Below are 57,671 nucleotides of genomic sequence, written 5' to 3' on the forward strand. Positions count from 1 at the left end.
CATCGCGAGTTCGTTCAGCTTTCGCTTAATTTGTTGTTCGGTGCGCATGCGGTTCGCTTCTCCTTCGGTTCCGTTTCCTGTATCATAGCATCATCGGAACGGAAGGAGAAACGAACATGAACAAGAAGCTCGTATACATGAACCACGACGGGGGCGTCGACGATCTCGTGTCGCTCGCCGCCGTCCTGCTGATGAAAGACGCGGAGCTGCTCGGCGTCGGCGTCATTCCCGGCGACTGCTACCTGGAACCGGCGGTCAGCGCATCGCGGAAAATCATCGACGTCTTCGGCGGCGGCGCGAACGTGGAAGTAGCCGCTTCGGACTCGCGGGCGAAAAACCCGTTCCCGAAGGAGTGGCGCATGCACGCGTATTTCGTGGACGCGCTGCCGATGCTGAACGAGAAGGACGAGCCCTCGGCGCCGTTAGCCGAAGAACCCGCGCATCTTCATCTCGCGAGGAAGCTCAGGGAGGCGGACCGGAAGGTCACGCTGCTGTTCACGGGTCCGCTCACGGATTTGTCGCGCGCGCTGCTCGCCGCGCCCGACATCGTAGAAAACATCGAATCGCTCGTCTGGATGGGCGGGTCGTTCAAGGGGACGGGCAACATTATCGAGCCGGAGCATGACGGCACGGCGGAATGGAACGCCTTCTGGGACCCCGAAGCGGCGGCCGACGTCTGGCGCTCGAGCATCGACATTATCGCGTACCCGCTGCTCGCGACCGATCAGGTGCCTTGGACGGTCGCGCGCCGCAACGCTTGGGCTCGGGAGCGCCGGCATCCGGCGCTCGACTTCGCGGTGCAATGCTACGCGATGTGCCCGCCGCTCGTCCATGTGCACGCGAACGACACGTATTTTCTATGGGATTTGCTGACGACGTCCCACCTCGGCGGCGCGCCGATCGCGACGCTGCGGGAGGTCGCCTGCCGGGTGCACGCCGCCGGTCCGAGCCAGGGACGCATCGAAGAGGCGGAGGGGGGCAGAACGATTCGCATCGCGGAGAAGATCGATACCGAAGCGTTCTTCGAGTATATGACGTCGCTCTTTAAGACGTATAAGGGGTAACGAAGAAGAAAGAGGCTGTCCCGATTCGCGGGACAGCCTCTTCTATGCAATGCGCCTCCGTTCAGACGCCCGAACCCGCATTTAGGCCCTTCACATACTGCTTCGGCGTACAGCCGTTGAACCGCTTGAACAGCTCGTAGAAATGCGCCATGTTGCCGATTCCGACCTCGCTCGCCACCTCCGCGATGCTCCGCCCGCTCGTCACGAGCAGCCGCTCCGCCTTCGCGATCCGCTTGCGGTTGACATAGTCCGTGAACGAAGCGCCCATCGCCCGCTTGAAATATTTCGAGAAATAAAAATAACTCATGCCGGCGCGCCGCGCGACCTGTTCCATGTCGATTTTCTCGGCGAGATGCCGGTCCACGTATTCGACGATCGGCTTCAACGCGGAAGCGTCCACATGCTCGTGCGCTTGGAGCAGCCCCCTGGTATCTCCCCGCAGCAGCGTCAGCAGCAGATGTTTGATATGCATGCTGGCCGCGATTTCGTAGCCTTTGGACTCCCCGAGGATCTCCTTATGGATGCTCTCGATGATTCGCGCGACCTCGGCGCGTACGGCGGCATTTTCTTCGAACATATAATTCAATTCCTCGAGCGGATGCAGCACTTCGGAGAAGCGGCGGTAATACATCATCATCGCCGGATCGAAATACGGCTCCAGGTCGACGTGAAACACGATATACACGAGCGTATCCGGTCCGACGACGCGCCCGCGGTGCAGCTGGGACGAGCCGATGACCATGACGTCTCCGGCTTTCAGCGTATACGTTCGATTCGGCGTCGAAATCTCGTGAACGCCTTCCTGCACGTACAGGAATTCGACTTCCTTGTGATAATGCCAGCGGATGTCCTGCATCGAAGGGGACGGCTTCTTCGGACGGCTCGTAAATTGCCATACTTTCAGGCATAAGGCCGGATTTTGATATAGGATCGGTTCCTGAAAAAACTCCAAGGGAGTCGCCCCCTTCTCGTCGTCGAAGACAAAATTGGATAATAAACGGACAAATCGTTGCATATGCACGAACGCGGAAAGACGATATGGTGGTGTCAGGAACGATTATACAACGAAACGAGGATGAGGGACTTATGAAAGTTGCGATCGTCGGCTGCGGCGGCATGGGAACGATCCATGCGTCCTGCTATCAGAGCATTCCGGACGTCACCGTCGTCGGAGTGCACGATATCGATCCGGACGCCATGCGCGCGCTGTCGGATCGGACGGGGGCGACGCCTTACGCGTCGTTCGCCGAGATGCTGGAGCGGTCGGGCTGCGAAGCGGTCAGCATCGCGACGCCGAGCCATCTGCATAAGGCGTTCGCGGTGGAGACGGCGGCGGCCGGGAAGCATGTCATCAGCGAAAAGCCGATCGCCCTCACGCTCGAGGACGCAGAGGAAGTCATTCGGACGTGCGAGCGGTACGGCGTTCGCCTGTTCGTCGGACATGTGGTCCGGTATTTTCCGGAATACGCTCAGATGAAGGCGAAGGTCGAGGAAGGGGAGCTCGGCCGGATCGGCGTCGTTCACGCGAAGCGCGCGGGCGCGCATCCGGGCGACCGGCGTCCATGGTTCAAGGATGCCGAACAAAGCGGAGGCGTCGCGCTCGACCTGATGATCCACGATTTGGACTTCCTTCGGTGGACGCTCGGCGAGGTGCGCTCCGTCTACGGACTGCATCGCGCGGAGGATACGGTGGAATACGCTTCGGCGACGCTCGTATTCGAAAGCGGGGCGGTGGCGAACGCGGAAGCGTATTGGGGGTATCCGGGACCGTTCCATACGTCCGCCGAAATCGCCGGCAGCCGCGGGGTCGTTCGCAACCGCAGTCTCGAGTCCGCTTCGCTGCACGTTCGTCGAGCCGCCGGCGAGGCGAAGAACGGAACGTTCGTCGAGGTGCCGCAAAGCCCGGGGTACCATTCGCCATACGAGCTGGAGCTGCGCGACTTCATCGATTGCATTCGCAGCGGGCGCGAGTCCGAGGTGACGGGACGGGACGCCTATAAGGCGCTCGAGCTCGCGCTGGCGGTCATGGAATCGGCCAAGACCGGCAAGGCGGTCGTTTTCGATCGAAACTTGGGGGAGGGGTCCATATGAATAAGTTGAAGGTAGGCATGATCAGCTTCGCGCACGGTCACGCCTTCTCCTATCTGGACGCGCTGCTTCGTCTGCCGGACGTCGAGGTCGTCGGGATCGCCGACGAATCGGCTTCCCGGGTCGAGAAGGTCGTGCGCGAACGGGGGCTAACCTATTATGAGGATTACCGCGAGCTGCTTGCGAACGATGCGGTGGACGCGGTCGTCATCTGCTCGGAGAACGTCCATCACGCGCGGCTGACGATCGACGCGGCGCATGCGGGGAAGCACGTCGTCTGCGAGAAGCCGCTCGGCATCTCCGTCGAGGAGATGGAGCGCATGGTCGCCGCTTGCCGGGACAACGGCGTGCAGCTGATGACCGCTTTCCCTTGCCGGTACTTGGCCGCCGTCGTTCGCGCGAAGGAAGCGGTGGACCGCGGCGAGATCGGCGACATCGTCGCGATCAAGGGCACGAACCGCGGCTCCATGCCGGGCGGCTGGTTCGTCGATCCGGCGTTGTCGGGCGGCGGCGCGCTGCTGGACCACACGGTTCACGTAATGGATCTTATGAACTGGTTTACCGGGTCCCGGGTGAAAGAAGTGTACGCTTACGCCGCCGCCTTGTTCCATGAAGAGCTGCAGGTGGACGACGCCGGCATGATTCACGTGAAATTCGAGAACGGCGTCTTCGGCGTGCTCGACACGAGCTGGTCGCGGCCGAAGTCGTTCCCGACCTGGGGCGACGTAACGATGGAAATCGTCGGCACGAAGGGGAGCATCGCCGTGGACGCCTTGGCGCAAAAGAACGAACTGTTCAGCGAGGCGACGGGCAAGGGCCACCATCTGTTCTGGGGCGACAACATGGATTATTACATGATGAAGTCGTTTACGGATGCGCTGCTTCGCGGCGAGCCGGCGCCGATCTCCGGCGAAGACGGGCTTCGCTCGGCCGAGGTGGCGCTCGCCGGGTACGCGTCCGTGAGGTCGGGGCAGCCGGTGAAGCTGTAGCGTACTGTAATGAATAAGCAAACAACCGTCGGGTTCGTCTCCGACGGTTGTTTTTGCGTCTTGCGGCGGTTTACTTCGCCGGCGCGTAATCGCCGATCGCGGACAACTGGGAGATCGTCGTTTCGATGCTCTGCAGGCCCATCCAGTACATGTTCATGGCGGCCAACAACCGTTCGCGATCGTCGGATCGGAGCTCAAGATCGTACAGCTGGGCATACGTGTGGCTGATGTCGCGATACATCCCGAACCGAGGCGGCCGATAACGGGCTTCTTCGCCCTCCCACTCCGCCGCCTGCCGCAGGGCGGGAATGCTGTACGTATGCTTACGGATGTGAAGCTGCGATTCGGCGGACGTTACGAAGTCGATGAACGTCCGCCCCGCCTCCTTCTGCTTCGATCGCCGGTTGAGCGCCAGCCCGATCGTCAGCAGCAGCGTCTTGGGCGTATGAACGTACGGCAGCGGGGCGACGTCGAACGCTAGGTCCGCGTTCCGCATCCGATTCAAGTTGAAGTAAGACGTCATCATGACGGATACTTTCTGCTGCGCGAACAGCCGCTCGACGCCGAAGTCGTTCTCGGACAGCAGAATGGAGAACATCTTCTGCCTGTGAATCAGGTCATAGCACGTCTGAATGCTGTCGAGAATCGGAGAGCAGGACCAGTCGAGCTTGCCGGAACGCTGCGCCGCGAAGTCGACCCCGCTCTGCAGAATGAAGATCGGCCAACGGTTCGACGTGCTCGGGTAAAAGTAAAACGGAAGGATGACGTCTCCGTGTTCGCCCTTCAGCAGCTCCAGACATTCCATGAATTCCGACCATTTCCAATCCATCGGCGGCTCGGGGACGCCCCGTTCGGCGAAATGCCGCTTGTTATAACATAAGACGACAGGCGAGAAAATGACCGGCTTCACCAGCAGTCGGCCGTTCGCCCGGTACGGATCCGATAAATACGGATAGTGGCCGTCGTCTTCCTCGAGCGGTTCGAACCGGTCTTCGAGATCGCCGTCCGCTTCGAAAAATTGGCGGAAGTGAATCTGGTTGATCGCGATGACGTCCACGATTTCGTTCTTCAGGTAATAGTCCGCGACGTCGAAGTAATTGGACAGCTGCAGCGGCACGAGCTTCACGCGAATGTGCGGGTATCGCAGCTGAAAGCGCTCGGTCAAGCGGTTCAAGTCGATGTCGTCGACGAGCGTGGGATAATACCCGACCGAGATCGATACCGCCTTGTGTTCCCGCGTATCCGTCACGCGAATGCCGACGCGCGGGATGCGTTCGATCAGCGATTCGGCGACCAGCTCGTCTAACCCCTTCTGCACGGAGTTAATGCTAAGTCGGTATTGTTTGCTTAATTGATGTATGGAAGGGAGGAAGGTCCCGCTTTGAAGTTTCCCCGTCACGATATCGCTGCGCAAGGTGCGGATCATCTCGTCCATGCGTTCGCGAAACGTCGTGCGGCTCGGCTTATTCTCCACCAGGCGATACTCCTCTCTCCCTTATTTTTCTATCTCTTGTTATTTTATCTCAGGGATAAAAAAAGACAACCGAAAACAGGCAACCGGTACGCCGATCATATTGACAGGCAGATGGGTGGATAATACAATATCCCATAGATGTGATATAGATATGATACAGAAAATGGAGGTAGATGCCAAGCGGAATCGGTATGTCGCTGCTCTTTTTTACCATTTGATGTCAGAAAATTAATGCAATTCTTACAATGACGAACGGGGAGTGAAAAGATTGAGGCGCAAAAGCATTCGTTTACTGGCCGTCTTCACGATTTGTTTTAGTCTTCTTGCGCAAGCGCTTCCGATGCAGCGGGTCGCCGAAGCCGCGGACATCTTGGGCGCGACGCTGACGAACCCGGGCTTCGAGCTGGAATCGGTCGAAGGAGCGGCTCCGGGCTGGGCCGTCGACCCGGCGACGGCCGCGTACGGAACTACGGTCGTCAGCGACGTGTATGCAAGGACGGGGAGCCATAGCTTACTGTTTCACGATCGGACGGCCGGGGCTTCGCCTGCAGGCAGCTATCGTGTGTTGAGCGAGCCGCTTGCGGCTGGCGCGGAAGATACCGTTTCGTTCAGCATCTTTATTTACAAGGCAGCCGCCGCGGATCAATCGCACGGCGTGCAACCGGTCATACACTTCTACAACGCGGCAGGCACGCAAATCGGCGTGAACGCCTTTACGAACTATGGGAAGGACGCCGTTCCCGTCGGTACGTGGTTCCGTGCGACGGTGTCGGCGAAGGCTCCGATCGGCACGGCTTCCTTCAAGGTGGGGCTGTATTCCGGCTTTCCGAGCTTGACGAAGGTATTCATCGACGATGCGAGCGTTACGGTCGTCCCGGCCGAGACGCCGCTGCCGACAAGCGTTCAGAACCCTAGCTTCGAAGCCGACTTGGTCGGCGGCGCGATTCCGGGTTGGAGCCTGGGAGAGCTGACGACGGGAACGCTCGAGCGCAGCGATACGGCGGCGCTCACGGGAACGTATAGCTTGTATTTCAAGGACTCGTCCACAACCGCTTGGACGCGGGCCATGAGCGACAAGGTGGCGGTCACGGCCGGAGAGACGATCGTCGTCTCGGCGAACGCATACGTGTTGTCGCAGACGCACAACATCGTCTTGCAGGTGTATTATTACGGCGCGAACAACGCGCAGGTCGGCGCGAACGAGACGTTGTTCTCCAGCAATTCGCTCGGTACGCGGAAGTGGTCCGCCATGAGGGTGCTGTCCAAGGTGCCGGCGGGCGCCGTGTCCGCGAGGGTAGGGCTCAGCTCCGGCGCGCCGAGCTTGACGGAAGCGTACTTCGACGACGTCGCGATTGAGGTCCAGCCTCCGGAGGTTCCGCTCGATCGGTCGTACCAAGCGCCGGTCTCCCTCGGGGACATGGTGAAGGTCAATCTGGGGCAGGCGGGCGCGATTCAGACGAATGCGGCCGGGGAGAACGAAGCTTACTTCGTTACGAACGGAAGTCCCGGATCGTTCTTCGCCGTCGACGGCGAGACGGGCGAATTGAAATTCCAGGAAGTCATCCCGGGCACGATCGCCACCTGGGCGATGACGATCGGTCCGGATAAGAACGTCTACTTCTCCGGCACGGAAACCGGCAACCTGTATCGTTATCTGCCTCTCGAGAAACGCGTGGAAAATCTCGGTTACAATCAAACGGACAACTGGGTTTGGGAGCTTACGACGATCGGCGACAAAATGTACGGCGGTACATTCAACACGACGTCGTACGGTAAGGTGTTCGAATACGATCTGGCGACGGGCGAATTCCGCAACTACGGCGCGGTCGAAGCCGAACAGCAATACGTTCGCGGCATCGCGGTAGACGATCGGTATATTTACGCCGCGCTCGGCGCGACGATGCGGCTGTACAAGATCGACCGCGTCACCGGCGAGAAGACGGAAATTCACGTGCCGGGCTATTCCGGCAAGGCCGGCATCCTAGCGGACGTGTTCGTCCTGAACGGCAAGCTGTTCGTATCGGTGAGCACGGTGAACATGGTCGTCATCGACATCGCGACCGGCGAGGTCGAGGGTACGTTCCAGCACAGCGCGATGATTTCCGAGCCGTCGCCGGATGATCCGAACCTTATTTATTACAAGTACTTAACTAAGTTCTACGAGTACGATATCGCCGCAAAGAAGCAGACGGAGATCGTATTGCCTTACGAGCTGCCGGATACGGCGCGCGTGAAGGATTACGCATGGATCGAGCTGCAAAGCGGGGAGAAAGCCGGTCAAACCGTGCTGGCCATGATCACCCAATACGGAGAGTATATTCTTATCGATCCGAAAGACAAATGGATGTCCTTCGTCGAGCTGGAGATCGGCGCGCAGCCGGTCGGCATCCAGTCGCTCAAGACCGGCTTCGACGGAAGAATCTACATGGGCGGTTATCAGCGCGGCATGAGCATCTATAACCCGTTCACGAACCGTATCGACGTAAACATCTCCTCCTTCGCGCAGCCGGAGGGCATCGGCTTCATGAACGGCAAAGTGTACTACGGCACTTACGTCGGGGCGATCATGTACGACTACGATCCGACGAAGGAAATCGTTCTGAATCAAAACCCAAGGCCGGTATTCGACATCGAGCACCAAGACCGCCCGTTCGTCATCACGTCGGGGGACGACAAGCTGTTCGTCGGCACGGTGCCGGATTACGGCTTCCTCGGCGGCGCGCTCGCCGTGTACGACGAGGCGACGAACGAATGGAAGCAGTTCGATCACGAGGAGTTGGTCGCGAATCAAAGCATCATCGGCCTCGCCTACAAGGACGGATTGTTATACGGCAGTACGACCGTGTGGGGCGGCCTCGGAAAGGATCCTTCCGAGACCGAAGCGAAAATATTCGTATGGGACGTCGAAAACGAACGGAAAATCGACGAGTTCACGCTCGACGATCTGGAGATCGACGAAGCGCCGCGCATGATCGGCTCGATCGCCTTCGGTCCGGACGGATTGTTATGGGGCGTCGTGGACGGAACCATCTTCGCAATGGACGCGGCTACGAAAGAAATCGTAAAAAGCAAACAGATCAGCCCGAGCTTGTATAACACTAGTAAGTGGCTGCCATACGAGCTCGAGTGGGGGCCCGACGGCATACTATACACGACCTTATCGAGGAAGTTGATCGCCATCGATCCCGAGACGCTTCGATACAAGGAAGTATACAGCGGCTTCGTCAACTTGATGACGCTCGGCGTCGACGGCAGCATCTACTTTGCGCCGGAGGCCGGTTCGAAGCTGTCCCGCATCGCCGTGCCGGAGACGGACGCGACGCTCGCTTCGATCACGATCGGCGGTCAACCCCTTGCGGGCTTCTCGCCGGGGGTTCGGAGCTACAAGGCGTCGATGCCGCCGATGGCGAAGGTCGCCGCCGTTCCGACGCAGCCAGGCGCAACGGCGTTCGTGGAGGATTTGCGTCCGAAGGAATGGAAAGTGATCGTTCATGTGACGGGGACGGACGGCAAATCGAAGCAGACGTATACGATCGAAGTCGACAAACCTGGGAAAGACGATCCAGGCAAACCCAATCAACCGGGAAATCCGAACCGGTAACGGATAAGCGGCGCCGTCTCTACGGAGACAGCTGTGCAGTGAAATAAGAGCTCGACCGGCTTGAACAAACAAACAGCGGTAGCCTTGGACTGAAAAATAAAGTCCTAGACTACCGCTGTGTTTACCTTTCCTTCGCTTCGACGGCCTCGATCTTCACGAGCAAAACCTAAACTGCTTTCCGTTTGTACGCGCGCACCGCGAATACATATGCGACGATCAATATCCCTAAGCACCACGCAAGAGCGACCCAGATCTCATTGCCTACCGGTTCGCTTGACAATAGAGCGCGGATGGTTTCTACGATAGAGGTCACCGGCTGGTTTTCGGCAAAGGCGCGCACGACCGACGGCATCGTTTCGGTCGGAACAAAGGCCGAACTGATAAATGGAAGGAAGATAAGCGGATAGGAAAACGCGCTAGCCCCTTCCACCGATTTCGCGGACAGTCCGGCGATCGCCGCGACCCAAGTCAAAGCCAGCGTAAACAGTACGAGTATACCGGCTACGGCAAGCCAAGGCAGTACCCCCGCCGACGAGCGAAAGCCCATAATGAGCGCTACGAGAATGATGACGACAACGGAAATGACGTTGGATACCACCGAGGTCAGCACGTGCCCCCACAGCAAGGAGGAACGCGCAATCGGCATGGAGTGGAACCGCTCGATGATGCCCCGTTGCTTATCCAGAAACAGGCGGTAAGCCGTATAGGATATGCCGCTTGCAATCGCAATCAACAGGATACCGGGCAACAGGTAGTTCACATAGTTATCCATACCGCTTTGGATTGCGCCGCCAAACACATAGACGAACAGCAGCATCATGGCAATCGGAGTGATGCAAACCGTGAGGATGGTGTCCATGCTTCGAAAAGTATGGCGCATGGAACGTCCAAGCATCACGCTCGTGTCGCTGAAAAAATGCTCGTTCATTGTTGCTTTCCCTCCTTTTTACCAATGATTGCGAGGAATATTTCCTCCAATGAAGGTTGTTTTTCCACGTACTCCGTCTTTGCGGGCGGGAACAGCTTTTTCAATTCTTCAAGCGTGCCTTGGGCAATAATCCTGCCCTTATGCAAAATGGCGATTCGATCGGCAAGTTGTTCGGCCTCATCCAAATACTGAGTCGTCAGGAAAACCGTTGTGCCGCCGTCGGCAAGCTCCTTGACAATTTTCCAAGCCTCGGTGCGCGCCTCGGGGTCAAGGCCTGTGGTCGGCTCGTCGAGGAAGATGAGCTGCGGTTTTCCGATCAGGCTCATGGCAATGTCGAGCCTCCGGCGCATACCGCCCGAATAGGCGGACACCTTGCGGTCGGCGGCATCGTTCAAGTCGAAGCGATTGAGTAAATCATCCGCGACTTGACGCGGATTTTTCTGGTGTCGCAGTTTAGCGATCATGATCAGATTTTCCCGCCCGGTCAATAATTCGTCCACGGCGGCGAATTGCCCGGTCAGACTGATCGCATGCCGCACTTGTTCGGGTTTCGACGCGACGTCGAAACCGTTTACGGTGGCGGTGCCTCCGTCCTGTTGGAGCAGCGTTGCGAGGATTCTGACAATCGTCGTCTTGCCCGCGCCGTTGGAGCCGAGCAGGGCGAAAATCTCGCCTCGCTTCACTTCAAAATCGACGCCCTTTAGAACTTCTGCGTCCTTGAAAGACTTTCGCAGACCTTTCACTTCAATGGCTGCTTCCATCCCGATTTCCCCTTTCTTTTGTTTTATCCGTAACCTTCTTCATGGCCTTGTAACCTTCTTGGCCTACAGATTCTTGATAGATGTCAGCGTACGTTTTTGAATCCTTGATTAGATCGTCGCAGAAAGCCGCAACGTCGCTGCCCGTCACTTCGAGCACGCCTTTCCCCAAGGCGGCGCCTTCTTCGAAAAGATCGACGATCCCCGAGAGCAAACCCGTCCCTTCGGTTAACTCGACAGGGCCGACCTTAAACAAATATTTTTGAATCTCTTTATAAACAATTTGATAATCTTGCGGGAGCGCTTTGACGCGCGCCACGTGCGCGCGCCACTCTTTTTTGCCTTCGATGATATCTCGTATTCTCATGTTAGCCTCCTATTTACCTAATTTTTTAGCGATATTATTGTTAAGCTGCTCGCGCCACTTGTCGCGAAAAGACTTTGCCCCTTCCGCGCCGGCCAGCGCTGAACAGAAGCCATTGATATCGTCGCCCAAAACCTCTTGGACGCTCTGACCGTCCGCCGCCGCTTCTTCGAGCAGGCCAAGCACACCGTCAAGAATCGGCATGAGGTTGCGACCGGTGAAATCCGAGTGCGCCCAAAGATTGGCATTGATTTTTTTCCATGCCGCTTGATAATCAGCCGGCAGCTTTTCGGCTCGCGATTCGAATGTTTTCATTTCTTTCGTCATGTCGCTGCCGGTGATTTTTTCCCAAAAATTCATAATTCTTTCTCCTTTAACTCGTTCATTTTTGATGATACGAACTCCCATTTTCCCCAGAACTTACGCAGCTCCTCGCGCCCCGCGTCGTTGATCGCGAAAAACTTCCGCGGCGGTCCCATGTCGGAGGGCTTCTTGGTGATCTCCACGAACTTGTTTTTTTCAAGCCGGATCAGGATAGTGTACACCGTTCCCTCCACAACATCTGTGAAGCCGAGGGCGTTCAGCCGCCGCGTGATTTCGTAGCCGTAGGTTTCTTTGCGGCTAATAATTTCAAGGACACAGCCCTCAAGCACCCCTTTGAGCATTTCCGTAAGGTTTTCCAATACAATCACCCTTTGCTATTCTGTATCACAGGTATCCAGTGTTACTTACTACTGCTATAAAGTAACACGTAGTAGATGATCTGTCAATAGCGCTTGCTCTGACACGGATTGTACGATTGTCGAATATTTTTCATGCCGTCGAACGGGATCGCCTCGCCCGTGTACAGGCACGAATAGGCGGACGCCCACATACAATATAGGGATGCGACGTCCCTGTTTTTTCCGGAGGACGGGGCGTGCAAAACTTCAGGGGGTGTTCGAACGTGCCTGGTTTATTTGCAATGATTGCGATTTTCATTAAGCAGTTAATGCTCTTGGTGTCTTATGTCAAGAACAACGCGTTCCCGCAGCCGCTGTCCGAGGCCGAAGAGGCAAAGCACCTTAAGCTTATGGCGGAGGGACATCAGGACTCCAGGAATATGTTGATCGAACATAACCTGCGCTTGGTCGCCCATGTGGTGAAGAAGTTCGACAACGCCGGCGATCCCGAGGATCTTATCTCGATCGGGACGATCGGATTGATCAAGGCGGTGGAAAGCTATTCCGCCGGGAAGGGGACGAAGCTGGCGACTTACGCCGCTCGTTGCATAGAGAACGAGATTCTCATGCATATGCGTTCCATGAAAAAGCAAAAGAAGGACGTGTCGCTCCACGACCCGATCGGAACGGATAAAGAGGGCAACGAAATTTCGTTGATCGACATTTTGGGGACGGATCCGGATACGGTCGGCGAACAGGTGGAGCTCGAGATCGAAAAGCGGAAAATTTATAAGCATCTCGACGTGTTGGACGAACGGGAGCAGGAGGTCATTAAAGCGCGTTTCGGCCTCGAGACCGGCGGGGACGAACGGACGCAGCGGGAAATCGCCAAGGAGCTCGGCATCAGCCGTTCCTACGTGTCGCGGATCGAGAAGCGAGCGCTCATGAAGCTGTATCACGAGTTTTATAAAGTGAAGAAGTAACGACCTTCGAAAAGGATCGGCACAAGGCGCCGAGGTACGACCGGCGGCCTTGTGTCGTAATACGGGCAAGAAGAGGGTTAAACCGATCGGCCCGCGCAGCACCGTCGGGATACCCAGTTTAAAAAGCCTTTAAGCAACCATCCCAGACTGAAACCAATGATACAAAATAAAATGGGTAGCCAAACAGGACCCCATAGGCTCCCGAACAGTATGACATTCGAGGAGTAGATGAGCCCGACGGTCGTAAAAAAGGCGGACGACACAAAAGGGAGAAAAGCATAGGGAGACCCCCCGCCGCCAGCATCCCTGTAAGCATCCCACAAGGAAAACAGATATAAGCAGGGGTAAAACATTAGCCATTGGTAATCGGTTTGACTGATTGCCTTATCGATTTGCCCCCTGAAACTCAACTGGATCGCAGTGTTAAAATTAGACTGCAGGTTAATGAGAAGCTCCAATCCAAGGAACAAAACGCCTTTTACATATTTTCGGTTTAATAGTTGACCGAAGCCCGGGAGTGCAACACACCATAACAGAACCTCGACACGTTTACTCGTCGTCGGTGCCTCCGTATTTTGCAAGGGGCGTTCTCTTTCCTTATTTCCCATTCGCGATCAGATTTCTATTGGGTGCAAGCGGCGGCTGCTCTAACCATTGATGTTTCGTCATAAGATCAAACCATTCTTTCGTGACCATGAGGTTTCTTAGAATGATTTTTTCGTACTGCGCAACAAGGTCTATTCGCATCGCGGATGCCAGACCTGTGCCATGATAGGCTTGCGACGCTTGCAATAAAAAACCAATGTGGTACAGCATTAATTTGTCTGAGAAAGGGGGCTCGGTCGAAGTCGTAATCTCGGTTTCCCACGACGTAGGAACAGGCAAATTATCGCCGCGCAATATGTCGCTTAGCGTTTGAATTTGATCATTGGACACTTCCTGCATCGACACGAAAAACTTCCTCACGTCTTCTTGTTGCGTCACTTGGCTAAACGCAATGGAGAGCGTCTTCTCCAGTATTTTCTTTTTCAGGTTAAAGGAAAGGGCGATCATTTCGGTTGCGGCTAAAGGTCGTTTGTCGCCAAAGAAGCCATGTAAAAACTTTTGACCTTGCACGTATTCGGGGGTTTCCCCGGGAAAGAAGTAAGGATCTCTTTGGAACAGCCCTTTTTCCAACATCATTTCAATGGTTTTGTGGTACATGTTCTTCCCGTCATTGTCGCACCCGTCATAAAATTGCCGCAGATCCTTCCGTACCGAAGCGGAAAACGACGTGACATGTCCCAATAAACCATGAAGCGTGATAATGTGCAGGTACTGCAAACAGAAGGCGTCCGAAAACAGTCTTCGAGCTCCCGGATTCAGGTCGGATTCATTAAATCCGATGGGGATTGGAAACCCTTCTTTCTCCAGAAACGCTGCGATTTGCTGTTTTTGTTTTCCATAAGTCCTTACTGCTTCGTCAATCAGCGTTTTTATGTCCTCGTCCTCTACAATCCGTAACATGTAGCGGTTTACAACGTCAACGGCCGTTCCGTTAATATATTGGCCCCACAGCGTCCCGATTTCAGCGGAAGTGAGTTTGAAATCTCCTTTGTCCATAAAGATACCCCCAAACCGTTTCATTTGAATCATTATTTGGAAGATCGCGTTTTTTTATCCGTAGCTATGCGAATCCATCGGCCGGGCCGGGCTGCCGCTTGCGGTACGCGCCGGGCGTCAGTCCGGTCAACGATTTAAACACGCGGTGGAAATGGGGCATGCTGTCGAAGCCGCAGCGCTCGGCAATCTCGCCGACATGCTCGCCGGTGTCCCGCAGCAGCTCCTTGGCCCGAACGATTCGCTTCGCGTTCAAGTAGTCGGTCACGTTCATGCCGGTCAGCCGCTTGAACACGCGGGAGAAGTGGGCCGGCGAGACGTTCGCCCGACGGGACAGCTCGGACAAGCCGGACGCGCCTTCCGGCAGCCGGTCCAGCTCGCGCAGGACGGCGTCCATCCACGGCGGCACGATGCGTAGATCCGGCCCGCCGGCGCTCCGGCCTTCGGCCGGCTCCAATCGGTTCAGCCGGAGCAGCAGCTCTCGCAGCAGCAGACGTACGGCTTCGCGGTAGCCGAGCCGCCGTTCTTCCAGCTCCTCGTGGATTCGTCCGAGGATGCGTTCGACGTCGTTCCTGGCATCGGCGTCCGCGGAGAGCTCGAGCTTGTACCGCTTCCGCTTCCGGGCCGATTCGAAGCAACGCAGCGGACGGTACCCGTCCGCATCCGACGGGGCCTCGGCGGCGAGCGCCGGCGCGAAGAACAGGGCGGTAGAGACGATCGGCTCGGCTTCGTCCGGGATCGACCGGTGGATCGCGTTCCCGGGGATGACGAACAAGTCGCCGGCGTTCTTCTCGTAGAACGTCTCGTCGATAAAGAACGTGCCTCGTCCTTGATGAACATAGACCAGCTCGTAACGGTCGTGCAGATGATCGGGAAGCTCGTTCTCCGGTTTCTTTAGGCCTTGAAACACGAGATCGACGGGGAAGAGCGGGTCGCCGAAGAACGGCTTGCGATAAGGCTTCAAATTCGCTCGACTCCTTCCGGGGCGGGTTGGGTTGATTTGAGATGAAGATATCAAAATAAGATACATTTTCGCAATATGCCGTTATTCCCTTGCCGATTTTGAGCAGCTACAATATGGAAAAGGGATAATGATTTCACCCGAACGGAGGGATGTTGACATGCAATACCGCCGATTGGGCCGTACCGGCCTCGACGTATCGGCGCTGAGCTTCGGCGCCTCGTCGCTCGGATCGGTATTCCGCGAGACGGACGACCGCGACGGCATTCGCGCCGTCCATGCCGCCGTCGACGCGGGCATCAATTACATCGACGTATCGCCCTATTATGGACTGACGAAGGCGGAGACGGTGCTGGGGCGGGCGATCCGGGAGCTGCCGCGGGACAAGTTTTATTTGTCGACGAAGGCGGGACGCTACGGGCTGGACGACTTCGATTTCAGCGCAGGCCGCATCGTCCGCAGCCTCGAAGAGAGCCTTGCGCGGTTGCATACGGACTACGTAGACATTTTGTTTCTGCACGACATCGAGTTCGTGCCCGCCGATTTGATCCTGGAAGAGGCCATCCCGACGCTGCACCGGCTGAAGGAGCAGGGGAAGATCCGTTTCGGCGGCATCTGCGGTCTGCCGCTCGAGTTGTTCGAGAAGCTGCTGCCGCGCGCGGACGTCGACGCGATCATCTCGTATTGCCATTACTCGCTGAACGACGCGTCGCTGCTCGAGCTGCTGCCGTTGATCGCCTCGAAGGACGCGGGGCTCGTCAACGCGTCGCCGCTGTCCATGGGGCTGCTCGGCACGCGGGGGACGCCGGCGTGGCATCCCGCAGGCCCGGAGCTGAAGGCCGCCTGCAAGCGGGCGGCGGAGTTTTGCGTCGCGCAAGGAGCGGATATCGCGAAGCTCGCGGTGCAGTTTTCCACCGCGAACCCCGCGATTCCGACGACGCTCGTCAGCACGGCGAATCCGGACAACATCGTCAAGAACGCGGCGTGGACGGACGAGCCGATCGACGAAGCGCTGCTCGCGCAAGTCTTAGCGTTGCTCGAGCCGGTCCGCGGGGAATCGTGGGTCAGCGGACGTCCGGAATATAACGAACGGATTCATCGGAAGGAAGGGGCGGAGAACGGATGAGAGGCATCGTATGCGATCAGGTGGGCCGGCTGGTCCTCCGAGACGACTTGCCGGAGCCCGAACGGCGGGCGGGCGAAGCGGTCGTCCGGATTCGGCGCGTCGGCATCTGCGGGACGGACTATCACGCGTTCCGCGGCAATCAGCCGTTCTTTGCGTATCCGCGCATTCTCGGCCACGAGCTGGCGGGCGTCGTCGAGTCGATCGACGACGGCGGCGCGAGCGGGCTGACGGTAGGGGATCGGGTCGGGGTGATCCCCTACCTGCATTGCGGGGAGTGCATCGCCTGCCGAAGAGGCAAGACGAACTGCTGCACGTCGATGCGGGTGCTCGGCGTCCATGTCGACGGCGGGATGCGCGAGCGGATCGCGGTCCCCGCGTCGCATCTGATTCGAACGAACGGGCTGTCGCTCGACGCGGCGGCCATGATCGAACCGCTCGCGATCGGGGCGCACGCCGTGCGCCGCTCCGGACTGCGCCGCGGAGAGACGGCGCTCGTCGTCGGCGGCGGGCCGATCGGGCTCGGCGTTATGGCGTTCGCGAAATACGCCGGCGCGGCGGTGATCGCCATGGACGTCAACGAAGAGCGTCTGGCGTTCGGCCGCGATTGGGCGAAGGCGGACGCGACGTTGATCGCGGGAGACGGAGCGGCGGAGCGGCTGCTCGCGCTGACCGGCGGCGACGGACCGACGGTCGTCTTCGACGCGACGGGCAACGCGACGTCGATGGAGAACGCATTCGGGTACGTCGCGCACGGCGGAACGCTCGTGTTCGTCGGACTCGTGAAGAACGATCTCGCGTTCAGCGATCCCGAATTCCATAAGCGCGAGCTGACGCTCCTCGCGAGCCGGAACGCGACGCGGGACGACTTCGTCCGGGTCGTCGAGGCCATCGAGGCGGGGGACGTAGACATCGAACGGTTTATTACGCATCGCGCCGCGCTCGGCGAGACCGTGGAACGGTTCGACGAGTGGCTGCGGCCGGAATCGAAGGTCGTGAAGGCCGTCTTGGAGCTATAGCCGGGCAGGGAGGGCGATGAAATGCAAAAGTGCAGGTATTTCTCAAGAAAAAAGAGCCAAAACACCAAATACCTGCGAAAGTGCAGGCGTTCGGAGCAGAACAACTTTCAAAGCGGTCAAATAGATGCACTCATACAGGTGATTCGTCGTCCGAGGCTTCGGCTGGGGGAACTACCTGCATGAATGCAGGTGATCACAACAGGGCGGCACGGGGTACGCACGAAACAGAACCGTCAGGCGAGATGCCTGACGGTTCTGTCGTCTACTCTTGCGCGCGCGAGCTTTGGAACTCCTTCGGCGTCATGCCCGCCGCCTGCTTGAAGACGCGGCTGAAGTAAAATTGATCGGGATACCCGACGCGCTCCCCGACTTCCTTAACGCTGAGCGATCGATGCTGCGAGAGCAAATATTTCGCTTCGTTGATCCGAAGCGACATGAGATACCGGGAGGGCGGCTCGCCGGTATGCTTGACGAAGATTTTGCTTAAATACGACGCGTTGAAATTGAAATGCCGGGCGATCTGCTCGAGGCTCAGCTCCTTGTTGAAGTGTACGCGCATGTAGTCGCACACCGCCCGGACGATGTCGTCCGGACTGTCGCCCGCGGCGCGCGGCAGCGCGCGAAGCTGCCCGTCTTCCGCCTCGCGCTGCCCTTCGATCGCCGTCTTCAGCCGGAGCAGCACGGCGGACAAGTCTTTCGCGGACGTAGGCTTCAGCAAGTATTCGCTGACGTTGTAACGCATCGCCTCGCGGGCGTACTCGAAGTCCGCGTAGCCGGTCGCGATAATCTTCCGGACCCGCGGGTGATACAGATGCAGCGACTTGATCAGCTCGATCCCGTCCATGACCGGCATGCGAATGTCGGTGACGACGAGATCCGGCTGCCAGCGCTCCACGGCCTCCAACGCTTCTTTCCCGTCCTGCGCGGCGGCGACGACGCCGATGGACGCGTCGACGCCCTCGATCTTCCGGACGAGACTGCCGCGGATCAGCTCCTCGTCCTCCGCGACCACGACCGTGACGGCATATCTGCGTTCCGTGCTCATGCCAACGCTCCTCCTTCCGCTCGCTTCGTCAAGTCAACCTCCCGGAAGCTGCCGCCGAGCGCGACGACGGCGCCGCCGTCCGGCGCGTTCCGAATGTCGAATACCATATCCTTCCCGTACGTCAGCTTCAGGCGGATGTAGATGTTCAGGAGCCCCATGCCGCCGAGCTGAAGCGCGGGAATGACGCCCGTCTCGTCGACCTCCCGGATGCGCTCCCGCAAGGCGGCGAGGCTGTCCGCCGCGAAGCCGGGGCCGTTGTCGGACACTTCGAGGCGCCAACGGCTCCCGTCCGCGAAGCCCGTCACGACGATGCGCCACGGCGGTTCGCCGCGGGTCGCGAATTTGAGCGCGTTCTCCACGAGGGGCTGGACGATCAGCTTCGGGATTTCGAGCGGCAGCAGCCGTTCGTCGACGTCGAATCGGAAATCCAGCTTGCTGCCGTGGCGAATCCGATTAATCTCGAGGTATTTCTCCGTATGCACGATCTCTTCCGCAAGCGACACGGCGGAGGCGTCGGAAGAGAAATAGCGGAGAAACTTGGACATGTTTTCCGTCATGTCCATAATTTGCTCGGACATGCCTTCCTCCGCCATTGCGTGAATCGTGGCAAGCGAGTTGTACAAAAAATGCGGGTTCATCTGCGATTGCAGCGCGACGAGCTTCGCCTGCAGCTCCTGCGATTGAGATAACAGCAGTTCGTCCATCGAATGCTTCAATCGATCGTTCATCTGAACGAACGCTTCGTGCAGCTGATCGATCTCGATGACGCCGCTTCGCAGCTTGCTCGACCCGATCCGGCCGGTGCCTAGATCCTGCAGGCTCATGTTGCGGATCGTCCGGTGGATCTTAAGGATCGGGTGCGTGATCCGGTTCGCGGCCGCGTACGACAACAGAATCGCGAACAGCAGGATGCCGATGCCGACGAATACGGTGCGGGAGGCGAAGACGGAGACGGGGGCCAGCAGCTTCGACTCGGAGACGACGATCGCCGTGCTCCAGCCGGTGAAGCCCGAACGATGTACGGAGATAAGCTCCCGATCGCCGGTGGCGGGATCGACGAACGGCCGGAATCCTTCTCCGACCGGCGCCGCGGCCACGGCCGCGAGGTAGGCGAAGTCGGCGGACGACGCCCGCAGCGGATACACGATGTCGCCCGCCGCATTGTAAATGACGACGCGGGCGCCGTACGGATTCGTCTCCGCGAAGTCGATGACGCCGTCGAAGATGCGGTTGAAATATTGCTTCACCTCGACGATGCCCATGGGCGTGTTGTAGCTGCCGTAGAACAAGCGGTATAACGAGACGGAATACTGCATCTCCCGCGAGGAGATGAAGCGCGACATCGGTTCGTCCAGCACGGGAAGCGAGATGTACTTGCCGCCCGTCTCGGCGAGTACCGCGTCGTACCACGGCATCTCCTCGGGCCGGTAGCTCTGTTCGCCGTTGTCGAAGCCGTTGCCGTACACCTTCCCTTCGAAGTCGTACAGGTAGAGCTGTTCGACCGGCCGCGACGGCCCGATCGCCGCGGTCAATATGTCCGCGAGCTCCTTCGCCGCCCTCACGGCGTTCGCGGCCGCTTGGGCGTCCGTCTCCCGCTGCTTCGCATTGCCGAGGTATTCCTGAAACCGGTTCTTCACCAAGTTGGAATACAAGACGTTCAGCGATACGTCGTTCATCTTGCCGAGCTCGGAGTCGATACGCTCCTGCATCGACCGGCCCATGCCCTCGAGCGAGTCCTCCGCGTTGGAGCGGATGCGGTCGGACGCCCAAAGATAAAACCAAACCACCAAGATCGTAAAGACGATAACGATAATCAGCGTGTAGGTCGAGAAGAGGATCGTTTGGATATTGCCGAATGTTTTGACGATACGCTCGCGCATGCAATCCTCCGACAAGCCGGTGTACGGTTTTTCTCCATTCTCCGCCGCTCGCGGCCGTTTGTCAAAAGATTTTTGAAAGCGCATACTGGTAAAATAAATACAAATAACGAGTCCTGTTAGTCCATGGCGAGAGGGGAAGGCGCAGCGATATAATGTGTTCAAATCCGATAATGAAAGCGGATTCATGAGATGCAAACTCGAATCCAAAGTCAAGGGGAGCGATGACGGTGACGAAGAGGTTGATAAGAGGTTGGACGCTGACCGCGGCGCTGTTGATGACGATGTTGGTCGTTGCGGCATGCGGCGGCGGAAGCGGCGCGACGACGGAGAACGGCGGAGCGGCGAACGAGCCGGCGGCGGCGACGCCGGCGGCGAACGAACCGGCGTCGGAGCCATCGACCGGGAAGAAAGACGTGACGCTGACTTATATCGCCAGCCAGGGCTGGATCAAGGACGCGGAGATGGAGCTGGCCAAGAAGTTCGAAGAAGAGACCGGCATCCGCATCGACTATCAGATCGTTCCGGCGGACCAATACTTCAACGTCTTGAAGACGAAGCTGAACGCGAAGGAAGGCCCCGACATCTTCGGCGGACAGAGCGGCATCAGCGAAGTGACGCTCAACTATAACGTCGAACAGAACGCGGTCGATCTGTCGGGCGAAGAGTGGACGCAGCGAGAGGACCCGCTGTCGCTCGAGCAAGTGACCGTGAACGGCAAAATATATGCGCTTACGATTTGGGATACGGCGAACAGCTTCGTCGTGACGTACAACAAGAAAATTTTCGAAAGTCTCGGCCTCTCCGTTCCGAAGACGTACGAAGAGTTCAAGGCGCTCTCCCTGAAAATTCTTGAATCCGGCGTCACGCCGATTTACGAGCCGATCGCCGACGGCTGGCACCACGTCCTCTGGTTCGCGGAGCCGGGGCCGCGTTACGACGAAGTGACGCCGGGCTTGTACGACGATCTGAACGCGAACAAGAAGAAGTTCGCCGACGATCCGACGATGCTGACCGCGCTCGCCCAGCTGAAGGAGATGTACGATCTCGGGTTTTTCGGCGACAACGCGTTCTCCGACACCGGCGCCGACACGGCGGCGAAGCTCGCCTCCGGGGAATTCGCGATGGCGCTCGCGAATCAGAGCATCGTCAAAGACGTCGAAGCGATCGGCGGGGAGCTGAAGGCGACCGATTTCGGATACTTCGTCATTCCGATCGCCGACAACCAAATTTACTACATCCATCCGGGCGGCCCGAGCAAATTCATCTATTCGGGCTCCGAGCATATCGAAGAAGCGAAGCAGTACTTCGCTTACCTCGCGAAGCAGGAAAGTCTGCAGTACATGATCGATAACGACCCGACCGTCACGAACCTGAACTTCCCGGGCCTTAAGGACAAGTACACGCCTGCGCAGAAGGAACTGTTCGCGATGTATCCGAAGAAGGGCACCGACATCCAGAACTATGTCAACTACGTCAACCCGCAGTGGATGGATATCGGCAAAGACATCGCAGCGATGTTCGGCGGGGCGGCGCAGCCGGCGGACGTCCTCTCGACGATCGACAAGCGCCGCGCCGACATGGCGCAGGTGGCCAAAGACCCGAACTGGTAACGCGCGGAACGTCCGCCGCGAGACCGCAAGCAGAATAACGGATACGGAAACGCGGGGCGCGGCCGCCGGGCCGCCGTCGTTCCGGTTCCGGCAGCGAGGAGCAAGCCGATGCGGAACAAACTTTACCCTTCCTACTTCGCGTGGGGCGCGATTTTTTTGTACTTGTTGTTTTTCGTCGTACCCGGCGTCATGGGCTTCTATTATTCGTTCACCGATTGGAACAGCTATTCCGACGAAATCAACTTTATCGGGTTCGACAACTTCAAGGAGATGTTTTCGCCCGACGAAAACTACGTCGACTTTATCGTCAACACGCTCAATTTCACCGTCTCGACGGTCGCGCTGAAGACGGCGCTCGGACTGGCGTTCGCGCTGGCGCTGAACGAAGGCATTCGGATGAAGGGCTTCCACCGCGTCATGATTTTCATGCCGGCGATCGTGCCGATGCTCGTCGTCGGACTCATTTTCAAATCCGTGCTCAATCCCGCCACCGGTCTGCTGAACGAGACGCTGCGGTTTCTCGGCCTCGGCTTCCTGGCGCAGAAGTGGCTCGTCGACGCCGCTTGGGCGTTCAAGTCGATCATCGCGGTCGATACGTGGAAGGGCGTCGGTTACATTATGATCATCCTGCTTGCCGGGCTGCAGTCCATCTCGAAGACGTATTACGAAGCGGCCGAGATCGACGGCGCAAGCGCCTGGGGAAGATTCATCCATATTACGATCCCGCTGCTCATGCCGGCGCTCGTCGTCACGACGGTGCTGAACCTGCTGCACGGACTGAAGGTATTCGAGGTCGTCTACGTCCTGACGAACGGCGGTCCCGGATGGTCGACGGACGTATTGTACACGGTCATCTTCAAGGAGTTTTCGATGGGGCGTTACGGCGTCGGCACCGCGTTATCGTCGCTCTTGTTCTTCGTCATGACCGCGGCCGGATATTTCGTCATCCGATTGATGTCGAGGCAAGGGGAGGAGCATTGATTATGAAAAAGCATCTAGCGCTCCGAATCGCTCAGAACGCGCTGGCTTGGCTGCTCAGCCTATTTTTCTTCGTGCCGCTCCTGCTCGTTCTGATCAACTCGTTCAAGGACCGGCTCGGCGCCGCCTCCATGAGCATGGCGCTGCCGACGAAGCTGGAGTGGAGCAATTACGCGGTCGTCATCGAGCAGGGGCGCCTCGTCCAATCGTTCTTCAACAGCTTGTTGTACGCGACCGCCTCGACGGCGCTCGGCATCGCGCTCGCGGCGCTCGCCGCATACGTCTTCGCCCGTAACGGCTCGAAGCTGAACCGCTTCCTGTATTTTTTCGTCATCCTCGGCATCGCGATGCCGGTCAACTTCGTGACGCTGACGAAGGTGATGCAGTGGACGCAGCTCATCAACACCCAGATCGGCATCGTCGTGCTGCTGGCGGTCATGTCCATTCCGTTCAGCGTGTTCCTTATGTACGGCTTCGTCGGTTCGGTGCCGCGGGAGCTCGACGAAGCGGGCGTCGTGGACGGCTGCTCGCCGATCCGGCTGTTCGTCTCCATCGTGTTTCCGCTGCTGCTCCCGGTGCTCGTGACGGTCGGCATCTTGAACTTCATGGGCGCCTGGAACGACTTCATCCTGCCGCTGTACTATTTGAACGATTCTTCGAAGTGGCCGATGACGCTCGCCGTCTACAACTTCTTCGGACAGTTCCAAGTCAACTGGAACCTCGTCTCCGCGGATATCGTCATGACGACGCTGCCGGTGATCGTCATCTACTTGCTCGGCCAACGCTACATTATCGCGGGCATGACGTCCGGATCGGTGAAGGGATAAGCGGAGGGAGTTTAGGAAGGGGGACGATCGATGTTTTTCCACGACCTGCGATTGGAGCGGGAGCTGAAAATCGAGAAGCGGATCGATGCCGATACGGATCACGAGCTGCACATGCACGATCTGCTGGAAATCAATGTCCTATTGGAAAACGACGCCGAATTCCGCCTGCTCCACCGGTCGTTCTCCGGGCAGGCGGGCGACGTCTTCTTGTTCCGGCCGTACGAGCCGCATTACAATTTGGCGGTCCGGAGAGAAAAGCCGATTCATTGGTTGATGGTGCTATTCTCGCCGTCGATCGTGCGGATGATCCCTTACGGCTACCAGCTGCTGTACCCGTTCTACACGGCGGCGGCGACGCCGCATATTCCGGCGGCGTCGCCGTACGCGCGCGCCATCCACGCCGCGGCGGCCGCCGCGTACGAGGAGCAGGAGAAGGGGCTGCCGGGCTGGGAGTCCAAGCAGTTCATGCACTTCGTCGACATTCTCGTCTCCGCGTATCGGTACACGCTGGAGCAGGCGCGGAGCGACGGGGACGTCGAGATCGACGCGGGCATCGTATCGGCGGTCGAGTATATATTGCGGCACATTACCGAAGATATCGACGTGCAGCACTTGATCGACCTGTACGGCCGGGGGAAGACGTATTTCTATTCGACCTTCAAGCAAGCGGTGGGCGTGACGCCGAACCGGTTCATTCATCGGCTGCGCATGCAGATCGCCATGCATCTGCTGAAGACGACGGATAAGTCGGTCACCGACATCGCCTTCGACTGCGGCTACCATTCGATCCATTACTTCAATAAACACTTCAAGGAGTACCGTCAGGTTTCGCCTCGGGAGTACCGCAATCAAACGCGGCGCGAAGGAGCGGCGAACGTCGCGGGAGGCGGAAGATAAATCGGGGATTCGCCCCGCGCGCGAACGGCCGCCGGAAGCATCGTCCGGCGGCCGTTCCTATTTTCCTTATTGGAGCTCTTTCAAGCGCTGTTCCAAACGATCCCACGTTTCCGTGATGCCTTGGAGCATGCCCATGTCCATAACGGTCTTGAGCGCCTCCGGCGATATGTATTCGCCTCGGTTGACCAACTTCGTCTTGCCGTCGACGTCGATGAAGTCCAACGTGACCTCGGTGGACGGCAGGGTTTCGACGACGCTTCCTTCGGCATCGGAGAAAGAATCGGTGTATAAGATTTTCTTCGGTTCGACGATTTCCTTATATAACGCGATTCCCCACGATTCCATTCCGTAAAATTCGCCTTGATTCGGATCGACGCATTTCATGCAGTAGTGCCATACCCCGCCCGGACGGAAATCGATCTTACAGACCGGGAGCTCCCAACCGGCCGGCCCCCACCAAACCTTCAGGTGCTCCTCCTCCTTGAACATCTTGAACACGAGCTCGCGAGGGGCGTCGAAGACGCGCTCCAAGATCAGGACCCGTTCGTCCTCCACCCTCGAAACCATTGCGTTGTAAGCCATCGTAAAAATTCCTCCTTAAGATCATCCGTGATATTCGTAATATACACCATCGGGAATATTCCTGTCAAGGAATACTATTAAAATATTGGGAATCGAGAAGCTAAAGTTTTGATATGATAGGGAGATACGATAGGTACAACAAGCGTCGATTCGAAGATCCGCATAGGCGCAATAGAGAAATCCATCCTGAGGAACGAGCCGTTGCGGCATCGGCATCGAAACGATAGAGGATTACCAAACCAAAGGGATTGCTGGAGTTCGAATCTCCCCTCGGCGAAGGTAGCGGAAAAGCAAGGGTTCGGCAAAATATGCGATTATCCCGTGTTATTTCTTTCGGAAAAGCGCCCGGGAAGGTCTTGACCCCGTACCTACCTACGGGGCGTAAGATAGATCCGAGGAGGGAACGGAATTGACGCATTTAAAGAGCGGTGAAGCGGCGGAACGGGCCGGCGTTCACTTGGAGACGCTGCGGTATTACGAGAAGCGCGGATTGTTGCGGGAGCCGCCGCGCACGGAAGCCGGGTATCGGATGTACAGCGAAGCCGACGTCGAGGACATCCTTTGGATTCGGCAGGCGCAGGCGATCGGGTTTACGCTGCAGGAAATCGGCCAGCTGCAGGCGCTTCGTGCCGGAGAGGCGCTGCCGGAAGAAGAGCTTCGCCGATACGCCGAAGAGAAGATCGCCGAGATCGAGGCGAATATCGAGCGGCTTCAGCGCATGAAGGCGTTGCTGAAGAGCGCCGTGGGCCGCGTCGACGCGTCGCTTGCGTCATGTCCGGTCCTTCGAGCCGTGAACGAAGGGGGACGAACGAATGAGTAAAAAAATCGAAGTGTTTACGGATGGAAGCGCCCGCGGAAATACGTTGGTCGAGGTGGTGAAGAGGCTCGCTTGTCCGAAATGCGAAGTCGTGGTGCATAAAGGCGGACAAGGGGCGGATTCGGCTCCATCGGTTCGGATGGACGGCAAACCGATCGACGTCGATAAGCTGCTGCCTCGTTCATGAACGGAACGCGAACGGCCCCTTCCTGCGCGGAAGGGGCCGTTCGGTTCATGCAGCTACGAGATGAGTTTTAATCCGACGGCCGCGAACAATACCATGCCGATGCACGCGATGCGGCGCTTATCTTTCGATTCGTTGTAAAACAACATGCCGACCAACGCGCCGCCGGCCGTCCCGATGCCGGTCCAAATCGCGTACGACGTGCCCATGGGAAGGCTTCTCATCGCGAAGCTCAGGCACAAGAAGCTCATCGCGATGCCGATCCCGAACAGAAGGTACGCCAATACGTTGTTATCCCGCTTGATGCGGTTCATCCCGATGACGCCGACGATCTCGAACAATCCGGCGATAAATAAAGATACCCAGGCCATTACCCTTTCGCCTCCTTCGGACCGTTGGCGGGAGCTCCGCCGCCGATGACTTTCAGCCCGATCACGCCCGCGAGCAGGATCGCGATCAGGACCAGCTTGATCGGCCTCGCCGGCTCGTCGAACAGTACCATCTCGACGACGACCGTCCCGACGGTTCCGAGGCCCGTGAACACGGCGTACACCGTCCCGACGGGCAGCTTGGCCGACGCCGCGATAATGAGCGCGAACGACACGACCAGCGAAACGACCGTCGCCGCCCACGTCCATACATCGGCCGCATGCTTAAATCCCGTCACCCAAACGACTTCGAACAAGACCCCGATAAATATATAAATCCAGCTGCGGTTCATCGCGATGCCTCCTCTAGTTGTTCTTAACCCCTCGCCAAAATACGAACCAAGATGCGTCCAACCGCCTCATCGAGCTTTCCGAACCGCCGAAGAGCATCTCTACGAACATGCCGTCCAGGAGCGCCGCGAAGGCGGCGACCGCCCGTTCGACGGACACGTCGGGATGGAGCTGCCCGGAGGCGGCGCTCGAAGCGAAGATCGGCTCGAGCAGGCTCCCGATCCGGTCTACGTACTGATTGCCGTACTCCACGACCTCTCGGTATAGGTGCTTGGGCGGGAAGAAGGCCATCCGTAAAAAAAACTTCGTATGGTCTTCCCGTTCATATCGTTCCTTGTAGCGGAGCAGAAATTCATACAGCACGGTTTCCAACGCCAGCTCCTTCGCATGGTCCAAATAATGCTCGACGAACTGAAGCTCATTCGCGGCGGCGGTACGGAAGACGGCTAAGAACAAATCGTCTTTCCCTTGGAAATGCGCGTAGATGGATTGCTTCTTGATCCCTACCTCGCCGGAAATATCGGCGAGCGAGGCGCCTTCGTACCCGTTCTTGGCGAAGTGACGCAGCGCGGTTTCTTTGATTTTCTCTGCTGTCATGATAACCTCCCTGACGAACGTTCGTCAGTCCATTTAAGCACAAAGCACTTTCATATGCAAGCACGAAAAAACTCGCCCACGAACGAAGAACGAATTCTCCGTTCGGGGGCGAGCCTCTGTTCGCAAGCCTTCCTTATACGCGTTGCACGACTTTCTTCTCCGCCCATTGCTCGGCGGAAATGTTCGACGCGAGCGTCTCCCAGTATCGCGGCGGCGTGACCGGGCCTCCTCCGGCGAACGAGATGCCGTTCTCGTCGAACCGCAGCGTGCCGTCGAGCTTCGTCTCCTCGAAGCCCATCGCCCTGCGCACGTCGAGCATCTCGGCGATTTGCGCGCGGCGCTTCTCGCTCCAGCCGGGCAGCTCCTTCGCCCATGGCTCCGGCGCGTAGCTGTCCTGATACACCTCTTCGTTTAAATAATGAACATAGAAGATGCGGCGCTGGACGTCGGAGTGGTTATACGACGACCCGTGCGGCGTAGACAAGCAGTGGAACAGCACGTCGCCGGCTTCCATCTCGAGCGGCACCGCGCCGCAATTCGTGTACAAGTCTTCTTCGGACACCTTCTTCAGATCGACGTGCCCGACGAGATGGCGGCCATGAATCGCGTACACGCATCCGTTGTCCGGTCCCGAGTGGTCGAGGTAGATGTCCGTCGTGAAGTTCGGAATGCCGAACGTCTTGTCGCGCGCCTTGGCGCCGTACGGCGGGTCTTGGTGCCAATGCACAGGCGCGCCGGAATGCGGCAGCTTCACGACGAGCGAGTCGTTCCACGGGTAGAAGGAATGGCCGATGATTTGCCCGATGTTTTCCAGCAATTCCTGCTTCACCGTCGCCGCCTTGAAGATGTCTCCGCGGTTCCACATATCCTCCGAACGCCAGTACGTCTCGCTGCCGTCGCGGTTCTTATAGTACCGATGATTCGGCCCCTGCCGCGCAACGCCCTGCGCCTGCACTTCGTCCGCGGCGCGCTGCAGCAGCTCCAGCTCTTTGCCCTTGAACAGCCCTCTCATGATCAAGTAGCCGTTCTGATGGAAGTAATCGATTTGATCTTGCGTCAGCATTCGACCCAGCTCCTTTGTTTGCGATAATGGCGGGATTCCGTTCCGTTGCGTTCATCGTAGCATAGGGCCGGGCCGGCGTTCTTACCCGCGGGCCGACGGAAAGTTGCAATTTTGTTCGCGAAGAAAGTCCGTGTGAACGCCGTGAACAAAATCGCAAATTCGAGCCGGGGGATGGGGAAGTTCGGGGGGAGCCTCTTCTATATACTCAGAGGAAACGGGACGAGAAAAGGAGTTATGCACATGCATTATCGCGTATTGGGAAAATCGGGCCTTCGCATCTCGGAAGTCGGATTCGGCGCGTGGGGAATCGGGAAGACGAGCTGGGTCGGAGCGGAGGACGACGAGTCGCTGCGCTCGCTCCACCTCGCCATCGATCTCGGCCTCAACTTCATCGACACGGCGATGGGCTACGGCAACGGACACAGCGAACGTCTCGTCGGAGAGGTCGTCAAGTCGCGCAGCGAGGACATTTATGTCGCGACGAAGGTGTCGCCGATGAACCTGAAGTGGCCCGCGCCGGCCGGCACGGCCGTTCAGGACGCGTTCAAGAAGGAGCATATGATCGCTTGCGCGGAGAACAGCTTGCGCAATCTCGGAACGGAGACGATCGACCTGCTGCAGACGCATGTGTGGCTTGACGATTGGGCGGACCAAGGCGACTGGCTGGAGGGCGTCGAACGGCTGAAGGAGCAGGGCAAGATTCGCGCGTTCGGCATCTCGATCAACGATCATGACGCGGACAACGCGCTGCAAGCGATCCGTTCGGGCGTCGTAGACGCGGTGCAGTTCATCTACAACGTGTTCGATCAAGCCCCGGAGGAAAAGCTTCTGCCGCTCTGCATGGAGATGAACGTCGGCACGATCGTGCGGGTGCCGCTCGACGAAGGCGGGCTGACGGGCGATGTGCGGCCGGACACGACGTTCCCCGAGGGCGACTTCCGGAACGGCTACTTCCGGGACGACCGGAAGCGGGAGGTGTTCGAGCGCGTGACGGCCATCGCCGACGATCTCGGGGTCGAGCTCGAACGGATGCCGGAGATCGCCTTGCGCTTCATCCTGTCGCACCCGGGCGTCTCGACCGTCATTCCGGGCATGCTTCGCCGGCGCGAGGTCGAGATGAACTGCGCGCTGGGCGACGGCCGAGGGTTGCCGGAAGAGCAGGTTCGGAAGCTTAAGAAGCACGCTTGGCTGCGAAACTTCTATAAATAAGGGGAGCTGCTAGAGGCCTATGAAAACGAAGGTGCGTTGGGCGGAGCTGCTGCCCCGAGAGTTTCGCGAACGGCTCGCGGCGCGGCCGCTCGCGTATTTGCCGCTCGGCATCTGCGAGCCGCACGGGCAAATCGCCGCGTACGGGCTCGATTCGATCAAGGCGGACTATGTATGCGAGGAAGCCGCGCGGCGGTACGGCGGCATCGTCGCGCCGACGCTGGGTTATCAAATTCACGAGGCGGGCTATCACGCGTCGTGGCTCGTCTCCGAGGTCGGGGAAGGGGAGGCGCCGATGACCGGCGTTCCGCCTCAGGCGCTGCTGTACTTCTTCCTGTACCAGCTGCGCGCGTTCGTCAACGCCGGGTTTCGCGCCGTCGTCGTCGTCACCGGGCACAGCGGCGGCAACCAAGCCGACCTGCGGCTCGCGGCGGACGCGTTCCGGCGGCGGGCCGGGATACCGATGTGGGTCGGCAGCGATCCGGAGCTGGTCGAAGGGATGTATGCCGGCGATCATGCGGGCAAATACGAAATTTCGCAGCTGATGGCGCTGCGGCCGGACCTCGTCGACTTCTCGCTGCGCCGCCTCGAGCAGGAGCCGGACGCCGGCGGGCGGCTCGCGCTCGGCGCGGACGCCGAGGAGGCGTCGGCGGAGCTCGGCGAGCGCATTCTCGAGTCGTCGCTCGCGCGGCTCGGCGGCATCGTCGAGACGCTGGCGGCCGAGGCACCCCGCTCGCCGCTCGGCCCGATCTCGTACGCGCCGGTCGAGGACGCCTGGGCCGAAACGCTCGCCGCGAAGGCGTCATGGCGCACCGCGTCGCCTTACCCGGGGCAACGCGTCGTTCCCGAGGGGTCGCGGTGGAAGCCGTACGAATATTTATGAGGAGGAACCTTGCGCGATGAAAGTGACAGATGTGATGGCAACCCCGGAAGCGCTCGTGTTAACGACGACGTCGGGCCGCATGAAGATCGAACCGTACGCGCCGTCGATCCTTCGCGTCGTCTACACGCAGGAGGAGGCGTTCGGCGCGAAGACGAGCCTCGCCGTGGTGCCCGACGCGAAGCAAGATACGGCTTGGTCGTATACGGAGACGGACGACGCGGTCGAGCTCCGGACGTCGGAGCTGGCGCTCACGGTGACGAAGGCGACCGGCGCCTTCGCTTACCGCGACGCGGCCGGGCGGCTGCTGACGCAGGAACCGGCGCGCGGCGGGAAGACGCTCGTCGCCGCCGAGGCGGCCGTGAACGTCTACGACGAGTCGGCCGAGGTGGCGACGACGATGTCGGTCGACGGCATGCGCGCCCAAGCGGCGGAAGCGAAGGAGACGATTCGGCGAAGGGCGTTCCATACGAAGCTCGAATTCGAATGGAGCGAAGGGGAAGCGCTGTACGGCCTCGGCTCGCACGAGGAAGGCGTCATGAACCTTCGCGGCTCATTTCAATATTTGTACCAGCAAAATATGAAAGCGGTCGTGCCCGTGCTCGTTTCTACGAACGGGTATGGCGTCCTGTTCGACAGTTACGGGCTGATGATTTTCCGCGACGACGCGCACGGCTCCTACGTGTGGACCGAGGTCGACGACGAGATGGACTTTTATTTCATCCACGGTCCGGCGCTCGACCGCGTCGTCGCGGGGTACCGCCGGCTGACCGGCGCCGCCCCGCTGCTGCCCCGCTGGGCGTACGGATATGCGCAGTCGAAGGAACGGTACAAGTCGCAGGCGGAGCTGATCGAGGTCGTCCGGGAATACCGGGAGCGACGCATCCCGCTCGATCTCATCATCCTCGATTGGTGCTCATGGACGGGCAATCTATGGGGACAGAAGTCGTTCGATCCGGAGCGGTTCCCGGACCCGACGGCGATGACGGAGACGCTGCACGCGATGCACGCGCGCCTGATGGTGTCGATCTGGCCGATCATGAACAACGACGGTCCGAACCATCTGGAGATGAAACGCGAGAAGGCGCTGCTCGGCAATCAGGCGACGTACGACGCCTTCAGCGAGAAGGCGCGCGCGCTGTACTGGAAGCAGGCGAAGGAAGGATTGTTCGACCACGGCGTCGACGCCTGGTGGTGCGACTGCACCGAGCCGTTCGAAGCCGATTGGAACGGCTCGGTGCGGCTCGAGCCGGAGCAGCGGCTGCTCGTCAATACCGGTCAGTCCAAGAAATACTTGGACCCCGAATATATTAACGCGTACTCGCTGCAGCATTCGAAGGGCATCTACGAAGGGCAACGGGCGGTTACGCCCGCGAAGCGAGTCGTCAATCTGACGCGGTCGTCGTATTCGGGCCAGCAGCGGTACGCGGCGATCACCTGGTCCGGGGACACGGCGGCGAAGTGGGAGACGCTGCGCCGGCAAATTCCGGCGGGGCTCAACTTCGTCGCGACGGGCGCGCCGTATTGGACGTCGGACATCGGCGCGTTCTTCGTCGCGAAGAAGGAGCAGTGGTTCTGGGACGGCGACTACGACGCCGGCTGCGAGGATCCGGCGTATCGGGAGCTGTATTTGCGCTGGTTCCAATACGGCGCGTTCCTGCCGATGTTCCGCTCGCACGGCACGGACACGCCGCGGGAGGTGTGGCGCTTCGGCGAACCGGGAGAGACGATCTACGAGACGCTCGTTCGGTTCGTCCGGCTGCGGTATCGGCTGCTGCCGTACATTTATTCGCTGGCGGGCGCCGTGACGCATGAGCACGGCACGATGATGCGGCCGCTCGCGTTCGACTTCCCGGCGGATCCGGTCGTGCGCGGCATCGACGACCAGTATGCGTTCGGACCGGCGCTGCTCGTCTGCCCGATCGTCTCGCCTTCCGTCGGCGGGCGTTCGACGCGGCGGGTATACTTGCCGGCCGGCACGGATTGGTATGACTTCTGGACGGGCGAGCGGCATGCGGGAGGCTCCTGGCTTACGGCGGACTGCGGGCTCGAGACGATTCCGCTGTACGTGCGCGCCGGTTCGGTGCTGCCGATCGGACCGGACGTGCAATGGAGCGGCGAGGCGCTCGACGCGCCTTGGGACGTGCTCGTCTATCCGGGGGCGGACGGCGGCTTTACGCTGTACGAGGACGAAGGCGACGGCTACGGCTACGAGCGCGGCGCCTTCGCGCGGACGTCCGTCGTTTGGGGCGACGCGTCGCGGCGGCTGCGGTTCGGCGCGAGAGAAGGCGCGCCGTTCCCGGGGGATGCGGGCCGGCGCACGTACCGGGTCCGGTTCGCGGACGGCGGATTCGAAGCGTCGCTCGCCGCCGGCGCGGCAATCGTCGAGCACGCGGGCGGCGCGCTCGAGCTTACTCTATAAGAGGAGGAACGGGCGTTTCGCCGGACTACGCATGCTCCATTTCGAGATGGAGGTAGAGCTGCTGCAAGCGGTGCTCGGTCGGTCGAATATCGATTGACGACTTGCCGAAGGCATGCGCGCGCGCCCGCCGGAGACGACGAAAATTGTCGTCCCCGGCGGGCGTTTTTTATGCTTTAATGTTTCTAGAGCATAGAATCGAGATTCGAAGGGAGCTGGAGGAATGATAGGGAAAAGAGACCTCGCCGCGGAAATCGCCGCGACGACGGTGCCGGACGGCGCCTTGGCGATCTGGTCGCTCGGCCAATGCGGGTACATCTTCAAGAGCTCGCGCTGCACGATCGGAATCGACTTATATATATCGGATTGGGTGCACGAACTCGCCGGTGAGCCATGGTCGCGACTCGCGCCGCCGCCGGTGGCGCCGGAGGCGCTGCCGCCGCTGGACGCGGTGCTGTGCTCGCACCATCACGAGGACCATATGGACAAGCGATCGCTCGTCCCGCTGCGCCTGAAGGACGGCGCGCCGCTCGTCGCGCCGCGGGCGCATCTGCCGCTCCTTCGGGAATGGGGGTTCGACGACGCGCGCCTCGGCGGCATGAACCATGGGGAGACGCTGCGCCTTGCGGGCGTCGAGATCAAGGCGTTCGCGGCGAAGCATGACGAGTTCGAGCGGGACGCCGACGGCAATCACTTCTATCTCGGCTACGTGCTCCGCTTCGGGGACGTCGTCGTCTACCACGCGGGCGACACGGTCGGCTTCCCCGAGCTGCCGCAATGGATCGGCGCGGAGAACGTCGACGCGGCGTTCCTGCCGATCAACGGCAGAGACTATAAGCGTACCGCCGCGGGCATCGTCGGCAACATGAACTATCGCGAGGCGGCGGATCTCGCCCATGACATCGGCGCGCGCCTCGCGCTGCCGATGCATTACGGCGTATTCAAGCACAACGACGAAAACCCGGCGTATTTCGCGGATTACGCGTATCAGACGTACCCCGAGCTGGCGTTCCACCTGATGCGAATGGGCGAACGGTTCGTATTTTTTAAATAATCGCGCGGGTTGCTCCTTCTTTTGTTGTTAAACATCCAGAAAATCGATAAAATATAATAAGCTACAACAATGAACGACAACGAATGGGGGGCCCGCCGTGTTTCGAGTCATGATCGTCGAGGACGAGATGCTCGTCCGCCTCGGGTTGAAAAATTCGGTCGACTGGAAGAAGTTCGACATGGAGGTCGTCGCGGACTTCCCCGACGGGCAAGCGGCCTGGGAGTATTACCAACGGGAGAAGCCCGACGTCGTCATCACGGACATCCGGATGCCGAAGATGGACGGCATGGAACTGATCGCGAACGTGCGCGGACGGGACAAGGGCACGCGCCTCGTCGTCCTGTCCTGCTTGGAGGAGTTCGAGCTGGCGCGCAAGGCGATGACGTACGGCGTATCCAGCTATATATTGAAGCTGACGATGACCGAGGAGGAAATCGAGACGGTGCTCGAGGGCGTCCGAAGAGAGCTGCTCGAGCAGGGCGGACGAGGGACTTCCGAGGAAAGGCGGCTTCCGTCGCAAAACATGGATTTGCTGAAGGAGCAGATGCTGAAAGACTTCCTGTTCTATAATATCTTCTCCGCGGACGAGTTCGAGTCGTTCGCGCTGCGACACGGGCTGCGGCTGTCGCCGGCGCGACTGGTCGCCTGCCTGATGGAGGTCGACCGATACCCCCGGCTGAAGGAGAAGTTCCGGGACGAGCACGGCCATCTGATCAAGATGACGCTCCTGAACATCTTGAACGAGATCGCCGCCGTCCATAAGCGCGGGGAAGCGTTCCACATCGACGAGACGCGGTACGCGATCGTGCTTTCGTTCGAAGACATGCATTCGGAGCAGGCGATCGTTCAGGAAACCCGCGGACTTCTGCTCCATGTGCAGGAGGTGATCCGCACCTACTTCAACGGCTCCGTCTCGTTCGGGATCAGCGGCATTCAGAACGGCTACAAGTCGCTGCCGAAGCTGTACGCGGAAGCGTCTCGAGCGCTCGAGCGCAAGTTTCTGTCCGGCCCCGGACAACTGCACGACGGGAGAGGGGCGGTCGACCCGACGGCGGCGCGCGAGACGTTGGCCGCCATGCGCGAAGCGCCGGAACTGCGCGCGCTGCTCTCTCCGATGAAGCAGAAGGAGTACGACCATTACATGGATTCGTTCGACAACGCCCTCGGCGAGGATCGGAAGTCGGTCGAAATTTTGCTGTTCCAATTCGTCCAGTGGGTCAGCACGAACGTGTACGACGATAATCAGAACGAATTGACGCTGCTCGTCTCGGTGACCGATAAGCTGGAGAATAGCGACAACCTGCCCGACATGCTCGAACAGACGCTCGTTTACCTGTCGGACATCGCGGAGAAGGCGCGCAGCCAGCTGAACATGAGCGGGGAAATTACGAAAGCGCTGCAGTATATCAAGCGGCATTATACCGAAAACATTTCCTTGCAGTCGGTCGCCGATCACGTCGGCCTCAGCCTCAGCTATTTGAGCAATCTCTTCAAGAAGGAACTGCAAATTTCGTTCGTCGACTATCTCAATCGGTACCGGATCGAGCGGGCGAAGGAGCTGCTGACCGGCACGCAGCTGAAGTCGTACGACATCGCGGTGCAGGTCGGATTTTCGCCGGAATATACGTATTTCAGTAAGGTGTTCAAGAAGGTGACGGGCCTGAACCCGAACGAGTATCGGAAGCAATGGGTGGCCGGGGCGCGTGGCGACGCATGAAGCGGCTCCGTTGGTTTCAAAGCCTCCGAACGCAGCTCATCTTGGTCTTCATGGTCATCAGCATCGCGGTGCTCGCGGGAGCGTCGTATTCCATCTATTCGTTCATGCTCGGCATGGTCAAGGATCAGAACGAACGCCTTCTCTTCCAGCAGTTCCAACAGCTCGACCATAACATTCATAATTTGATTTCCGAGGTGGATCGGCTGCAGAAGCTGTTTCTGCAGGACGACGGCATGCAGGAGCTGCTGCTCAACTTAACCGAGAAGAGCGAGCTGGAGTTTTTGAATTATAAAAATATGCTCCACGCCCGCATCACGAGATTCATCGGCAACTATAGCTACGTGCATTCCATCTACGTCACGGCGGAAAACCAGGGCGCGGTCGGCGGCAGCGGCGATACGACGCTCGTGCATCCGGTCGAGGAATGGTCGAAGAGCTTCTTTCAATCAGAGCCGTTCCGCCGCTCGAAGGAGCAATACCCGGGCATCGTCATCGAAGGCAGCTTAACGAAGTCGTTCTTCAACCCGTACATGACGGAGGACAACGACGGCGCCCTCGTGAGCATTCTCCGGGGGACGCGGGCCATATTCGATCCGCGAATCAGCGCGACGCTCATCTTCAACATCGACGAACGATACTTGGCTTCGATTTATTCCGCGTCGCTCGACGCGGACGACGGCGAGATGTTCATCGCGGACGCGGCCGGCCGCATCGTCTCCGCGAGCCGCCAAGACCGCATCGGTTCGATGAGTCCTTACATGCCGCCGGACGGCGCCGACGCCCCGGCGTACGGGAGCCATGAACTCGTCGACGGCAGCGAGCGGGTTCAAATCGTGTACCGCAAGCTGCAGGACACCGGTTGGTACTTAATGAAGGAAATTCCGTTGAACGTGTACTCATCGCAAATTTATACCGTGCAGCGCATGATTTTCCTAGTTTTTCTGCTGAGCTTGATCGTCATCTTGATCGTGTCGTACTTCTGGCTCAACAAGATGATCCGACCGCTGCATCTGCTCTCCGGCAAGATGAAAGACATGAGCCGAGGCGAGCTGGGCGTCACGTTCGACGAAGTGCCCAACAACGAATTCGGCACGGTCATCCGGCGGTTCAACGAGATGTCGCTCAGCATCGTCGACCTGATCAAGAAAAACAACGCGATGCAGGAGCAGAAGCGGGAGCTGGAAATCGAAGCGCTGCAGTACCAGATCAATCCGCACTTCCTGTATAACACGCTCAACAGCATCCGCTGGATGGCTTCGATCATTAAAGCCGATAACATCGTGAGCACGATCGTCGCGCTCGGCAACATCCTGCGGCCCGTCTTCTCGAGCAAGGACCCGATGTGCTCGCTGCGCGACGAAATCAATTATCTGCAGCACTACATCAAGATTATTAATACGCGGTTCGACAACAACGTCGTCTTCGATATCGACATCGACGAATCGGATTTGGCCTGCCGCGTTCCCCGCTTTATTTTACAGCCGCTCGTAGAAAATTCGATCGCGTCGGGGCGGCAGGACGAAGGCCACGTCATTCATATCGCCATTCGGGCGGAGGTCGCGGACGGCGTGCTCGTCATCCGCGTCGCCGACTCGGGCATCGGACTCGAACCCGAACGGATGGAGGCGCTGAATCGGCGGCTCGCGGCCGGCGAGGGCTACGAGTCGTCCGGCGCCGGCAGCGGCATCGGGCTGAACAACGTAAATAAGCGGATCCGGCTGTACTTCGGTCCGCAATACGGCTTGCACTTCGAGGCGAGGGAGAAGGGGGCGGAAGTCGTCATGCGCATCCCGGCGTCGCAAGTCGGAGAATAAAATCGTTCAAGTTTTTCCGGACAGCGCTCGCGCTGTCCTTTTTCGTTCGGAGGAGCGGGCGTTCGAGTTCAAGCGAATCGTTAAATCGTTCAATTCGGCGCGTCGTTGCCCCGGTAAATTTTCAATATAGTCGAAAGATCCTTCATTCGGGGGAATCCGAGGAACCGCTATCATAGAGACAGGTGGAGAGAGAAGAGAGACTGCAAGACAAAGGAGAAGAGCTATGGAAATTACGTACGCAGCGAAAAAACAGAAGTCCGCCAAGAAGTCGAAGCTCTTCCGGAAAGACGGAATCAAGCTGTTGCTGATGGCGCTGCCCTTCGTGGCGATCGCCTTCGCCTTCAGTTACGTGCCGCTGTTCGGTTGGATCTACGCCTTTTTCGACTATCGTCCGGGCATTCCGCTCAGCCGGTCGGAGTTTATCGGTTTGGAAAATTTCGCGGCCATGCTAACGGATCCCCGCATGGGTCCCGTACTGATCAACACGCTGGCGCTCAGCTTGCTGTCGATCGCGACGGCGCCGATCCCGATGCTGTTCGCGATCATGGTGTCCGAGGTGAAAAACGAATGGTTCAAGCGGATCGTGCAGACGACCTCGACGCTGCCTCATTATATTAGCTGGATCATCGTATATTCCCTCGCGTTCAGCATGTTCAGCACGGAAGGGGCCGTGAACGGGATCCTGTTCAAGCTGGGGCTGAGCGATACGCCGGTCAACGTCCTCGGGAACTACGAACGGGTATGGACCGTACAGACGCTTCTCTTGCTGTGGAAGGGCGTCGGCTGGAGCGCCATCATCTACTTGGCCGCGATCGTCAGCATCGACAGCGAGCAGTACGACGCTGCGCGCGTCGACGGCGCGGGCCGGCTTCGCACGATCTGGCACATTACGCTGCCGAGCATTATGCCGACCTTCATCGTCCTGCTGCTGCTGTCGATCAGCAATCTGCTGTCCGCCGGCTTCGAGCAATATCTCGTCTTCAGCAACGTGATGGTCGCCGACCGGATCGAAGTGCTCGATCTGTACGTATACCGGCTCGGTCTCGTTACCGGCGATTATTCATACTCCACGGCCGTAGGCATTTTCAAGTCGGTCATCAGCATCATTTTGTTGTTCAGCGTCAACTTTATGTCTAAGAAAATCCGCGGGCAAGGTATCGTATAAGCCGCCGGGAAGGGAGTCTCGCCATGAGCATGCAAGCCAACGCGTCGGCGGTTCGCCGCAAGCGGCCTATTCAACTGAAGGATCTTACGTTCGATACGATCAACTATTTGGTTCTCGCGTTGCTCGTCATCGTCACGATCTATCCGTTCTACTATATCTTCATCTACTCGATCAGCGACTCGATCGAAGCCCAGAAGGGCGTGTACCTCTGGCCGGCGGGTTTCTCGCTGGAGGCGTACCGGACGACGATCGGCCTCCCGGGCATCGCGGACTCCGCGATCGTCTCGCTGTCGAGAACCGTGCTCGGAACGATCGTTACCGTATTTTGCTGCTCCTTCTTCGCGTACCTGATCACGAAGGACGAGATGCCGTTCCGGAAGTACATCTACCGATTCGTGCTCGTCACGATGTATTTCAACGCCGGGTTCATTCCTTGGTATTTGACGATGAAGGCGTACGGCTTCCAGAACAACTTCTTGCTCTACATCATTCCGTCCGCGCTCTCGGCCTTCAACGTCATCTTGATCAAGACGTTCATCGAACAGCTGCCGGCCTCGCTCGAGGAATCGGCGAAGATCGACGGCGCGGGGTATTTCAAAATTTACACGAGCGTCATCTTCCCGCTGTCGATGCCGATCATCGCGACGATCGCCGTGTTCGCCGCCGTCGGGCAGTGGAACACTTGGTTCGATAACTTCTTTCTCGTGGAAAACCCGAAACTGCAGACGCTGCAGCTCGTGCTCTATAATTTCCTGAACCAATCCAGCAACTTGTCCAACATGACGACGGAACAGCTGAACCGCGGCGACTTGGTTCGTACGCTGACGCCGCAGTCGATCCGCATGACGATCACGATGCTCGTCACGCTGCCGATCGTGCTCGTGTATCCGCTGCTGCAGCGGTACTTCGTCAAGGGCATCATGCTCGGCGCCGTTAAGGGCTAAGCGACGGATTATCCGGCCGACGGCCGATAATTATAGATCCTTATTCGATGTGGGAGGGGTAAAGCAATGAAAAAGAAAGGGACTTGGAAGCTTGCGATCATGATGACGATGATCCTGGCGCTGGTGCTGTCGGCTTGCTCCGGCGGCGGCTCCAATAACGCGACGGACAACGAAGGAACCGGCGACGCGGGCCAAACGGCCGAAGGCGGTACGGAACCCGAGGCGGCGAACGAGGAACCGAAGGAGCTCGTCACCTTGCGCGTCCTCGTCATGGAGCCGGGCACGAAGTGGAACTCGGTGCAGCAGGACAGCGTGATCGCGAAGGAACTCGCGGAGAAGCTCGGCGTGAAGATCGAATACGTCGAAGCGGACGAAAATAAATTCAACGTACTTCTCGCCGGCGGCGAGCTGCCGGACATCGTTCGCGCGGACCCGAACAAATTCCAGAAGCAGCTCATCGAAGGCAATTTGATCATCCCGATGGACGATCTGCTGGCGAGTCACGGGAAAGATATTACCGCGAACATCGGCACGGTCGTGGAATACGGCAAGAAAAACTGGAGCAACGGCACGGGCAAGGCGTATTTCTTGCCGCCGCAAGTGCAGCCGAAGCCGGGGCAATCCGTCGCTCCGATTACGATCGGCGCAACGATTCGCTGGGATTGGTACAAGGAAATCGGCGCGCCGCCGATGGACACGATGGATCAGATGCTGGACGCCGTCGAGCAAATCGTGAAGAACCATCCGAAGACCGACGAAGGCAAGCCGGTGTACGGCGTATCGATGTGGCAGGACTGGGGCCTCTGGCCGTACACGATTACGCCGCTCGTCTTCACGAAGTCGTCCGGCGCGACGAGCGACCTGACGGCGGCGCAAGTCGGCGATCATAACTTCATCAGCGTGCTGACGGACGAAACGTCCAACTTCTGGGTCGCGATGGACTTCTTCAACAAGGCGCACCGCAGAGGCTTGCTCGATCCGGACTCCCTCACGATGAAGAACAACGACTATATGGCGAAAGCGACGGCAGGCCAAATCGTCGTCGGTCCGGCGACTTGGGCGATGGGCGACTTCAACGCGCAGCATCCGGAAGGCGACCAGGGGTATATCGTCGTTCCGGCCGGCAAGCTCGCTTGGACGGGCGGCGTCAACCCGCTCGGTTGGGTGGATAAGTCGTATTCGATCTCGAAGAGCTCGAAGAACCCGGAGAAAGCAATGGAATTCTTGAACTATATCTTCTCTTACGAAGGCGCAAGAACGATGTACAACGGTGTGGAAGGGACGCATTGGAACATGGTGAACGGCGTTCCGACGCTGACGGAAGAGACGCTCGCGCTCAAGTCGGCGGGCGGTACGGAATTCGAGAAGACGGGCTTGTCGCTCGACCGCAACATCATCGGTCTCGGCGGCGATCTCGTCAACCCGAACGACGGCCAACCGGTCAATCTGTTCAACGCCGGCGAGGCGCTCTCCAAGGCGGCGACCCCGCTGGAGAAAGATTTCGCCGCCCATTACGGCGCGACGTACTCGGGCGAAGTGTTCGAGAAGCTGATCGAAGAAGGCAAGCTCGACACGTTCACGACGTGGATGAACGGCATGTCCGACGACGAAATCTTAAAGCGCAACACGGTTCCGGGCGTCACGCTCGCCGAGGAGCACAAGAAGACGGAAGCCGCTTTGAAGGAGCTTGCAGCGCGTCAAGCGGCCAAGATCATCCTCTCGAAGTCGGAAGAAGAGTTCCAAAAGAACAAAGAGGAAGCGATTAAGGCATTCAAGGACGGCGGCGCCGAAGAGTTCACGAAGTTCTACAACGACGAAGTCAAGAGACTGCGCGCGGAGCACGGATTGTAATCCAATCGAATACGCATAAAGACAACGAGCCAAAGCCGAAACCGACTTTGGCTCGTTCCTTATTTCGGCGGGAAGGAGGTGGTGGCCGGAGGGAAAGCTTGTGCCGGAACGATTCGCAGGCGGCACGACACCATTTTCCGGAGAAGGAGCGATGGTTTGATGTTTGGATGGAAGAGGAAGAAGAAAGCGATCCTGGCGGCGGCGCTGTTCGCGCTCGTCTTCGCCTCGTTGTCGTTCGGGGATCGGCAGGAGGCGCAAGCGGCGAATCACACGGTGACGGTGTACCCGAATACGGTCGTTCAAAGCGATTTTCTGGGCGTCGGCGTCAACGTCATCCCTGCCGCGCTGATGCAGGCGAGCCTTGCGCAAGGCTATACGGAAGCGCATTGGGAGATGGATCGCAAGCGGATTCTCGCGTTCAAGCCCAAGGTGGCGCGCGTCTGGTTCCAGATCGACTGGATGGAGAAGACGAAGGGCGTCTACGATTGGGAAAGCGCGGAAATGAAAGCGCTCTACAAATATCTCGACGCCTTCCAAGCCGCCGGCACCGAGATCGAATTCAATATGGGCTGGAAGGTCGGTTCGAGCGTTCACAGCTGGTTCAACCTGCCCGGCTTGACGACGGAGCAGCTGTATATCAGCGCTCCGAAAGACTTGGACGCCTACGCCGCCTCTACGTCCGCGGTTCTGCACGAGCTGATCGTGGACCGCGGGTATGGCAACATCAAGTATCTTACTTTCTACAACGAACCGAACGGGAGTTGGGATTTCGCTTCGCCGGGGTACGACGAGAAGGCGTATTACGCGTCCATGGTGCAGAAGGCGAGCCAGCGGTTGGCTCAAGACGGGCTGCGGCATCTGGTGCAAATATGGGCGCCGGAGGAAGTACGGGCGGGCTCGACCGGGCCGGATTGGACGGCGTACATGAAAACCAATGTCGACGCGCACGTCGACGGCTACAGCTTCCACGTCTACGGCGTTCCTTATGCGGACCTCGGCGCCGAGATCGACCTGCGGCAGAACGTCGTCGGGGCCGACCCCGTCCATCTGACGGAATTCGGGTGGGCGAGCGACGATGCGAGCGGATGGGATTCGGGGTACGCCAATACCGTGATCCGCGTCGCGAACGACGGCGTCAAGTCGGCGCTCGTCTGGCAGATGAACGGCGTCTGGACGCATGATCCGGCCGGCAGCGTCAACGGCAATTACACGATGTGGGACTCGCTTGTTCTCGGCCTGACGCCGAAGAAGGCGTATTATTCGGCCGGTCTGCTGCAGCGGTATATTCCCGCGCACAGCGCGGTCGTCGCGGTGAACACGGGAACGCCCGACCTGCGGGCCGCTGCGTTCAAGACGAGCGACGGTCATTATACGATTCTCTTGGAAAGCAAAGCGGGCACGGCGAAAAACGTAACGTTCGGCTTCAACGGCGTCCATGTCGGCAAGACGTTCCGGAAGTTCGTCTACCAGGATTCGGTGACGCGGACCGGGAACGCGCTGCTGCCGCGGGCGACGGGCAGCTTCTCCGCGGGGGCGTCGTTCAACGACTCGAGCGTCGACGCGAACTACAACGTAATCGTCTACACGACGCTGCCGCCGCAGACGCAGGTCGAGGTGACGCCGGTCGAAGCGACGGTGCAGTCGGGGCAGTCGGTGCAGCTGTCGGCGACCGTCATCGACAGCGCCGTCGGAGGCGTCTCTTGGAGCGTCGTCGGCAGCGGCAACGGAACGGTTAGCGCGAGCGGACTTTACACGGCTCCGTCCGCGACGTCCGAACGGTACGTCGCCGTGAAGGCGGCCAACGGGTCGGATCCGTCCGCGTACGGCATCGCGCTGCTGAAGTTGACGCCCGGCGCCTCCGGTCCTGCGTTCGCGAACGCCGGCTTCGAGACGCCGCCGACGTCGAATTCGATCATCGGTCCGGCGACGCACGGCTGGACGTTCGCTTCGCGGGCGGGCATTCAGCGTAACGGAAGCAACCTCGGCGTGACGGACGCGCCGGAAGGCGTGCAGACGGCGTATTTGAAAACCGACGGCGGGGTGGCGGGACAGTTCCAACAGACGATTCATTTCCCCGCAGGCACGTACCGCATCGGCTTCCAAGCGGCCAAGCGAACCAGCTTCGGCGGAACGCAGACGTTCGACGTCTACTTCGACAATACGAAGATCGGCTCGTACGCGCCGACGCTGGGCACGTTTACGTCCTATGCGACCGACGCGTTCACGGCGACGGCCGGCAGTCATACGGTCAAGTTCGTCGCGACGACGACGGCGGGGGACAACACAGCGGTGATCGACGCGGTGACGATTGAACCGGCTTCCCCGCCGCCGACTTTCGCGAACGCGGGCTTCGAGACGCCTACGACGACGAATTCGGTGTTCGGTCCGGCGACGTACGGCTGGACGTTCAATTCGAGGGCGGGCATTCAGCATAACGGCAGCAATCTCGGCGTCGCCGACGCGCCGGAAGGCGTGCAGACCGGATATTTGAAAACGGACGGCGGGGTATCCGGGGAGTTCTATCAATCGGCGACCTTCGCGGCCGGGACGTACCGCATCGCATTTCAAGCGGCGAAGCGGACCAGCTTCGGGGGAACGCAGTCGTTCGACGTCTACTTCGATAATACGAAGGTCGGTTCGTTCGCGCCGACGTTAGGAACCTTCGCCTCGCATACGACGAATTCCTTCGCCGCGTCCGCCGGCAGCCATACGGTGAAGTTCGTCGCGACGACGACGACGGGGGACAACACCGCGGTCATCGACGACGTGAACATCGAAGTCGTGCCTTGATTCCGACATGGCGGCGCGAACTTGTTCAACCCGACGACAAGATTTTTCAACCCGGGTCGCGCCGCCATCGGTAAACATTTCAATTGATTCCTAAAAATATTCAAACTGAAAGCGGTTACGAAAAGATACGATAATGCTGCAACAATAAACGGAAGGAGATTCAATAATGAACAATAATAACAAGAGGGCAATCCACCGGATCGGCATGCTTGCGATGGCCGCGTCGCTCGCGCTCTCGACGTGGGCGGGGGCGCCGTCCGCAGCGGCGTCGGACCCGGCCGGCTCGACCGTTCGGGAGACGCACACGGTGCGGGTCGATCCGAACGAAGTGATCCAGTCCGACTTCCTCGGTATCGGGGTCAACGTTATTCCGGGGTCGCTGATGGAGGGCACCCGGCGATTCGGATACACCGATATGCATTGGGAGATGGACAAGAAGCGCATCTTGACGCTGCAGCCGAAGGTGGCGAGAATATGGTTCCAGATCGATTGGATGGAGTCGTCGAAGGGCGTGTACACATTCGACAGCCCGGAAATGAAAGCGTTCTATAAGTACCTGGACGCCTTCAAAGAGGCGGGTACGGAAATCGAGTTCAATATGGGTTGGAAGATCGGTTCCAAAGCGCACGAGTGGTTCAACATCCCGGGCGTCGACCCGTGGACGAGCGCGCCGGCGGATCTGGACGCGTATGCGGCTTCGACGTCGGCCGTGCTGAACGAGCTTATTCATAACCGCGGTTACGATAACGTTAAGTATCTGACGTTCTATAACGAGCCGAACGGAAGCTGGGACTTCGAGGCGCCGGGCGATCAGCAAGCGTATTACGCGGAGATGGTGCGCAAGGTGAGCGAGCGGCTCGCGGCGGACGGCCTCCGCGATTCGATCGAAATCTGGGGCCCGGAGGAGACGGGCGCACCGGGCTGGACGCGTTATATGAAAGACCGTATCGACGAACATATGGACGGATACAGCTTCCACGTATACGGGCAAGCGTACGAAGGTCTTCGCGGCGCGTTGAAGGAGCGCAGCGATTACGTGGCGCCGAAGCCGGTGCATCTGACCGAGTTCGGCTGGGGCGACGACAATATGAGCAACTGGGACGCCGGCTTCGCGAATTCCGTCGTGGCCGTCGCGAACGGCGGCGTGAAGTCCGCGCTCGTGTGGCAGTTGAACGGCGTGTGGACGCACGATCCGGCCGGCAGCGTTAACGGCAGTTATACGATGTGGGATTCGATCGTGCTCGGCATGACGCCGAACAAGACATTCTACAGCGCGGGTCTCCTGAACCGCTACATTCCCGAGCATAGCGACGTCATCGCGGTGGATACGGGCTCGCCGGATTTGCGCGCGGCCGCGTTCAAGACGGCGGACGGGAACTATACGATTCTGCTGGAGAGCAAGGCAGGCGCGCCGAAGGACGTCACGTTCGATTTCGGCGGCGTCGAGATCGGCAAGACGTTCCGCAAGCACGTCTATAAGGACGATGTCGCGCGGACCGGCAACGCGATTTTGCCGCCGGCTTCCGCAAGCTTCGAAGCGGGCGCTTCGTTCCGCGACGCGAACGTGGACGAGGCGTACCACTTCGCGATCTATACGACGGCCCCTGCCCAAACGCAGGTCGAGGTGTCGCCGCTTACTCCTACGATTCGCTCGGGCGACAAGCTGCAGCTGACCGCGAACGTCATCGATAACGCCGGCGGCGTGACTTGGAGCATCGTCGGCGGGGCCGGCGCCGAGGGCGGAGCGATCAACAAAAACACGGGCGTCTATCATGCGCCTCAGGTGAACGAGGAGACGCTGATCGCCGTGAAGGCCGCGAGCGAAGCCGACCCGAGCGCGTATGGCGTCGCGTTGATCAAGGTGCTGCCGAAGTCGCTGCCGAACACGGTCGAGCCGGTGACGTTCGGCTTGGCGCCGGGCGTCTACCCGTCCGCAGAGGCGGTGACGCTGACGACGGAGACCCCAGGCGCGGAAATCCGCTACACGCTGGACGGCAGCGAGCCGACGACGGCGTCTCCGCTGTACGAGCGGCCGATCATCTTAGCCGACGGAACGCTGGCGCTGCTGAAAGCGAAGGCTTTCCAAGACGGGAAGAATCCTTCGGCCACCGTCTCCGCGTTGTACCAGACGAGACAGGTCAGCAATTCGCCGGACGGCTACGCGTTCTGCGCGTACGAGGGCGGGGAATGCTACTTCGAGGGCGAAGCGATCGTCGCTTTCGGCGCGGACGGCCTGTTCAATTATGCCGTCCATGAGGACGGAGTCGCTTGCTCCGCGGAGCAGTTCGGCGGCGATCCGAGTCCGGGGCATGCGAAGCGCTGCTTCGTAAGCCGCGACATACCGGAGGAAATGCCGGTCGTCACGTTCTTCAACGCGAGCTTCGAGAAGCCGGGCACGACGTCGGCGCGGCCGGGACCGATGACGAACGGCTGGGAGTTCAACACCCGCGCGGGCGTTCAGCATAACGCCGGCCCGTTCGGCGCGACCCCGGCGCCGCTCGGCGTCCAGACCGCGTATCTCAAGACCGACGGCGGCGTCTCCGGCGTCATCGGCCAGTCGATCAACTTTAAGCCGGGCGCATATCAGATGGAGTTCAAAGCCGCGAAGCGCACCAGCTTCGGAGGCACGCAAACGTTCGACGTGTATTTCGACGACACGGTCATCGGCTCGTATGCCCCTACGTCCGGTGCATACGTCACGTTCCGAACGGAGCCGTTCGAGACGTCGGGAGGCCGCCACACGATCCGGTTCGTCGCGACGACGACGGTCGGCGATAACACGGCGTTCCTCGACGACGTTCGAATGACGCATCCGAAGCCGTTCGACGCACCGCATCTCGCGAACGCCAGCTTCGAATCGCCGGCCGCGACGAATGACGCCCGTATCCTGCTCGGCGGTTCGGCTTCGTCCTCCGGTTCGGCGGGCTGGACGTTCAACGAGACGTCCGGCGTCGCGCGGAACGGCGCCTCGGGCGCGCCGAACGCGCCGCTCGGCGTGCAGGCGGCGGCGCTGCGATCCGCGGACGGCGAAGCCGGACGCTTCTCGCAACCGGTGGAATTCCCTGCCGGGACGTATGTCCTTAGCTTCCGCGCCGCGGCGTCCGGCGTTTCCGGCGCCCAGACGTTCGAGGTGCGCGTCGGAGACCAAGTCGTCGGTACGTACGCGCCGACCGCGACGAGCTACGCCGACTTCGATTCGGACTTCTTCACCGTGGAAGCCGGCACCCATGACGTCTCGTTCGTATCGGTAACGGCCGACGGCGAACGGACGGCGTACGTCGACGCGGTGTCCGTCGAGCGCATCGAGATTCCGGATTGGCCGGAACTCGTGAACGGCGGCTTCGAATCGCCGACGATCGCGACGAGCCACGGCGTCTTGGGCGGCGGCGACGGCTGGACGTTCAACGAGCGGTCGGGCATGCAGCGCAACGGCAGCGCCTTCGGGGCGGCCGACGCGCCGGAAGGCACGCAGTCCGCGCTGCTGCAGACGAACGGCGGCATCGCCGGCGCCATCAGCCAGACGATCGTATTCCCGGCGGGATCGTACGCGATCAGCTTCCAAGCGGCGAAGCGCACCAGCTTCGGCGGACAGCAATCGTTCGCCGTGTACCTGGACGATCAGGTTTTAGGCTCCTACACGCCGACGTCGGGCAGCTACCAAGCGTATACGACGGACGGCTTCGTCATCGACAAACCCGGCCGGCATACGATTCGGTTCGCGGCGACGACGACGACGGGCGACAACACGGCGTTCGTCGATGCGATCGACCTCGTGCCGTATACGCCTCCGTCCGGTCCGGCGATTCCGAACGGCAGCTTCGAATCGCCGCCGGTGACGGCGTCGACCGGCGTGCAGGTCGGCGGCGCGGCGGAAGGCTGGACGTTCCATTCGCATTCGGGGCTGGTCAAGAACGGCAGCGTGTTCGGAGAAGCGCCCGCTCCGTCGGGCATCCAAGCGGCGTATCTGAACACGAATAACGGCCAGGGGGAATTCAGCCAATCCGTCTTCTTGCCCGGCGGGACGTACGCGATTACGTTCCAGGCGGCGAAGCGGTCGTTCGGCGGCGCGCAATCGTTCGACGTCTACGTCGACGAGACGTTGGTCGGCTCGTACGCGCCGGCTTCCACGGCGTACGCTTCCTTCGCGACGGACGCGTTCACGGTCGAGACGGGCCACCATACGATCCGGTTCGCGGCGACGACGACGACGGGCGACAACACGGCGTTCATCGACGCGATTACGATCGGCGAGCCGGCTCCGCAGGCGGCCCCCGTATTCGCGAATGCGGGCTTCGAATCGCCGGCCGTGACGGCGGTACGGGTCAATATGACGGAAGGCTGGACGTTCAACGCGACCGCCGGCGTGCAACGGAACGGCAGCGCCTTCGGCGCCGCGCCGGCGCCGGAAGGCGTGCAGACCGGACTCATCCAGAACAAAGACGGCGCCGCAGGCGAAATCAGCCAAACGCTTTTCTTCCCCAAAGGGACGTATACAATACAATTCCAATCGGCCAGACGCGCCTTCGGCGGCCAACAGACGATCGAGGTGCGCGCGGGCGATACGACGATCGGCACGTTCTCGTCGGCGTCCTCGGCCGAGTTCCAGACGTTCGTCACGGAGCCGTTCACGGTTTCCTCTGGTTCGAGCCGTACGATCCGATTCGTCGGCACGGCGGCGACGGGCGACAGTACCGCGTTCCTGGACGCGGTGACGATTCTTAAGGTTTCGGAGCAATAACGAACAGGAGGGGCGGTTCCAAGCGTCGTTGCGCTTGAAACCGCTCCTCCTGTTCGTCCCGATCCGATAAGGGAGGAAGGAATCGCCGAGCGAGCGCCGTATCCTATAAACAGGAGAAACTTATTACATCGGAACGGATGGTGGCCCCTTATGAGCGAAGCGAAGCAATTGGCGGAAATGTTGTTCCGCATGCAAGTGATCGACCTCTCGCATACGTACGAGGAGGATATGCCCGTCGTCTTGTCGCATTCGCGTTACTTCCACACGTTGTGGGATTCGTTCGACACGGGCAGCATCGCGCTCGCGTATCAGCTCGTCATGAACGAGCATTGCGGCACGCATATGGACGCGACGGCGCATTTCCTTCGGGAGGGGCATGAGGCGCATCGGTATATGGACGAGACGCCGACGACGCAGTTTTTCGGCAGGGCGCTCACGATCGACGTTTCGTTCCTCGACGAAACCGGCAGCGTATCCCGCGAAAACATCGAGGAATGGGAACGGTCGCATCAGCGGATCGAGTCCGGCGATATCGTCTTCTTCCGGTTTGGATGGGACCGGTATTGGGTGCCTCGCACGGTCGACTTGAAGTACGCCAAGGAATGGCCGGGCCTCTCGGAAGATGGAGCCCTCTATTTGGTCGAGAAGGGCGTCAAGGTCGTCGGCTGCGACGTCATCGCGATCGACGGGAGCGCCGCCGAGGGCGCGCCCGCGCATTACGCGCTGCTGGGGAACGGGGTGAACATCGTGGAAAACTTAACGAAGCTTGACGAGATTCTAGGCGAGAGCGTCGTCTTTATCGCTCCGTTGAAGGTAAAGCGCGGCTCGGGTTCGCCGCTCCGCGCGCTCGCGTTCGTCTCGAAATAAAATAAGGTCCGTCCCGCGCTTATGACGCTCGGAGACGGACCTTCTTCGTGCACGCGCTGCCGGTCTTCCATCGACTGCATTCAAAACTCTCCTTTTCGGAAAAAGTAGTTCGTCCTAGATCCGGACGAGCCTTCGGTCAATGGATGACGGTTGTTTCCTTGGAGGGAAAAGAGATACAATTGAAACGAATCATCGATTCGGTTATTGCTAACGAACGGCGAAGGGGAGAGTTGTATGCGTATAGGCGCAATCGAAGCGGGCGGCACCAAGTTCGTCTGCGGCATCGGCAACGAGCGGGGCGACATCGAGGATCGGGTAAGCTTCCCGACGGAGCGGCCGGAAGAGACGCTGCGGCAGGTTATCGATTATTTCCAAAACAAAAACGTCGAAGCGATCGGCATCGGCAGCTTCGGCCCGATCGATATCGATCCGGCGAGCCCGACGTACGGCTTCGTCACGACGACGCCGAAGCCGGGTTGGGGGAATTACGACTTCCTCGGCGCGATGAAGCGGGCGTTCGACGTCCCTTACGGCTGGGATACGGACGTGAACGCGGCAGCCTTCGGGGAAGCGACCTGGGGCGCGGCGCAAGGCTTGGACAGCTGCGTATATTACACGATCGGCACCGGAGTCGGCGTCGGCGTATACGCGGAAGGCCGGCTCGTCCACGGCCTCGTCCATCCGGAAGGCGGCCACGTGCTGACGCGTCGGCATCCGGAAGACGACTTCGCGGGCGTATGCCCGTACCACGGCGACTGCCTCGAAGGCATGGCGGCCGGTCCCGCGCTCGAGAAGCGCTGGGGCGTGAAGGGAGCCGAGCTCGGCACGGATCATCCGGCGTGGGGCATCGAGGCGTTCTACATCGCGCAAGCGGTGGCAAGCGCGATTCTGCTGCTGTCGCCGAAGCGCGTCATTCTCGGCGGCGGCGTTATGAAACAGGAGCAGCTGTTCCCGCTCGTCCGCGCGGAGGTTCGGCGTTTGCTCGCCGGCTACGTACGGGCGGAGGCGATCGCGGACGGCATCGATGCGTACATCGTTCCGCCGGGACTCGGGGACAACGCGGGGCTTAGCGGCGCGCTCGCGCTCGGTCGGGCGGCTTTGGAGCGGAAAGCGACCGCGCGATGAACGGGGCGGAGAGATTAGGCTTCGGCTCGGACGAACGGCTCTTGATCGTGAACGCCGACGACTTCGGCATGTGCCATTCGACGAACCTCGGGATATTCCGGCTGCTCGAGGAAGGCGTCGTGGATTCGGCGACGATCATGATGCCGTGCGGATGGGCGCGCGAGGCGCTCCGGTGGAGCGCGGCGCGGCCCGAGCTTAACGTCGGCGTCCACTTCACGCTGACGAGCGAATGGGAAGGGTACAAGTGGGGACCGGTCGGACGCGCCGGCGACGCGACGTCGCTCATAACGAAGGAAGGCTGGTTCCCGGCCGACGTCCGGACGGTCGAGTCGACCGCGGATCCGGCGCAGGTGCGCGCGGAGTTGATCGCTCAGATCGAGATGGCGATCGCCTCCGGGCTCGAGCCGACGCACCTCGATAACCATATGGGCTCGGTGTACGGTCTTGAGACCGGGCGCGACTTCCTGCGCGAGGTGTTCGAGGTGTGCGTCCGATACCGTCTGCCGTTCCGCTTGCCGCGGAAGGCGCCCGCGAATCGCGGGGCGACTGCGGAGCTGCAGGCGAGGGCCGCCCAAATCGGGGCGATCGCGGATGCGACGGGCGTCTCCATCTTGGACGATCTGGTCGGCCTTCCGTTCCAGAAGCTGCCCGGAGAGACGTACGAGAGCTTCAAGCGCGACATGATCGCCTTGCTTCGCAGCCTGTCGCCCGGCGTCACCGAGCTGATCATCCACCCGTCCCTCGTGACGGACGAATTGAAGGCGATCAACCCGCATTGGGAAAAGCGCGGGTGGGAGATGGACATCTTCCGCGACGCGGACGTCCTTCAGGCCATGAACGAAGCGGGCGTTCGCCGCGTTCGTTGGTCCGATCTGCGGGCGCTGCAACGAGGGGAACGATAAGAATAAGAAAGGGGGGTGTCCTTAGTCGTCTAACGACCGGAGGACGCCCCCTTCTTTGCGTAGCAATCTTTCGCTGACGATGGCGTACGACAAGCCGGCCGCCGCGAGCCGATGCGCGAATGCCGGCAGCCGTCTCTCGTCGTCGTCGTGGACGAAATTCGGGAGCCCGGCGCATGTGGCGAAGCCCCGCGCCCGCAAGGAGACGATGCGCGCCGCGTACAGCTCCGGGTCGGGCTCGATGCGCCGCGGCAGCACGCAGACGTCCACGATGCGGCGCTCCGCCGGCACGCCGTACCGATCCGCCAGCGCTAGCGCGGCGTCCAAGTTCGCTTCGAACGATTGCGCCCTTGCGCCCGGCGCGAACGGGAGCAGGACGATGCGGGCGAACGTCTTCAGCGCCGCCGGACCGAACGACGCCCAGGCCGCCTCGTCCGCGGGCAGCGAATTCAAGACCGGGTCGCGAACGGCGCGCGCCGCGGCCAACGCGAGCGCGGGCTCGGGCGATTCGAGCCAAAGTCCTGCGACTCCTTCGAGCCGGCGCGGCGCGCCGCCGGGGCGCAGTCGAACGCAGGAGCCGTCGGGCGGCGATGCGCCGTCGTTTTCGGAATAATAAGGAACGATCTCCACTTTCTCAGCCTCCTCTACCGAACCCACCGTATCATATTCTCCCAACAATTCCTACCGAGCCGCTTCAACATATCGCCGACCGAACTGGAAATACTGAAAGACAAGCATACGGGAAAACGGAGGAATGCTTGTGTCCAGCGCTGCGAAAAAACGGTTCAATCTTACGCCTAAGGAATATCAATCGCTCGCGAAGAGCAAGGAGCCCGCGCGGCCGGTCCTCGTCAACTGCTGGCGGGCGTTCGTCGCCGGGGGGACGATCTGCGTCATCGGGCAGATGATCGCGACGTTGTTCGTCGAATACGCAGGCATGACGAAGGAGCAAGCCGGCGTGCCGACCGTCGTGCTGCTGATTCTGCTGTCCGTTATTCTGACTAGCCTTGGGGTATACGACAAGATCGCCCAATGGGCGGGCGCCGGGACCGCGGTTCCCGTTACCGGCTTCGCCAACTCGATGTCGTCCGCGGCGATCGAGCATCGGAGCGAAGGCATCGTGCTCGGCGTCGCCACGCGCATGTTCAAGCTGGCCGGCGCCGTCGTCGTCTTCGGCACCGTCGCCGCCTTCGTCGTCGCGCTCGTCCATTGGATCATCGGGACGGGAGGGCAATCCTGATGAAACGAGGGAAGCAGACCTGGCGTTTCGAAGAGCCGCCGGTCATCTTATCGCGGTCGGCCGTCGTCGGGCCGGTGGAAGGGGAGGGGCCGCTCGGCGCGGACTTCGACATCGTGCACGACGACTTGTTCGTCGGAGAGAAGTCTTGGGAGAAAGCCGAGCGGAAGCTGCTCGAGGAAGCGTCCATGCTCGCGGCGCAGAAAGCGGGCGTTCCGATCGACGAGGTCGACCTGTTCATCGGCGGCGATCTGCTGAACCAAATCGTGAGCGCGACATTCGCCTCCCGTACGTTCGGCATTCCGTATCTGGGCGTCTTCGGGGCGTGCTCCACGTCGATGGAGAGTCTCGCCCTCGCGGCGCTGGCCGTCTCGAGCGGCAACGCCGACCTCGTGCTCGCCGGTACGAGCAGCCATAATTGCACCGCGGAGAGGCAGTTCCGCTATCCGACGGAATACGGCTCGCAGAAGCCGCCTACGGCGCAAAACACGGTCACCGGCGCCGGCGCCGCGCTCGTCGGACGGCGCGGCGACGGTCCTCGCATCACGTCGGCCACCATCGGGAGAGTCATCGATCTCGGCATTACGGACCCGTTCAATATGGGCGCCGCGATGGCCCCGGCGGCGGTCGACACGATCACGGCGCATCTGGCCGATATGGAAGTGTCTCCGGGCCATTACGACCTGATCGTGACCGGCGACCTCGCGGCCGTCGGCCTCGCGATGGCGAAGGAGCTGTTCAAGAAGAACGGCGTGCCGATCGAGGAGACGGTATACGACGACTGCGGACTTCTCATGTACGACCGAGAGAAGCAGCAAGTGTTCGCCGGCGGCAGCGGCTGCGCCTGCTCCGCGGCCGTGACGTACGGCCATCTGCTGAAGCGACTGGAGCGGGGAGAGCTGAACCGCATTCTCGTCGTCGCGACGGGATCGCTCCTGTCCCCGTTGACGGTCCAGCAAAAAGAAAGCATTCCTTGCATCGCCCACGCGGTGGCGATCGAAAGCGGAGGTGCGCGGTAATGTTGGAAGCGTTCATGCCTTTCGTCTGGGCGTTCCTGGTCGGCGGCGCGATCTGCGTCGTCGGGCAGCTGATGTTCGACGTATTGAAGATGACCCCGGCGCATACGATGGTCACGCTCGTCGTCGCCGGCGCGATTCTCGACGGAGTGGGTCTGTACGACCCGCTCATCGAGTTCGCGGGGGCCGGCGTTACGGTGCCGATTACAAGCTTCGGCAACTCGCTCGCGCACGGGGCGCTCACCGAGCTGAACACGACGGGAACGATCGGGCTCGTCAGCGGCATCTATCACTACACGAGCGCCGGCATCTCCGCGGCGATCGTCTTTTCCTTCTTCGCCGCGCTGCTCGTCCGCCCGAAGGGGTAGGACGAGCCGGCGAAAGCGAGGGTCCGTACCGATTTCCGACCTTTCATTAGAAAGGTCGGTTTTTTTCTCGGCGTTCTTTCCTCACCCTTTTCCCAATATCAACCAATCATATGGAAATCGTTACAAAAAAAATTAGAGACATCAAAGGTGTACCGGTCCCCTTCCTTTTAGTAATATGGATTTATAGTATGCACAATAGAGGAGGCACCGGACATGGAAACGCGTTTGGAAGACGACGTCCGCATCGTAACGGAATTAAAGCGGAACTTGGAGTCGTGCATTTATGGCAAGAGTGCCGAAATCGATCTCATGCTTACCGCGTTGCTCGCCGGGGGGCATGTTTTGGTAGAAGACGTTCCGGGGACGGGCAAGACGGTGCTGATCAAGGCGCTCGCCAAGTCGGTGCAAGCCCAATTCCGCCGCATCCAGTGCAACCCCGACCTGCTGCCTACCGATATTACGGGCGTATCGATCTACCACCCGAAGACCGAAGCGTTCGAGTTCCGCCCGGGACCGATCATGACGAACATTCTCCTCATCGACGAAATCAACCGCGCCACGACGAAAACCCAATCCGCGCTGCTCGAAGCGATGGAAGAGCGGCACGTGACCGTGGACGGCGAGTTGTATCCGCTTCCGGAACCGTTCCTGCTGCTCGCGACGCAAAACCCGATCGATTTCGAAGGAACGTACGTGCTGCCGGAGGCGCAGATGGACCGCTTCATGCTGAAGTTCGCCCTCGGTTATCCGGACGAGGATACGGAGCGGCGCATGGCGCAGGTACAGACGGTGTCCCGTCCGATCGACGAGCTGCAGCCGGTAACGGACGGCGCTAGATTGCTAGAATTACAGAACCGTGCGAAAACGATTCATATCGAGGACGCCGTCGGACATTACGCGGTGGAGCTCGTTCGGCGCACGCGGGAACATCGCCAGCTGCTGCTCGGCGCCAGCCCTCGCGCGACGCTCGCGCTGCTGTCGGCTTCGAAGGCGTACGCGTTCCTGCAAGGACGCGACTTCGTCATCCCGGACGACATCAAGTGGCTCGCCCCTTATGTGCTCGGACATCGACTCGTGCTGGAGACCGAAGCGAGACTGGAAGGCGTGACTGTGCAATCGATCCTCGAGTCGATCTTCCGGGACGCGAAGGTTCCGGTGCGATTGGAGCGATAACGCATGCAGCGAGCCCCCAGAACGATCCGCTGGTCCGCGAAAGCTTGGGGACTGGCGCTGTGCGTCGTGTCGTGTCTGTTTTTCGTAGCGTTCCAAGGCGGCAAGCTGAGTCTGATGTTGTTGATCATCATTACCTGTTTATCCGTATACTTGCTGCTCGGCCGGTGGAGCGGCATCTCCTCGGCGAGAGGCCGGCGGGAGATCGGCGGCGTCGCCGGCGGCGCGATGCTGCAGGCCGGCAGCGCGCTGAAAGCGAACATCCGTGTGGACATTCCGGGCTTCTGGCCGATTCCGTACGTGACCGTGAAGGATAAGCTGACGAAGTTCGGGGGCGAAAGCCAAGTGTACGAAGGCACGTTCGTTCCGGATTGGAAGCGGCGCGGCGAGCTGTCGTACGTGACGCCGCCCCTCGGCCGCGGGTTGTATAAATTCGAGAACGTCGAATGCGTGACGCAGGACATCTTCGGCCTGTTCGAGCACGCCGGCGTCATCTCGATGCCGCTGACGTTCAGCGTGCTGCCGCGTACGGTGGCCATCCCCGAGTGGCGGCAGCTTCGCACCCTGTTCAAGGGCAACCACCAGCAATCGTCGGTGAACGGCTCGCAGCGGGAGACGACGCAAATCAACGGCGTCCGCGAATACATCTACGGCGACCGGCTTGCGAAGGTGCACTGGCGGGCGACGGCGCGGACGGGGCATTGGAAGTCCAAGGAGTTCGAGCGGGAGTCGCTGCCGAAGCTGACGATCGTGCTCGACCGCCAGACGAACGTCTACCGGTCGAGCGAGCAGTTCGAGCTCGCGGTGTCCGTCGCGGCTTCGCTGCTGCAGTTCGCGGCGAAGCGCGGCATGTCGACGGGCTTCCTGTCCGTCGGCGGCGGGCGGGTCTTCCACGAGACGCCGGGGGGCTACGAGACGAGGGGACGGATCGAAAAGCATCTGATCGAGGTGCAGCCGGACCCGAACGGCGATCCGTCCCGCGCACTGCGCGACCGCTCGCGGCTTCCGTCGAGCGGCGGCCTCGTTCTCTTGGTCAGCCCGCAACGGGGCGAGTCGATCCTGAAGGCGCTGAAGTGGCTGGACGTCAACGGCGTCAGCGCCTGTCACATGCGGATCGGCTCGGAAGGGAACGGCAAGACGAAGGACGATTGGTCCGCCGCGCTGCGCTCGGTCGGCATAGCGTCTTATACCGTGCAGCAGCTCGACGAATTGCCGCTATTGTTAGGGGGGAAGGGCGCATGACGTTATGGCGCTTTCCCGCGGAGCGGCATTCGCTGCGTCCCGGCGCGGCGATCTCGCGTTGGCTGCTCGCCGATTGGCATGACAAGGCGCTGCAACTGTTCCTGGGCATCTTCCTATATCAATACGTCGTTTGGTTCGACTTCTATTGGCTGAACGAGACGGTGTCCATCGTCGGTCGCGCGTTCGTCGCGACGCTCTTGATCTCCTGGCTCGTACCGAAATACGTCTGGGTTCGCGGCGTTCTCGCGCTTGCCGCCTGCATCTACCAGACCGCGGTCGTCGTGCGGCCGGGGCCGGTCCGAGACGTTCCCGACCATTGGCTCGGTTGGGCGCTCGGGGCGATCGAATACTTGCTGC

General features: G+C 60.0%; 52 protein-coding genes (2 of these 52 cut by a window edge). 33 read left to right on the forward strand and 19 right to left on the reverse strand.

Annotated elements, in window-relative coordinates; genetic code table 11:
* Positions 1-48, reverse strand: partial view of a hypothetical protein gene (locus RIN49_RS12370; RefSeq protein ID WP_309120474.1) — the 5' portion only. 141 nt of this gene lie to the left of the window's left edge; the window shows 48 of its 189 coding nt (coding positions 1-48); its start codon is at positions 46-48; its stop codon lies off the left edge, out of view.
* A 68-nt stretch (positions 49-116) separates the two neighbouring features.
* Between RIN49_RS12370 and RIN49_RS12375 the strand changes: the two genes are divergently transcribed.
* Positions 117-1,064 carry a nucleoside hydrolase gene (locus RIN49_RS12375; protein ID WP_309120475.1) on the forward strand — a complete coding sequence of 316 codons (948 nt, stop codon included), beginning with the start codon at positions 117-119 and terminating at the stop codon, positions 1,062-1,064.
* A 61-nt stretch (positions 1,065-1,125) separates the two neighbouring features.
* Here RIN49_RS12375 and RIN49_RS12380 read toward each other — a convergent pair whose 3' ends face one another.
* Complete coding sequence (locus RIN49_RS12380) at positions 1,126-2,016, reverse strand: helix-turn-helix domain-containing protein (protein ID WP_309120476.1); 891 nt, start codon at positions 2,014-2,016, stop codon at positions 1,126-1,128.
* Positions 2,017-2,150: 134 nt separating this feature from the next.
* Between RIN49_RS12380 and RIN49_RS12385 the strand changes: the two genes are divergently transcribed.
* Both RIN49_RS12385 and RIN49_RS12390 read left to right on the forward strand, forming a co-directional pair.
* Entirely contained in the window at positions 2,151-3,155 is a 1,005-nt protein-coding gene (locus tag RIN49_RS12385; protein WP_309120477.1) for a Gfo/Idh/MocA family protein, read from the forward strand.
* Positions 3,152-4,141: a Gfo/Idh/MocA family protein gene (locus RIN49_RS12390; RefSeq protein WP_309120478.1), complete on the forward strand. Its 990-nt coding sequence runs from the start codon at positions 3,152-3,154 to the stop codon at positions 4,139-4,141. The genes RIN49_RS12385 and RIN49_RS12390 overlap by 4 nt, the downstream gene beginning before the upstream one ends.
* Positions 4,142-4,211: 70 nt before the next feature.
* On the opposite strand, the gene RIN49_RS12395 is transcribed toward RIN49_RS12390, so the two are convergent.
* Positions 4,212-5,615, reverse strand: a complete 1,404-nt coding sequence (locus RIN49_RS12395; RefSeq protein ID WP_309120479.1) for an extracellular solute-binding protein — start codon at positions 5,613-5,615, stop codon at positions 4,212-4,214.
* Between the two features lie 268 nt (positions 5,616-5,883).
* Between RIN49_RS12395 and RIN49_RS12400 the strand changes: the two genes are divergently transcribed.
* Positions 5,884-9,216: a hypothetical protein gene (locus RIN49_RS12400; protein ID WP_309120480.1), complete on the forward strand. Its 3,333-nt coding sequence runs from the start codon at positions 5,884-5,886 to the stop codon at positions 9,214-9,216.
* Positions 9,217-9,382: 166 nt separating this feature from the next.
* Here RIN49_RS12400 and RIN49_RS12405 read toward each other — a convergent pair whose 3' ends face one another.
* Genes RIN49_RS12405 through RIN49_RS12425 form a run of 5 tightly spaced genes read right to left on the reverse strand, consistent with a single transcriptional unit; the run spans position 9,383 to position 11,931 of the window.
* Complete coding sequence (locus RIN49_RS12405) at positions 9,383-10,144, reverse strand: ABC transporter permease (protein ID WP_309120481.1); 762 nt, start codon at positions 10,142-10,144, stop codon at positions 9,383-9,385.
* Positions 10,141-10,905 carry an ABC transporter ATP-binding protein gene (locus tag RIN49_RS12410; RefSeq protein ID WP_309120482.1) on the reverse strand — a complete coding sequence of 255 codons (765 nt, stop codon included), beginning with the start codon at positions 10,903-10,905 and terminating at the stop codon, positions 10,141-10,143. Before RIN49_RS12410 ends, RIN49_RS12405 begins: the two co-directional genes overlap by 4 nt.
* Positions 10,889-11,269, reverse strand: coding sequence for a DUF1048 domain-containing protein (locus RIN49_RS12415; protein WP_309120483.1), 381 nt, complete (start codon positions 11,267-11,269; stop codon positions 10,889-10,891). Before RIN49_RS12415 ends, RIN49_RS12410 begins: the two co-directional genes overlap by 17 nt.
* 9 nt (positions 11,270-11,278) lie before the next feature.
* A complete protein-coding gene (locus tag RIN49_RS12420; protein WP_309120484.1) occupies positions 11,279-11,626 on the reverse strand; it encodes a DUF1048 domain-containing protein in 348 nt (115 codons plus the stop codon).
* Complete coding sequence (locus RIN49_RS12425; RefSeq protein WP_309120541.1) at positions 11,623-11,931, reverse strand: PadR family transcriptional regulator; 309 nt, start codon at positions 11,929-11,931, stop codon at positions 11,623-11,625. Before RIN49_RS12425 ends, RIN49_RS12420 begins: the two co-directional genes overlap by 4 nt.
* 281 nt (positions 11,932-12,212) lie before the next feature.
* On the opposite strand from RIN49_RS12425, the gene sigK reads away from it, so the two are divergent.
* The gene (sigK, locus tag RIN49_RS12430) at positions 12,213-12,911 is read left to right on the forward strand and encodes an RNA polymerase sporulation sigma factor SigK (protein ID WP_138192983.1); all 699 of its coding nucleotides are present in this window, start codon (positions 12,213-12,215) and stop codon (positions 12,909-12,911) included.
* A 77-nt stretch (positions 12,912-12,988) separates the two neighbouring features.
* On the opposite strand, the gene RIN49_RS12435 is transcribed toward sigK, so the two are convergent.
* The 3 genes from RIN49_RS12435 to RIN49_RS12445 form a co-directional block, all read right to left on the reverse strand.
* A complete protein-coding gene (locus tag RIN49_RS12435) occupies positions 12,989-13,519 on the reverse strand; it encodes a hypothetical protein (RefSeq protein ID WP_309120485.1) in 531 nt (176 codons plus the stop codon).
* Positions 13,509-14,513 carry a DUF3231 family protein gene (locus RIN49_RS12440; protein WP_309120486.1) on the reverse strand — a complete coding sequence of 335 codons (1,005 nt, stop codon included), beginning with the start codon at positions 14,511-14,513 and terminating at the stop codon, positions 13,509-13,511. Before RIN49_RS12440 ends, RIN49_RS12435 begins: the two co-directional genes overlap by 11 nt.
* Before the next feature lie 64 nt (positions 14,514-14,577).
* A complete protein-coding gene (locus tag RIN49_RS12445; protein WP_309120487.1) occupies positions 14,578-15,474 on the reverse strand; it encodes a helix-turn-helix domain-containing protein in 897 nt (298 codons plus the stop codon).
* Between the two features lie 157 nt (positions 15,475-15,631).
* On the opposite strand from RIN49_RS12445, the gene RIN49_RS12450 reads away from it, so the two are divergent.
* Both RIN49_RS12450 and RIN49_RS12455 read left to right on the forward strand, forming a co-directional pair.
* Positions 15,632-16,597, forward strand: a complete 966-nt coding sequence (locus RIN49_RS12450) for an aldo/keto reductase (RefSeq protein ID WP_309120488.1) — start codon at positions 15,632-15,634, stop codon at positions 16,595-16,597.
* Positions 16,594-17,613 (forward strand): zinc-binding alcohol dehydrogenase family protein, encoded by a 1,020-nt coding sequence (locus RIN49_RS12455; RefSeq protein WP_309120489.1) that lies wholly within the window; start codon positions 16,594-16,596, stop codon positions 17,611-17,613. The genes RIN49_RS12450 and RIN49_RS12455 overlap by 4 nt, the downstream gene beginning before the upstream one ends.
* Positions 17,614-17,875: 262 nt before the next feature.
* Here RIN49_RS12455 and RIN49_RS12460 read toward each other — a convergent pair whose 3' ends face one another.
* Positions 17,876-18,658, reverse strand: a complete 783-nt coding sequence (locus tag RIN49_RS12460; RefSeq protein WP_309120490.1) for a response regulator transcription factor — start codon at positions 18,656-18,658, stop codon at positions 17,876-17,878.
* Positions 18,655-20,538, reverse strand: coding sequence for a sensor histidine kinase (locus RIN49_RS12465; RefSeq protein ID WP_309120491.1), 1,884 nt, complete (start codon positions 20,536-20,538; stop codon positions 18,655-18,657). The genes RIN49_RS12460 and RIN49_RS12465 overlap by 4 nt, the downstream gene beginning before the upstream one ends.
* Positions 20,539-20,765: 227 nt before the next feature.
* On the opposite strand from RIN49_RS12465, the gene RIN49_RS12470 reads away from it, so the two are divergent.
* The 4 genes from RIN49_RS12470 (at position 20,766) to RIN49_RS12485 (ending at position 24,850) form a co-directional block, all read left to right on the forward strand.
* Complete coding sequence (locus tag RIN49_RS12470) at positions 20,766-22,148, forward strand: ABC transporter substrate-binding protein (protein ID WP_309120492.1); 1,383 nt, start codon at positions 20,766-20,768, stop codon at positions 22,146-22,148.
* A 108-nt stretch (positions 22,149-22,256) separates the two neighbouring features.
* Entirely contained in the window at positions 22,257-23,129 is an 873-nt protein-coding gene (locus tag RIN49_RS12475) for a carbohydrate ABC transporter permease (protein WP_309120493.1), read from the forward strand.
* Positions 23,130-23,131: 2 nt separating this feature from the next.
* Positions 23,132-23,953: a carbohydrate ABC transporter permease gene (locus tag RIN49_RS12480; protein WP_138192992.1), complete on the forward strand. Its 822-nt coding sequence runs from the start codon at positions 23,132-23,134 to the stop codon at positions 23,951-23,953.
* A 30-nt stretch (positions 23,954-23,983) separates the two neighbouring features.
* Positions 23,984-24,850, forward strand: coding sequence for an AraC family transcriptional regulator (locus RIN49_RS12485; RefSeq protein ID WP_309120494.1), 867 nt, complete (start codon positions 23,984-23,986; stop codon positions 24,848-24,850).
* A gap of 66 nt (positions 24,851-24,916) precedes the next feature.
* Here the strand turns inward: RIN49_RS12485 and RIN49_RS12490 are convergent, their stop codons facing one another.
* The gene (locus RIN49_RS12490; protein ID WP_309120495.1) at positions 24,917-25,432 is read right to left on the reverse strand and encodes an SRPBCC family protein; all 516 of its coding nucleotides are present in this window, start codon (positions 25,430-25,432) and stop codon (positions 24,917-24,919) included.
* 409 nt (positions 25,433-25,841) lie between these two features.
* On the opposite strand from RIN49_RS12490, the gene RIN49_RS12495 reads away from it, so the two are divergent.
* A complete protein-coding gene (locus RIN49_RS12495) occupies positions 25,842-26,252 on the forward strand; it encodes a MerR family transcriptional regulator (RefSeq protein ID WP_309120496.1) in 411 nt (136 codons plus the stop codon).
* Positions 26,245-26,436 (forward strand): hypothetical protein, encoded by a 192-nt coding sequence (locus tag RIN49_RS12500; protein ID WP_309120497.1) that lies wholly within the window; start codon positions 26,245-26,247, stop codon positions 26,434-26,436. The genes RIN49_RS12495 and RIN49_RS12500 overlap by 8 nt, the downstream gene beginning before the upstream one ends.
* A 53-nt stretch (positions 26,437-26,489) precedes the next feature.
* On the opposite strand, the gene RIN49_RS12505 is transcribed toward RIN49_RS12500, so the two are convergent.
* From RIN49_RS12505 to RIN49_RS12520, 4 genes are all read right to left on the reverse strand, one after another.
* A complete protein-coding gene (locus RIN49_RS12505) occupies positions 26,490-26,804 on the reverse strand; it encodes a DMT family transporter (RefSeq protein ID WP_309120498.1) in 315 nt (104 codons plus the stop codon).
* Positions 26,804-27,154, reverse strand: a complete 351-nt coding sequence (locus tag RIN49_RS12510) for a DMT family transporter (protein ID WP_309120499.1) — start codon at positions 27,152-27,154, stop codon at positions 26,804-26,806. The genes RIN49_RS12505 and RIN49_RS12510 overlap by 1 nt, the downstream gene beginning before the upstream one ends.
* Positions 27,155-27,167: 13 nt before the next feature.
* On the reverse strand, positions 27,168-27,749 hold the full coding sequence (locus RIN49_RS12515) for a TetR/AcrR family transcriptional regulator (RefSeq protein WP_309120500.1): 582 nt from the start codon (positions 27,747-27,749) through the stop codon (positions 27,168-27,170).
* A 133-nt stretch (positions 27,750-27,882) separates the two neighbouring features.
* On the reverse strand, positions 27,883-28,812 hold the full coding sequence (locus tag RIN49_RS12520; protein WP_309120501.1) for a phytanoyl-CoA dioxygenase family protein: 930 nt from the start codon (positions 28,810-28,812) through the stop codon (positions 27,883-27,885).
* Between the two features lie 240 nt (positions 28,813-29,052).
* On the opposite strand from RIN49_RS12520, the gene RIN49_RS12525 reads away from it, so the two are divergent.
* The 14 genes from RIN49_RS12525 (at position 29,053) to RIN49_RS12590 (ending at position 52,284) form a co-directional block, all read left to right on the forward strand.
* Entirely contained in the window at positions 29,053-30,021 is a 969-nt protein-coding gene (locus RIN49_RS12525; protein ID WP_309120502.1) for an aldo/keto reductase, read from the forward strand.
* A gap of 19 nt (positions 30,022-30,040) precedes the next feature.
* Complete coding sequence (locus tag RIN49_RS12530; protein ID WP_309120503.1) at positions 30,041-30,901, forward strand: creatininase family protein; 861 nt, start codon at positions 30,041-30,043, stop codon at positions 30,899-30,901.
* Between the two features lie 16 nt (positions 30,902-30,917).
* Positions 30,918-33,320, forward strand: coding sequence for a glycoside hydrolase family 31 protein (locus tag RIN49_RS12535; RefSeq protein ID WP_309120504.1), 2,403 nt, complete (start codon positions 30,918-30,920; stop codon positions 33,318-33,320).
* A gap of 220 nt (positions 33,321-33,540) precedes the next feature.
* Positions 33,541-34,371: an MBL fold metallo-hydrolase gene (locus RIN49_RS12540; RefSeq protein WP_309120505.1), complete on the forward strand. Its 831-nt coding sequence runs from the start codon at positions 33,541-33,543 to the stop codon at positions 34,369-34,371.
* Between the two features lie 97 nt (positions 34,372-34,468).
* Entirely contained in the window at positions 34,469-36,088 is a 1,620-nt protein-coding gene (locus tag RIN49_RS12545) for a response regulator (protein ID WP_309120506.1), read from the forward strand.
* Positions 36,085-37,902, forward strand: coding sequence for a cache domain-containing sensor histidine kinase (locus RIN49_RS12550; protein ID WP_309120507.1), 1,818 nt, complete (start codon positions 36,085-36,087; stop codon positions 37,900-37,902). The genes RIN49_RS12545 and RIN49_RS12550 overlap by 4 nt, the downstream gene beginning before the upstream one ends.
* 223 nt (positions 37,903-38,125) lie before the next feature.
* A complete protein-coding gene (locus tag RIN49_RS12555) occupies positions 38,126-39,067 on the forward strand; it encodes an ABC transporter permease (protein WP_309120508.1) in 942 nt (313 codons plus the stop codon).
* 23 nt (positions 39,068-39,090) lie between these two features.
* Positions 39,091-40,011, forward strand: coding sequence for a carbohydrate ABC transporter permease (locus RIN49_RS12560; protein WP_309120509.1), 921 nt, complete (start codon positions 39,091-39,093; stop codon positions 40,009-40,011).
* Positions 40,012-40,077: 66 nt separating this feature from the next.
* Positions 40,078-41,862 carry an extracellular solute-binding protein gene (locus RIN49_RS12565; RefSeq protein ID WP_309120510.1) on the forward strand — a complete coding sequence of 595 codons (1,785 nt, stop codon included), beginning with the start codon at positions 40,078-40,080 and terminating at the stop codon, positions 41,860-41,862.
* 159 nt (positions 41,863-42,021) lie between these two features.
* Positions 42,022-44,652: a hypothetical protein gene (locus tag RIN49_RS12570; protein ID WP_309120511.1), complete on the forward strand. Its 2,631-nt coding sequence runs from the start codon at positions 42,022-42,024 to the stop codon at positions 44,650-44,652.
* 166 nt (positions 44,653-44,818) lie between these two features.
* Positions 44,819-49,390, forward strand: coding sequence for a chitobiase/beta-hexosaminidase C-terminal domain-containing protein (locus tag RIN49_RS12575; protein WP_309120512.1), 4,572 nt, complete (start codon positions 44,819-44,821; stop codon positions 49,388-49,390).
* A 150-nt stretch (positions 49,391-49,540) separates the two neighbouring features.
* A complete protein-coding gene (locus RIN49_RS12580; protein ID WP_309120513.1) occupies positions 49,541-50,257 on the forward strand; it encodes a cyclase family protein in 717 nt (238 codons plus the stop codon).
* 234 nt (positions 50,258-50,491) lie between these two features.
* Complete coding sequence (locus RIN49_RS12585) at positions 50,492-51,382, forward strand: ROK family protein (RefSeq protein WP_309120514.1); 891 nt, start codon at positions 50,492-50,494, stop codon at positions 51,380-51,382.
* Positions 51,379-52,284, forward strand: coding sequence for a polysaccharide deacetylase family protein (locus tag RIN49_RS12590; RefSeq protein ID WP_309120515.1), 906 nt, complete (start codon positions 51,379-51,381; stop codon positions 52,282-52,284). Before RIN49_RS12585 ends, RIN49_RS12590 begins: the two co-directional genes overlap by 4 nt.
* A 21-nt stretch (positions 52,285-52,305) precedes the next feature.
* Here the strand turns inward: RIN49_RS12590 and RIN49_RS12595 are convergent, their stop codons facing one another.
* Entirely contained in the window at positions 52,306-52,911 is a 606-nt protein-coding gene (locus RIN49_RS12595; protein ID WP_309120516.1) for a hypothetical protein, read from the reverse strand.
* A gap of 124 nt (positions 52,912-53,035) precedes the next feature.
* Here RIN49_RS12595 and spoVAC point away from each other — a divergent pair, with 124 nt between their 5' ends.
* The 6 genes from spoVAC to RIN49_RS12625 form a co-directional block, all read left to right on the forward strand.
* The gene (gene spoVAC, locus RIN49_RS12600; protein ID WP_375295241.1) at positions 53,036-53,521 is read left to right on the forward strand and encodes a stage V sporulation protein AC; all 486 of its coding nucleotides are present in this window, start codon (positions 53,036-53,038) and stop codon (positions 53,519-53,521) included.
* Positions 53,521-54,537: a stage V sporulation protein AD gene (gene spoVAD, locus RIN49_RS12605; RefSeq protein ID WP_309120518.1), complete on the forward strand. Its 1,017-nt coding sequence runs from the start codon at positions 53,521-53,523 to the stop codon at positions 54,535-54,537. The genes spoVAC and spoVAD overlap by 1 nt, the downstream gene beginning before the upstream one ends.
* Positions 54,538-54,551: 14 nt before the next feature.
* Positions 54,552-54,902 (forward strand): stage V sporulation protein AE, encoded by a 351-nt coding sequence (gene spoVAE, locus RIN49_RS12610; RefSeq protein ID WP_309120542.1) that lies wholly within the window; start codon positions 54,552-54,554, stop codon positions 54,900-54,902.
* A gap of 213 nt (positions 54,903-55,115) precedes the next feature.
* Entirely contained in the window at positions 55,116-56,075 is a 960-nt protein-coding gene (locus tag RIN49_RS12615) for an AAA family ATPase (protein WP_309120519.1), read from the forward strand.
* Between the two features lie 3 nt (positions 56,076-56,078).
* The gene (locus RIN49_RS12620) at positions 56,079-57,314 is read left to right on the forward strand and encodes a DUF58 domain-containing protein (protein WP_309120520.1); all 1,236 of its coding nucleotides are present in this window, start codon (positions 56,079-56,081) and stop codon (positions 57,312-57,314) included.
* Positions 57,311-57,671: the 5' portion of a transglutaminase TgpA family protein gene (locus tag RIN49_RS12625; RefSeq protein ID WP_309120521.1), read on the forward strand. Its footprint extends 1,892 nt past the window's final position; 361 of the gene's 2,253 nt are visible here — the first part of the coding sequence; its start codon is at positions 57,311-57,313; the stop codon falls past the right edge of the window. Before RIN49_RS12620 ends, RIN49_RS12625 begins: the two co-directional genes overlap by 4 nt.

Origin of the sequence: Paenibacillus sp., from assembly GCF_031177825.1 — a bacterium.
In the GTDB taxonomy this organism is placed as follows: Bacteria; Bacillota; Bacilli; order Paenibacillales; family YIM-B00363; genus Paenibacillus_AE.

What these genes read in the sequence shown, in the direction of transcription:
- RIN49_RS12480 (WP_138192992.1), top strand. Translation starts at nt 23,132, where the DNA reads ATGAAAAAGCATCTAGCGCTCCGAATCGCTCAGAACGCGCTGGCTTGG.
- spoVAC (WP_375295241.1), top strand. Translation starts at nt 53,036, where the DNA reads ATGCTTGTGTCCAGCGCTGCGAAAAAACGGTTCAATCTTACGCCTAAG.
- RIN49_RS12375 (WP_309120475.1), top strand. Translation starts at nt 117, where the DNA reads ATGAACAAGAAGCTCGTATACATGAACCACGACGGGGGCGTCGACGAT.
- RIN49_RS12465 (WP_309120491.1), bottom strand. Translation starts at nt 20,538, where the DNA reads ATGCGCGAGCGTATCGTCAAAACATTCGGCAATATCCAAACGATCCTC.
- RIN49_RS12590 (WP_309120515.1), top strand. Translation starts at nt 51,379, where the DNA reads ATGAACGGGGCGGAGAGATTAGGCTTCGGCTCGGACGAACGGCTCTTG.
- RIN49_RS12555 (WP_309120508.1), top strand. Translation starts at nt 38,126, where the DNA reads ATGGAAATTACGTACGCAGCGAAAAAACAGAAGTCCGCCAAGAAGTCG.
- RIN49_RS12525 (WP_309120502.1), top strand. Translation starts at nt 29,053, where the DNA reads ATGCATTATCGCGTATTGGGAAAATCGGGCCTTCGCATCTCGGAAGTC.
- RIN49_RS12560 (WP_309120509.1), top strand. Translation starts at nt 39,091, where the DNA reads ATGAGCATGCAAGCCAACGCGTCGGCGGTTCGCCGCAAGCGGCCTATT.
- RIN49_RS12385 (WP_309120477.1), top strand. Translation starts at nt 2,151, where the DNA reads ATGAAAGTTGCGATCGTCGGCTGCGGCGGCATGGGAACGATCCATGCG.
- RIN49_RS12460 (WP_309120490.1), bottom strand. Translation starts at nt 18,658, where the DNA reads ATGAGCACGGAACGCAGATATGCCGTCACGGTCGTGGTCGCGGAGGAC.
- spoVAE (WP_309120542.1), top strand. Translation starts at nt 54,552, where the DNA reads ATGCCTTTCGTCTGGGCGTTCCTGGTCGGCGGCGCGATCTGCGTCGTC.
- RIN49_RS12485 (WP_309120494.1), top strand. Translation starts at nt 23,984, where the DNA reads ATGTTTTTCCACGACCTGCGATTGGAGCGGGAGCTGAAAATCGAGAAG.
- RIN49_RS12475 (WP_309120493.1), top strand. Translation starts at nt 22,257, where the DNA reads ATGCGGAACAAACTTTACCCTTCCTACTTCGCGTGGGGCGCGATTTTT.
- RIN49_RS12405 (WP_309120481.1), bottom strand. Translation starts at nt 10,144, where the DNA reads ATGAACGAGCATTTTTTCAGCGACACGAGCGTGATGCTTGGACGTTCC.
- RIN49_RS12580 (WP_309120513.1), top strand. Translation starts at nt 49,541, where the DNA reads ATGAGCGAAGCGAAGCAATTGGCGGAAATGTTGTTCCGCATGCAAGTG.
- RIN49_RS12500 (WP_309120497.1), top strand. Translation starts at nt 26,245, where the DNA reads ATGAGTAAAAAAATCGAAGTGTTTACGGATGGAAGCGCCCGCGGAAAT.
- RIN49_RS12530 (WP_309120503.1), top strand. Translation starts at nt 30,041, where the DNA reads ATGAAAACGAAGGTGCGTTGGGCGGAGCTGCTGCCCCGAGAGTTTCGC.
- RIN49_RS12515 (WP_309120500.1), bottom strand. Translation starts at nt 27,749, where the DNA reads ATGACAGCAGAGAAAATCAAAGAAACCGCGCTGCGTCACTTCGCCAAG.
- RIN49_RS12565 (WP_309120510.1), top strand. Translation starts at nt 40,078, where the DNA reads ATGAAAAAGAAAGGGACTTGGAAGCTTGCGATCATGATGACGATGATC.
- RIN49_RS12455 (WP_309120489.1), top strand. Translation starts at nt 16,594, where the DNA reads ATGAGAGGCATCGTATGCGATCAGGTGGGCCGGCTGGTCCTCCGAGAC.
- spoVAD (WP_309120518.1), top strand. Translation starts at nt 53,521, where the DNA reads ATGAAACGAGGGAAGCAGACCTGGCGTTTCGAAGAGCCGCCGGTCATC.
- RIN49_RS12535 (WP_309120504.1), top strand. Translation starts at nt 30,918, where the DNA reads ATGAAAGTGACAGATGTGATGGCAACCCCGGAAGCGCTCGTGTTAACG.
- RIN49_RS12575 (WP_309120512.1), top strand. Translation starts at nt 44,819, where the DNA reads ATGAACAATAATAACAAGAGGGCAATCCACCGGATCGGCATGCTTGCG.
- RIN49_RS12620 (WP_309120520.1), top strand. Translation starts at nt 56,079, where the DNA reads ATGCAGCGAGCCCCCAGAACGATCCGCTGGTCCGCGAAAGCTTGGGGA.
- RIN49_RS12415 (WP_309120483.1), bottom strand. Translation starts at nt 11,269, where the DNA reads ATGAGAATACGAGATATCATCGAAGGCAAAAAAGAGTGGCGCGCGCAC.
- RIN49_RS12540 (WP_309120505.1), top strand. Translation starts at nt 33,541, where the DNA reads ATGATAGGGAAAAGAGACCTCGCCGCGGAAATCGCCGCGACGACGGTG.
- RIN49_RS12490 (WP_309120495.1), bottom strand. Translation starts at nt 25,432, where the DNA reads ATGGCTTACAACGCAATGGTTTCGAGGGTGGAGGACGAACGGGTCCTG.
- RIN49_RS12505 (WP_309120498.1), bottom strand. Translation starts at nt 26,804, where the DNA reads ATGGCCTGGGTATCTTTATTTATCGCCGGATTGTTCGAGATCGTCGGC.
- RIN49_RS12450 (WP_309120488.1), top strand. Translation starts at nt 15,632, where the DNA reads ATGCAATACCGCCGATTGGGCCGTACCGGCCTCGACGTATCGGCGCTG.
- RIN49_RS12615 (WP_309120519.1), top strand. Translation starts at nt 55,116, where the DNA reads ATGGAAACGCGTTTGGAAGACGACGTCCGCATCGTAACGGAATTAAAG.
- RIN49_RS12435 (WP_309120485.1), bottom strand. Translation starts at nt 13,519, where the DNA reads ATGGGAAATAAGGAAAGAGAACGCCCCTTGCAAAATACGGAGGCACCG.
- RIN49_RS12585 (WP_309120514.1), top strand. Translation starts at nt 50,492, where the DNA reads ATGCGTATAGGCGCAATCGAAGCGGGCGGCACCAAGTTCGTCTGCGGC.
- RIN49_RS12425 (WP_309120541.1), bottom strand. Translation starts at nt 11,931, where the DNA reads ATGCTCAAAGGGGTGCTTGAGGGCTGTGTCCTTGAAATTATTAGCCGC.
- RIN49_RS12570 (WP_309120511.1), top strand. Translation starts at nt 42,022, where the DNA reads ATGTTTGGATGGAAGAGGAAGAAGAAAGCGATCCTGGCGGCGGCGCTG.
- RIN49_RS12440 (WP_309120486.1), bottom strand. Translation starts at nt 14,513, where the DNA reads ATGGACAAAGGAGATTTCAAACTCACTTCCGCTGAAATCGGGACGCTG.
- RIN49_RS12520 (WP_309120501.1), bottom strand. Translation starts at nt 28,812, where the DNA reads ATGCTGACGCAAGATCAAATCGATTACTTCCATCAGAACGGCTACTTG.
- RIN49_RS12420 (WP_309120484.1), bottom strand. Translation starts at nt 11,626, where the DNA reads ATGAATTTTTGGGAAAAAATCACCGGCAGCGACATGACGAAAGAAATG.
- RIN49_RS12550 (WP_309120507.1), top strand. Translation starts at nt 36,085, where the DNA reads ATGAAGCGGCTCCGTTGGTTTCAAAGCCTCCGAACGCAGCTCATCTTG.
- RIN49_RS12510 (WP_309120499.1), bottom strand. Translation starts at nt 27,154, where the DNA reads ATGAACCGCAGCTGGATTTATATATTTATCGGGGTCTTGTTCGAAGTC.
- RIN49_RS12390 (WP_309120478.1), top strand. Translation starts at nt 3,152, where the DNA reads ATGAATAAGTTGAAGGTAGGCATGATCAGCTTCGCGCACGGTCACGCC.
- RIN49_RS12410 (WP_309120482.1), bottom strand. Translation starts at nt 10,905, where the DNA reads ATGGAAGCAGCCATTGAAGTGAAAGGTCTGCGAAAGTCTTTCAAGGAC.